Origin of the sequence: Bradyrhizobium sp. NP1, assembly GCF_030378205.1 — a bacterium.
Taxonomy (GTDB): domain Bacteria; phylum Pseudomonadota; class Alphaproteobacteria; order Rhizobiales; family Xanthobacteraceae; genus Bradyrhizobium.
Genome location: NZ_CP127385.1, coordinates 6350204 through 6403947 on the forward strand (window position 1 = coordinate 6350204; position 53744 = coordinate 6403947).

At 64.4% G+C, this 53744-nt stretch carries 58 protein-coding genes (2 of these 58 running past the window's edge); 28 read left to right on the plus strand and 30 right to left on the minus strand.

Annotated elements, in window-relative coordinates; all coding sequences use genetic code 11:
- A protein-coding gene (locus QOU61_RS30775; RefSeq protein ID WP_289654957.1) for a DUF2188 domain-containing protein crosses the window boundary here: on the plus strand, positions 1 to 235 show its 3' portion. 14 nt of this gene lie to the left of the window's left edge; 235 of the gene's 249 nt are visible here — the last part of the coding sequence; the start codon falls outside the window, past its left edge; the stop codon is at positions 233 to 235.
- 10 nt (positions 236 to 245) lie between these two features.
- On the opposite strand, the gene QOU61_RS30780 is transcribed toward QOU61_RS30775, so the two are convergent.
- On the minus strand, positions 246 to 935 hold the full coding sequence (locus QOU61_RS30780) for an ArsR/SmtB family transcription factor (RefSeq protein ID WP_289654958.1): 690 nt from the start codon (positions 933 to 935) through the stop codon (positions 246 to 248).
- Positions 936 to 1067: 132 nt separating this feature from the next.
- Between QOU61_RS30780 and QOU61_RS30785 the strand changes: the two genes are divergently transcribed.
- The 3 genes from QOU61_RS30785 to QOU61_RS30795 all read left to right on the plus strand — a co-directional run bounded on the left by QOU61_RS30785 (position 1068) and on the right by QOU61_RS30795 (position 3361).
- Entirely contained in the window at positions 1068 to 1466 is a 399-nt protein-coding gene (locus QOU61_RS30785; protein WP_289654959.1) for a nuclear transport factor 2 family protein, read from the plus strand.
- A gap of 107 nt (positions 1467 to 1573) precedes the next feature.
- Positions 1574 to 2632 carry an alpha/beta fold hydrolase gene (locus QOU61_RS30790; protein WP_289654960.1) on the plus strand — a complete coding sequence of 353 codons (1059 nt, stop codon included), beginning with the start codon at positions 1574 to 1576 and terminating at the stop codon, positions 2630 to 2632.
- A gap of 123 nt (positions 2633 to 2755) precedes the next feature.
- Positions 2756 to 3361, plus strand: a complete 606-nt coding sequence (locus QOU61_RS30795; protein WP_289654961.1) for a pyridoxamine 5'-phosphate oxidase family protein — start codon at positions 2756 to 2758, stop codon at positions 3359 to 3361.
- Positions 3362 to 3577: 216 nt separating this feature from the next.
- Here QOU61_RS30795 and bfr read toward each other — a convergent pair whose 3' ends face one another.
- The 3 genes from bfr to QOU61_RS30810 all read right to left on the minus strand — a co-directional run bounded on the left by bfr (position 3578) and on the right by QOU61_RS30810 (position 4799).
- Positions 3578 to 4078, minus strand: coding sequence for a bacterioferritin (gene bfr, locus QOU61_RS30800; RefSeq protein ID WP_289654962.1), 501 nt, complete (start codon positions 4076 to 4078; stop codon positions 3578 to 3580).
- A 138-nt stretch (positions 4079 to 4216) separates the two neighbouring features.
- A complete protein-coding gene (locus QOU61_RS30805; protein ID WP_289654963.1) occupies positions 4217 to 4474 on the minus strand; it encodes a (2Fe-2S)-binding protein in 258 nt (85 codons plus the stop codon).
- Between the two features lie 109 nt (positions 4475 to 4583).
- Positions 4584 to 4799, minus strand: a complete 216-nt coding sequence (locus QOU61_RS30810) for a hypothetical protein (protein WP_289654964.1) — start codon at positions 4797 to 4799, stop codon at positions 4584 to 4586.
- 358 nt (positions 4800 to 5157) lie between these two features.
- Here QOU61_RS30810 and QOU61_RS30815 point away from each other — a divergent pair, with 358 nt between their 5' ends.
- Positions 5158 to 5481 carry a hypothetical protein gene (locus tag QOU61_RS30815; RefSeq protein WP_289654965.1) on the plus strand — a complete coding sequence of 108 codons (324 nt, stop codon included), beginning with the start codon at positions 5158 to 5160 and terminating at the stop codon, positions 5479 to 5481.
- A gap of 230 nt (positions 5482 to 5711) precedes the next feature.
- Complete coding sequence (locus QOU61_RS30820; protein WP_289654966.1) at positions 5712 to 5996, plus strand: hypothetical protein; 285 nt, start codon at positions 5712 to 5714, stop codon at positions 5994 to 5996.
- A gap of 198 nt (positions 5997 to 6194) precedes the next feature.
- On the opposite strand, the gene QOU61_RS30825 is transcribed toward QOU61_RS30820, so the two are convergent.
- The 3 genes from QOU61_RS30825 to ettA form a co-directional block, all read right to left on the minus strand.
- A complete protein-coding gene (locus QOU61_RS30825; RefSeq protein WP_502876987.1) occupies positions 6195 to 7424 on the minus strand; it encodes a lytic murein transglycosylase in 1230 nt (409 codons plus the stop codon).
- 147 nt (positions 7425 to 7571) lie between these two features.
- On the minus strand, positions 7572 to 8156 hold the full coding sequence (locus tag QOU61_RS30830) for a TIGR00645 family protein (RefSeq protein ID WP_289654967.1): 585 nt from the start codon (positions 8154 to 8156) through the stop codon (positions 7572 to 7574).
- Between the two features lie 163 nt (positions 8157 to 8319).
- Entirely contained in the window at positions 8320 to 9969 is a 1650-nt protein-coding gene (gene ettA / locus QOU61_RS30835; RefSeq protein WP_289654968.1) for an energy-dependent translational throttle protein EttA, read from the minus strand.
- Between the two features lie 266 nt (positions 9970 to 10235).
- Here ettA and QOU61_RS30840 point away from each other — a divergent pair, with 266 nt between their 5' ends.
- Positions 10236 to 10412 (plus strand): hypothetical protein, encoded by a 177-nt coding sequence (locus QOU61_RS30840; protein WP_289654969.1) that lies wholly within the window; start codon positions 10236 to 10238, stop codon positions 10410 to 10412.
- A 170-nt stretch (positions 10413 to 10582) separates the two neighbouring features.
- On the plus strand, positions 10583 to 11545 hold the full coding sequence (locus QOU61_RS30845) for a D-2-hydroxyacid dehydrogenase family protein (protein ID WP_289654970.1): 963 nt from the start codon (positions 10583 to 10585) through the stop codon (positions 11543 to 11545).
- 179 nt (positions 11546 to 11724) lie between these two features.
- Here QOU61_RS30845 and QOU61_RS30850 read toward each other — a convergent pair whose 3' ends face one another.
- From QOU61_RS30850 to QOU61_RS30855, 3 genes are read right to left on the minus strand one after another with little or no spacing between them, the layout of a single operon-like run.
- Positions 11725 to 12213, minus strand: coding sequence for a DUF4336 domain-containing protein (locus QOU61_RS30850; protein ID WP_354142485.1), 489 nt, complete (start codon positions 12211 to 12213; stop codon positions 11725 to 11727).
- A complete protein-coding gene (locus tag QOU61_RS37300) occupies positions 12146 to 12580 on the minus strand; it encodes a hypothetical protein (RefSeq protein ID WP_354142486.1) in 435 nt (144 codons plus the stop codon). Before QOU61_RS37300 ends, QOU61_RS30850 begins: the two co-directional genes overlap by 68 nt.
- Positions 12581 to 12606: 26 nt before the next feature.
- Positions 12607 to 13878: a L,D-transpeptidase family protein gene (locus tag QOU61_RS30855; protein WP_289654971.1), complete on the minus strand. Its 1272-nt coding sequence runs from the start codon at positions 13876 to 13878 to the stop codon at positions 12607 to 12609.
- Positions 13879 to 13922: 44 nt separating this feature from the next.
- Between QOU61_RS30855 and QOU61_RS30860 the strand changes: the two genes are divergently transcribed.
- A complete protein-coding gene (locus QOU61_RS30860; RefSeq protein WP_289654972.1) occupies positions 13923 to 14120 on the plus strand; it encodes a hypothetical protein in 198 nt (65 codons plus the stop codon).
- Between the two features lie 28 nt (positions 14121 to 14148).
- Complete coding sequence (locus tag QOU61_RS30865) at positions 14149 to 15090, plus strand: hypothetical protein (protein ID WP_289654973.1); 942 nt, start codon at positions 14149 to 14151, stop codon at positions 15088 to 15090.
- Positions 15091 to 15103: 13 nt separating this feature from the next.
- Here the strand turns inward: QOU61_RS30865 and sseA are convergent, their stop codons facing one another.
- From sseA to QOU61_RS30880, 3 genes are all read right to left on the minus strand, one after another.
- Positions 15104 to 15964 (minus strand): 3-mercaptopyruvate sulfurtransferase, encoded by an 861-nt coding sequence (gene sseA / locus QOU61_RS30870; protein ID WP_289654974.1) that lies wholly within the window; start codon positions 15962 to 15964, stop codon positions 15104 to 15106.
- A gap of 133 nt (positions 15965 to 16097) precedes the next feature.
- Positions 16098 to 16511 carry a rhodanese-like domain-containing protein gene (locus QOU61_RS30875; RefSeq protein WP_289654975.1) on the minus strand — a complete coding sequence of 138 codons (414 nt, stop codon included), beginning with the start codon at positions 16509 to 16511 and terminating at the stop codon, positions 16098 to 16100.
- 148 nt (positions 16512 to 16659) lie between these two features.
- The gene (locus tag QOU61_RS30880) at positions 16660 to 17835 is read right to left on the minus strand and encodes a vWA domain-containing protein (RefSeq protein WP_289661883.1); all 1176 of its coding nucleotides are present in this window, start codon (positions 17833 to 17835) and stop codon (positions 16660 to 16662) included.
- A gap of 153 nt (positions 17836 to 17988) precedes the next feature.
- On the opposite strand from QOU61_RS30880, the gene QOU61_RS30885 reads away from it, so the two are divergent.
- Together QOU61_RS30885 and QOU61_RS30890 are read left to right on the plus strand one after the other, a co-directional pair.
- Positions 17989 to 18237: a GlsB/YeaQ/YmgE family stress response membrane protein gene (locus QOU61_RS30885; protein ID WP_289654976.1), complete on the plus strand. Its 249-nt coding sequence runs from the start codon at positions 17989 to 17991 to the stop codon at positions 18235 to 18237.
- Positions 18238 to 18338: 101 nt separating this feature from the next.
- On the plus strand, positions 18339 to 19181 hold the full coding sequence (locus tag QOU61_RS30890) for an AAA family ATPase (protein ID WP_289654977.1): 843 nt from the start codon (positions 18339 to 18341) through the stop codon (positions 19179 to 19181).
- 31 nt (positions 19182 to 19212) lie between these two features.
- On the opposite strand, the gene QOU61_RS30895 is transcribed toward QOU61_RS30890, so the two are convergent.
- The 4 genes from QOU61_RS30895 to QOU61_RS30910 all read right to left on the minus strand — a co-directional run bounded on the left by QOU61_RS30895 (position 19213) and on the right by QOU61_RS30910 (position 23442).
- A complete protein-coding gene (locus QOU61_RS30895) occupies positions 19213 to 20868 on the minus strand; it encodes a GMC family oxidoreductase (protein ID WP_289654978.1) in 1656 nt (551 codons plus the stop codon).
- A gap of 58 nt (positions 20869 to 20926) precedes the next feature.
- Positions 20927 to 21523 (minus strand): GNAT family N-acetyltransferase, encoded by a 597-nt coding sequence (locus tag QOU61_RS30900; RefSeq protein WP_289654979.1) that lies wholly within the window; start codon positions 21521 to 21523, stop codon positions 20927 to 20929.
- A 12-nt stretch (positions 21524 to 21535) separates the two neighbouring features.
- The gene (locus QOU61_RS30905) at positions 21536 to 22462 is read right to left on the minus strand and encodes an SMP-30/gluconolactonase/LRE family protein (protein WP_289654980.1); all 927 of its coding nucleotides are present in this window, start codon (positions 22460 to 22462) and stop codon (positions 21536 to 21538) included.
- Between the two features lie 146 nt (positions 22463 to 22608).
- Positions 22609 to 23442 (minus strand): AraC family transcriptional regulator, encoded by an 834-nt coding sequence (locus QOU61_RS30910; RefSeq protein WP_289654981.1) that lies wholly within the window; start codon positions 23440 to 23442, stop codon positions 22609 to 22611.
- A gap of 245 nt (positions 23443 to 23687) precedes the next feature.
- Here QOU61_RS30910 and QOU61_RS30915 point away from each other — a divergent pair, with 245 nt between their 5' ends.
- Positions 23688 to 24923 (plus strand): ABC transporter substrate-binding protein, encoded by a 1236-nt coding sequence (locus QOU61_RS30915; RefSeq protein WP_289654982.1) that lies wholly within the window; start codon positions 23688 to 23690, stop codon positions 24921 to 24923.
- Between the two features lie 30 nt (positions 24924 to 24953).
- On the opposite strand, the gene QOU61_RS30920 is transcribed toward QOU61_RS30915, so the two are convergent.
- Positions 24954 to 25379: a hypothetical protein gene (locus QOU61_RS30920; RefSeq protein WP_502876840.1), complete on the minus strand. Its 426-nt coding sequence runs from the start codon at positions 25377 to 25379 to the stop codon at positions 24954 to 24956.
- Between the two features lie 170 nt (positions 25380 to 25549).
- Here QOU61_RS30920 and QOU61_RS30925 point away from each other — a divergent pair, with 170 nt between their 5' ends.
- Positions 25550 to 25774: a hypothetical protein gene (locus tag QOU61_RS30925; protein ID WP_289654983.1), complete on the plus strand. Its 225-nt coding sequence runs from the start codon at positions 25550 to 25552 to the stop codon at positions 25772 to 25774.
- An 82-nt stretch (positions 25775 to 25856) separates the two neighbouring features.
- Here QOU61_RS30925 and QOU61_RS30930 read toward each other — a convergent pair whose 3' ends face one another.
- A complete protein-coding gene (locus tag QOU61_RS30930) occupies positions 25857 to 25994 on the minus strand; it encodes a hypothetical protein (RefSeq protein ID WP_289654984.1) in 138 nt (45 codons plus the stop codon).
- A gap of 8 nt (positions 25995 to 26002) precedes the next feature.
- Complete coding sequence (locus tag QOU61_RS30935; protein ID WP_289654985.1) at positions 26003 to 26437, minus strand: cupin domain-containing protein; 435 nt, start codon at positions 26435 to 26437, stop codon at positions 26003 to 26005.
- Between QOU61_RS30935 and QOU61_RS30940 the strand changes: the two genes are divergently transcribed.
- Positions 26426 to 26599: a hypothetical protein gene (locus QOU61_RS30940; RefSeq protein ID WP_289654986.1), complete on the plus strand. Its 174-nt coding sequence runs from the start codon at positions 26426 to 26428 to the stop codon at positions 26597 to 26599. The two genes, QOU61_RS30935 and QOU61_RS30940, sit on opposite strands and share 12 nt — an antisense overlap.
- Before the next feature lie 140 nt (positions 26600 to 26739).
- Here the strand turns inward: QOU61_RS30940 and QOU61_RS30945 are convergent, their stop codons facing one another.
- Positions 26740 to 27393, minus strand: coding sequence for a glutathione S-transferase family protein (locus tag QOU61_RS30945; RefSeq protein ID WP_289654987.1), 654 nt, complete (start codon positions 27391 to 27393; stop codon positions 26740 to 26742).
- Positions 27394 to 27547: 154 nt separating this feature from the next.
- Here QOU61_RS30945 and QOU61_RS30950 point away from each other — a divergent pair, with 154 nt between their 5' ends.
- A complete protein-coding gene (locus QOU61_RS30950) occupies positions 27548 to 28771 on the plus strand; it encodes a polyhydroxyalkanoate depolymerase (RefSeq protein WP_289654988.1) in 1224 nt (407 codons plus the stop codon).
- Positions 28772 to 28904: 133 nt separating this feature from the next.
- Here QOU61_RS30950 and QOU61_RS30955 read toward each other — a convergent pair whose 3' ends face one another.
- Entirely contained in the window at positions 28905 to 30209 is a 1305-nt protein-coding gene (locus QOU61_RS30955; RefSeq protein ID WP_289661888.1) for a metal-dependent hydrolase family protein, read from the minus strand.
- A 412-nt stretch (positions 30210 to 30621) separates the two neighbouring features.
- On the opposite strand from QOU61_RS30955, the gene QOU61_RS30960 reads away from it, so the two are divergent.
- The 5 genes from QOU61_RS30960 to QOU61_RS30980 all read left to right on the plus strand — a co-directional run bounded on the left by QOU61_RS30960 (position 30622) and on the right by QOU61_RS30980 (position 35252).
- Complete coding sequence (locus QOU61_RS30960) at positions 30622 to 30855, plus strand: LapA family protein (RefSeq protein ID WP_289654989.1); 234 nt, start codon at positions 30622 to 30624, stop codon at positions 30853 to 30855.
- Positions 30856 to 30870: 15 nt separating this feature from the next.
- Positions 30871 to 31914, plus strand: coding sequence for a patatin-like phospholipase family protein (locus QOU61_RS30965; protein ID WP_289654990.1), 1044 nt, complete (start codon positions 30871 to 30873; stop codon positions 31912 to 31914).
- Positions 31915 to 31926: 12 nt separating this feature from the next.
- Positions 31927 to 33381 (plus strand): GntP family permease, encoded by a 1455-nt coding sequence (locus tag QOU61_RS30970; RefSeq protein ID WP_289661890.1) that lies wholly within the window; start codon positions 31927 to 31929, stop codon positions 33379 to 33381.
- Positions 33382 to 33485: 104 nt separating this feature from the next.
- Positions 33486 to 34280: a substrate-binding domain-containing protein gene (locus QOU61_RS30975; RefSeq protein WP_289654991.1), complete on the plus strand. Its 795-nt coding sequence runs from the start codon at positions 33486 to 33488 to the stop codon at positions 34278 to 34280.
- A 126-nt stretch (positions 34281 to 34406) separates the two neighbouring features.
- Entirely contained in the window at positions 34407 to 35252 is an 846-nt protein-coding gene (locus QOU61_RS30980) for a hypothetical protein (protein WP_289654992.1), read from the plus strand.
- A 12-nt stretch (positions 35253 to 35264) separates the two neighbouring features.
- Here the strand turns inward: QOU61_RS30980 and QOU61_RS30985 are convergent, their stop codons facing one another.
- The 4 genes from QOU61_RS30985 to QOU61_RS31000 form a co-directional block, all read right to left on the minus strand.
- The gene (locus QOU61_RS30985) at positions 35265 to 36065 is read right to left on the minus strand and encodes an ABC transporter substrate-binding protein (RefSeq protein ID WP_502876841.1); all 801 of its coding nucleotides are present in this window, start codon (positions 36063 to 36065) and stop codon (positions 35265 to 35267) included.
- 136 nt (positions 36066 to 36201) lie between these two features.
- A complete protein-coding gene (locus QOU61_RS30990; protein ID WP_289654993.1) occupies positions 36202 to 37059 on the minus strand; it encodes a VOC family protein in 858 nt (285 codons plus the stop codon).
- Between the two features lie 16 nt (positions 37060 to 37075).
- Positions 37076 to 37930, minus strand: coding sequence for a VOC family protein (locus tag QOU61_RS30995; protein ID WP_289654994.1), 855 nt, complete (start codon positions 37928 to 37930; stop codon positions 37076 to 37078).
- 76 nt (positions 37931 to 38006) lie between these two features.
- Positions 38007 to 39188, minus strand: a complete 1182-nt coding sequence (locus tag QOU61_RS31000) for an ABC transporter substrate-binding protein (RefSeq protein WP_289654995.1) — start codon at positions 39186 to 39188, stop codon at positions 38007 to 38009.
- Between the two features lie 109 nt (positions 39189 to 39297).
- On the opposite strand from QOU61_RS31000, the gene QOU61_RS31005 reads away from it, so the two are divergent.
- The 3 genes from QOU61_RS31005 to QOU61_RS31015 all read left to right on the plus strand — a co-directional run bounded on the left by QOU61_RS31005 (position 39298) and on the right by QOU61_RS31015 (position 44705).
- Entirely contained in the window at positions 39298 to 40197 is a 900-nt protein-coding gene (locus tag QOU61_RS31005; RefSeq protein ID WP_289654996.1) for a LysR family transcriptional regulator, read from the plus strand.
- A gap of 227 nt (positions 40198 to 40424) precedes the next feature.
- Complete coding sequence (locus QOU61_RS31010) at positions 40425 to 41540, plus strand: efflux RND transporter periplasmic adaptor subunit (protein ID WP_289654997.1); 1116 nt, start codon at positions 40425 to 40427, stop codon at positions 41538 to 41540.
- 9 nt (positions 41541 to 41549) lie between these two features.
- On the plus strand, positions 41550 to 44705 hold the full coding sequence (locus tag QOU61_RS31015; RefSeq protein ID WP_289654998.1) for an efflux RND transporter permease subunit: 3156 nt from the start codon (positions 41550 to 41552) through the stop codon (positions 44703 to 44705).
- Between the two features lie 4 nt (positions 44706 to 44709).
- On the opposite strand, the gene QOU61_RS31020 is transcribed toward QOU61_RS31015, so the two are convergent.
- Complete coding sequence (locus QOU61_RS31020) at positions 44710 to 45888, minus strand: MFS transporter (protein WP_289654999.1); 1179 nt, start codon at positions 45886 to 45888, stop codon at positions 44710 to 44712.
- Positions 45889 to 46112: 224 nt separating this feature from the next.
- Here QOU61_RS31020 and QOU61_RS31025 point away from each other — a divergent pair, with 224 nt between their 5' ends.
- The 3 genes from QOU61_RS31025 to QOU61_RS31035 all read left to right on the plus strand — a co-directional run bounded on the left by QOU61_RS31025 (position 46113) and on the right by QOU61_RS31035 (position 49836).
- Positions 46113 to 46913, plus strand: coding sequence for an AraC family transcriptional regulator (locus QOU61_RS31025; protein WP_289655000.1), 801 nt, complete (start codon positions 46113 to 46115; stop codon positions 46911 to 46913).
- A 102-nt stretch (positions 46914 to 47015) separates the two neighbouring features.
- Positions 47016 to 48365, plus strand: coding sequence for a malonyl-CoA decarboxylase (locus tag QOU61_RS31030; RefSeq protein ID WP_289655001.1), 1350 nt, complete (start codon positions 47016 to 47018; stop codon positions 48363 to 48365).
- A gap of 1069 nt (positions 48366 to 49434) precedes the next feature.
- Positions 49435 to 49836 carry a hypothetical protein gene (locus QOU61_RS31035; RefSeq protein WP_289655002.1) on the plus strand — a complete coding sequence of 134 codons (402 nt, stop codon included), beginning with the start codon at positions 49435 to 49437 and terminating at the stop codon, positions 49834 to 49836.
- Between the two features lie 112 nt (positions 49837 to 49948).
- Here the strand turns inward: QOU61_RS31035 and QOU61_RS31040 are convergent, their stop codons facing one another.
- The gene (locus QOU61_RS31040) at positions 49949 to 51541 is read right to left on the minus strand and encodes an ATP-binding protein (RefSeq protein ID WP_289655003.1); all 1593 of its coding nucleotides are present in this window, start codon (positions 51539 to 51541) and stop codon (positions 49949 to 49951) included.
- Between the two features lie 329 nt (positions 51542 to 51870).
- On the opposite strand from QOU61_RS31040, the gene QOU61_RS31045 reads away from it, so the two are divergent.
- Complete coding sequence (locus QOU61_RS31045; RefSeq protein WP_289655004.1) at positions 51871 to 52386, plus strand: hypothetical protein; 516 nt, start codon at positions 51871 to 51873, stop codon at positions 52384 to 52386.
- Positions 52387 to 52441: 55 nt separating this feature from the next.
- On the opposite strand, the gene QOU61_RS31050 is transcribed toward QOU61_RS31045, so the two are convergent.
- Both QOU61_RS31050 and QOU61_RS31055 read right to left on the minus strand, forming a co-directional pair.
- Complete coding sequence (locus tag QOU61_RS31050) at positions 52442 to 53098, minus strand: cation efflux transmembrane domain-containing protein (protein ID WP_289655005.1); 657 nt, start codon at positions 53096 to 53098, stop codon at positions 52442 to 52444.
- Positions 53099 to 53186: 88 nt separating this feature from the next.
- A protein-coding gene (locus QOU61_RS31055; RefSeq protein ID WP_289655006.1) for a mandelate racemase/muconate lactonizing enzyme family protein crosses the window boundary here: on the minus strand, positions 53187 to 53744 show its end. Its footprint extends 612 nt past the window's final position; the window shows 558 of its 1170 coding nt (coding positions 613-1170); its start codon lies off the right edge, out of view; the stop codon is at positions 53187 to 53189.

Sequence of the window (53744 nt, forward strand, 5' to 3'; positions counted from 1 at the left end):
CTACAAGATCGTCCAGCACGATGGCGGATGGGCCTACACGGTCAATGGCGTTTTCTCGGAGACCTTCGCGACCCACGCTGCGGCGCTTGCGGCTGCGCGCCGCGCCGCCACCGAGCAGCGCGTGCCCGGGCGGACCGAGGCGATCCAGTACGAGACCTCTGATGGCAAGTGGCACACCGAGACGGCCTCGGGCAGCGACCGGCCTGAAACCGATGTCGAGGACGCCGGCGCGTAAGCAAAACGTGTCAGAACGGCACGTCGGCGCCGAGCCGGCTGAAGAAGCCGCGGCCCTTCGGCGTCAGGCGTAGCGCCCGCGGAATGTCCGACGGCGCGACGCAGCGCGTTGCAAGCAGCCGGTCCAGGATCGCACTCGGAAACGCGCCGGCGAGATGCGGCACGCGCTCGGTCCAGTCGTTGCAAAGCCGCAGATGCGGCTCGCGCACCGGCTCGAAGGCAATCCCTTCGTCGCGGCACCACGCAAGGCCCTTGTCCGTGATGCGGCCGCTCCGGCCGTAGAGCGCGACCAGTTGACGGCGAACCAGGGCGTTGCAGAGCACCACGCCAAGCTGGCCCGCAAGATGGCGATAGCAGTTGCGCGACTGGCGGAACGGCCCGGGCAGCCGGGCCAGCCTGCGCTCGACTTTCCCGGCCTTCGCCGCGAGATCGACCAGGCTCTCGATCAGGGAGGCGACGTCGTCGTCGCTGATCCGGTAGTAGCGGAAGCGGCCCTGCGGCCACACCGACAGCACCCCGGCATCGACAAGCTTCTGCAGATGCGCGCTCGCGCTTTGCGGCGAGATGCCGGCGGCATCAGCCAGTTCACCCGCGGGCATCGCCCGACCATGGGACAGCGCGGTGACGATCGCCTCGCGCGCCGGATCGCTCAAGGCTTCCGTGATCTGGGAAAAGCCCGACTGCACCGCGCGCTGCCTCACCTCGAACCTCCGCCGAACGTCATCCAGCCTGGCCCGCCTTGCTGCTTCTTCATTTCAGAATTCGATGAAACATTGTCCAGTCCTTTCCGGCCAGTCTGCGCGGTGTTTTCGACATGCAGAAAGGAACCGGACATGGCGGCTGAGACACGCGACGCCGAACGAATCTACCAGCTGTGGGACCAGGCGCTCGGCAACAAGGACCTTGAAGCGTCGCTCTCGCTCTATGCGGACGACGCCTCGATCGAGAGTCCGCTGGTCTGCCATCTCATGAAGACCGCGCAAGGTGTCGTGCAGGGCAAGGACGCGCTGCGCAAGTTTATCGCGCGGGTGTTTGCGACCAATCCGCCGCAGCGCAAGCGCTTCCGCAAGGGCTTCTTCACCGACGGCCGCCTGATCAAATATCCACGCACGACTCCGGAAGGCGACCAGATGGAACTGGTCGAGGTCATGGAGATCGAGGACGGGCTGATCCGGCGCCACCGCGTCTATTGGGGCTGGTATGCGTTGAATGTACTAAGAAGGAGCGCATGACGGAATTTTCGCCCCTGTGGCGGGTTTTGCTGGTGGCCTGTGCTGCCGGCATGGCAGCCTCGCCAACCAAGCGGCCGGATCGCGGTCGCACGCAGGGGAGAATCGTGATGAAACATCGTTGCGCGGCGCTGTCGGCCGCCCTGATGATGATGTCGGTGACGGCGATGGCGGCGGACTATCCTGCGCCGAAGCAGGGCGAATGGATCGCGAAGGATTTCAAGTTCCACACCGGCGAGACCATCGCGGCGCTGCGGCTGCACTACACCACGATCGGCGAACCCTCGGGCCAGCCGGTCCTGGTGCTGCATGGCTCCGGCGGCTCGGCCGCCTCCATGCTGACTCCGACCTTCGCCGGCGAATTGTTCGGGCCCGGCCAGGCGCTCGACGCAGCGAAATATTACATCGTCATCCCTGATGGCATCGGCCACGGCCAGTCCTCAAAGCCCTCCGACGGGACGAAGACCGCGTTTCCGAAGTACGACTACAACGACATGGTCGACGCGCAATACCGGCTGGTCACCGAGGGCCTCGGCATCAGGCATTTGCGGCTGGTGCTCGGCAATTCGATGGGCGGCATGCATGCCTGGATCTGGGGCACGCGCTACCCGGGAATGATGGATGCGCTGGTGCCGATGGCCTCGCAACCGACCGAGATGGCGGCGCGCAACTGGATGCTGCGGCGGATGATGATCGAGACCATCCGCAACGATCCCGACTATGCCGGCGGCAACTACACCGCCCCGCCGCGGATGATGAAATATGCGATCGCGGCCTACCGGATCGCGAGCGCCGGCGGCACGCTCGGCTACCAGACGCTGGCGCCGACGGCGGCCAAGGCCGACGCGATGGTCGACGAGCTGCTCGCGGCACCCGTCGCTGACGCCAACGACTTCATCTATCAATGGGAAGCCTCGCACGACTACAATCCGTCCGCCGCGCTGGAGAAGATCGAGGCGAAGACGCTTGCGATCAACGCGGCCGACGACGAGCGAAATCCGCCAGAGACCGGCGTGACGGCCGCCGCAGTCAAGCGCATCCGGGACGGCAAGCTTTACCTCATCCCCGCCAGCACCGAGACACGCGGCCACCTCACCACGGGCAACGCGAAATTCTACATCGCGCCGCTGCGCGAGCTGCTGCAGACCGCGCCGCAGCGCACGATGTAAGCCCGCCGGCGAACGTGTGCGACTTTGCAAAATTGCAGCGGATTCATGCGACAAACCGGCTTACGCGCGCCTGATTGGAGGATAAGCTTGCGAGAGCCCGGAACCGCTTCAGGAGGTTGAACCGTGACCGATCTTGCCGCCGCCGACCTTGCCGCGATCTATCCGAAACCGACGCCCCGCGTCATCGCCAAGGCACGCCCGGAGCTCGACCGGCACGCGAAGAACTTCATCGCGATGTCGCCGTTCTGCGTGCTTGCGACATCAGCCACCGACGGCAGCGTCGACGCCTCGCCGCGCGGCGGCAATCCCGGCTTCGTCCATGTCGCTGGCCCCCACGAGCTCCTGATGCCGGACCGCGCCGGCAACAACCGCATCGACAGCTTCAGGAACATCGTCGAGGGCTCGGGCTTCGTGCAGTTGATCTTCTTCGTGCCCGGGATCGACGAGACGCTGCGCGTCGGCGGCAAGGGAGTGGTCACGGCCGATCCGGAGGTGCTGGCCTCGATGGTGGAGTTCGGCAAACCGCCGCGCGCGGTGCTGCGCGTCGCGGTGACCGAAGCCTATTTCCATTGCGGCAAGGCGCTGATGCGCTCGAAGCTGTGGTCGCCCGAGACGCGCCTGGAGCGCAAGGCATTCCCGAGCATCAGCGAAGTGATCCACGATCAGACAACGCTGGGCGAGCCGGAAAGCCAGGCGGCAGTCGAAGCGCGCTACAAGACGCAGCTTTAGCGCACCATGGATCGAACGCGCCGTTGCGAGGGGACCGAGTAACTCTCGTTCGTCGTCCCGGCCAAGCGACAGCGCGAGCCGGGACCCATAACCACAGGCGTCAGTTTTTGGAAACGTCGGGACGATAGCTTGATGTAACCGCAGGCCCTGGCTGTGGGTCCCCGCTCCAGTGCGCAATTGCGCACAAGGCGGGGACGACACAGGAGACGATCCGCCTCAGCCGCCTTCCTTGGAAAAGTCGCTCTCGAGCCCGCCGATATGCTTCTGGGTGTAGAGCTCGAGCCCGATGCGCTGGATCAGGTCGAGCTGGGTCTCGAGGAAGTCGATGTGATGCTCCTCGTCGCTCATCAGCTTCTCGAACAGGTCGCGCGACACGTAGTCCTTGACGCTGTGGCAGTAGGTTGCAGCCTCCTGGTAGAGCGCGCGGGCGCTGTGCTCAGCGGCAAGGTCGCATTCGATGATTTCCTTGACGTTCTGGCCGATCCGCAAGGGATCGAGCACCTGCATGTTGGGGAATCCGTCGAGGAACAGGATGCGGTCGGTGAACTTGTCGGCGTGCTCCATCTCCTCGATGGATTCCTTGCGCCAGACCTTCGCCATGTCGATCAGGCCCCAATTATTCAGCAGGCGAAAATGGAGCCAGTATTGGTTGATCGCGGTGAGTTCGTGACGCAGGCCCTTGTTGAGATACTCGATGACTTTCGGGTCGCCCTGCATTGTGTACTCCGCGGGTGCTTGAGGCCGAAAACGGCCGGAAACGTCGTTTAGAACGCTTCTAAATCACTGTGAGGGTGAGAGCAAGCCCGCGGGCAGCGCGGCGCGGCTTGAGGTCGCAAGATTGCAAGATCGAAGGTATCAGCAGGCCGCCAGTGCGAATTCGCCGGGCTCGTCCGCTTCCGCGTGGTTGTGCGGGCAGCCAGCCATGCAGGTCTTGGCGCAGGGCCCGAGTGCCTCATCGATGATGGTCTTGATGGTGCGCGCGCAGCGGCCGCATTCGGCACTGCAACCAAGGCATCCGTAGAGCTGCTTGGGGTTGCGGGGAAGGGCATCGGCCGAGTTCACGGCACTGCGCACATCGTGGTCGCTGAGGACGTTGCAGGAACAGACGATCATGAAAAACGCGGGGCCCTTCGGTGATGCGAGAAAATCGATATTGAAGACTCTCAGCCGATGCAAAAGGAAAAACTGCTGTTTCAAGTAATTCCAAATTGGCGCCAAAAAACTAGAACCGCTCTAAAAAACCGACATTGCGCAGGATCAAAATCGCTGCCGTTTGACGCCCGCCGCGAGCCTCAATCGCCGCCGCCTCCGCCATCACCACCGCCGCCGTCACCGCCGCCATCGCCGCCGGAACCGCCCCCTCCCCCGGCGCCATCGGTTCCGCCACCGCCATGATCGGACGAGCCGTGGCCGCCACCGAACCAGCCGAATAGCCCATCGCCGCCTCCGGCGTAGCCGCCGCCGCTGTCACTGCCATTGTCGGAGGATGATCCGCGCCGCCGGCGCCTCGCCTCGCGCCGTGGCGCCAGCAGGAGATAGGCAATCGCAGCCCCGCTGACCGCAAGCCCGACAGCCGTCGCGACGCTCATGATGGTACCTCCAAAAAGCGGCCGGAACGGCCGTTTCCCTGCCCGGCCGCCGCCCCGGCCGCCCAATTTGGTCGCCAATGTGGCGGGTGCGTTCATTGATCGTTCAAGCGAAATATGGAACTTTGCCCGGGACAGAAATCTATTCCGCTGTCCTTGCATCATCGGAATTTGCGGCCTTGTGTGGCCCTGCTTAGGAAAGGGACTGCCATGAAGAAAACCCTGATGGCGCTGGCTGCCGCGGCGACGCTGGCCGTTTCCGCGGTCGCCGCTCCCGCGCCCGCCCATGCGCAGCGCGGCGTCGGCGCGGGCATCGCCGCCGGCCTGATCGGCGGCGCCATCATCGGCGGCGCCATCGCATCGCAGAACCCCTATTACTATGGACCCGGCTACGGTTACGGCCCGGGCTACTACCGGCCCTACGGCTACAGCCCGGCCTATGTCGCGGACGAGCCGTATGGCTGCTACTGGCAGCGCCAGCGCTTCTGGGATGGCTACGGCTGGCGGGTGCGCAACATCCGCGTCTGCGGCTAACGCGTTCATCATCATTAAATCTGTGATGCGCTCCGAAAACCTGTGTTTTTCGGGGCGCATTGCGTTTGCGGCCAGAAAAACACCGCTTTTCCCGATCACGACGCACGGCGCGTTTACCTTGGATTGACTGTTCTGGGCTTTTCTTGAGCGATCGGCCAATTCAAGATTCCCGCATGCGTCCAGCCTCACCCGGCGCTGCACGAAGCGCCATGTCCAGGAGAGCCCGAAATATGAAGAACACCCTTGCCGCCATCCTCGCTGCTGCGACGATCGCCGGCTCGCTCGCCGTGGCACCCGCGCCGGCGCATGCGCAGCGCGGCGTCGCCGCCGGCCTTGCGGCCGGCCTGATCGGCGGCGCCATCGTCGGTGGCGCGATCGCCTCGAGCCGACCCGCCTATGGCGGCCCGGTCTATGTGGAAGGGCCCCCGCCGCCGCCGCCCGACTGCTACTGGACCCGTCAGCGTTACTGGGACGGCTATTACTGGGTCTCGCGCCCCGTTCAGGTCTGCAACTGATCCAGGCGCGTCCGCGCACGAATTCAAAGCCCGGCCTGTTTGGCCGGGCTTTTTCATTGCCGCCGGATTTTCCAGAGCATGATCCGGAAAGTGTGTAGCGGTTTTTCCGCGCGACAAACGCGGAACGCGTTTGCGCGGAGATCATGCTCAATCAAGAACCTGAAGCGCGATGACGATTCAACCCGATCTCATCGCGCTTTAGCGCGCGGCGTTGATCGAGCGCAGCACCGCTTCGCTCGGCCAGCAATCGACCTTAAGGCGCGCGGATTTCTGATAGGCGCCGAGTGCTGCGCGGGTCAGCATGCCGGCCTTGCCGTCGATCTTGTCCTTGTAGAGGCCGATCCGTGTCAGCCCGCGCTGCATCGCCTCCACATCGACGGTGCGCAGTTGCGTGGACGCCGACCAGGGCGTCGCGAACGGCTGCGGGGTCAGCATGCGGTCGGCGAGATGGCCGACGAACAGCACATAGAGGTCGGAGAAATTGTATTCCTTGATCACGAAGTAGTTCTTCGTGGTCAGGAATGACGGGCCGTAGATCCCTTCCGGCTGCAACAGCGATGCGGCCTGCGCCTGCTCGGCCGCGCCGAGCTTTTGCCCGCGCACCGGCACAAAACCCTCGCCCAGCCACTCGCGAAGCGGCTTCGTCACCTCGGGCACACCGAGCGTGCAGTCGACATCGGCGGGCGCGCGTACCTCGTAGGCCCATTGCACACCGCCCTGCCAGCCCTTGTTGACGAGCTGTTGCGCGGCGGAAGCAAGCGCATCCGGCACCGAATGCCAGATGTCGACGCGCCCATCGCCGTCGAGATCGACACCGTGCTTGTAGTATTCGGATGGCAGAAACTGCGTCAGCCCGGTGGCGCCGGCCCAGGAGGCGCGCATGTCCTTGCGGCTGACTGCGCCCTCGCCAAGGATCTTCAGGCCCAGGATGAACTCGTTGCGGTACTGATCCTTGCGGCGACCGACATAGGCTTGCGTTGCAAGCACGCGCACCGCGTCATAGGGCAGCGCGTAGCGGCCGTAGTCGGTCTCGCGGCCCCAGATCGCGAGCACGATGGTCGCAGGCACGCCGAAGCGCGCCTCGATCCCCTTCAATGGCGTCTGGTATTTCTGCATCAGGCGCTGGCCCTCGGATGCGAGCCGCGCGATGGAGGCTTCCCTGATGTAGTCGGCCGGCACCTGCACGAATTCGGCCTGCGACGGCGCGCCGGTCGCGGGCCGGCCGGGCAGGATCAGGTCGGGCAGCTTGTAGTCGGGCTCGAGGCCCGCGGTCTCGCGATCGAAGGTCGCGCGCGAGACGCCGGCGGCCTGCGCCTCCGGCCACAGCGAAGCGATGAATTGCGTGAACGCGGCATCGGCTGCGCGGGCGGGAACGCACGGCACGAACGCAAGAAACAGCAGGGCTGATGCGAGCGCGCGACAGCTCAATTGGATGGCATTGGTCACGCTTCGGCTAGATCGACGCACCGCTCGATCCGCCCGCCGCGGAGATGGCGCAAAGGTGCGAGAGAGATGTGACCTGCCTCATCCATGCCCATGAGATTAGCATGGCCACGTTTCCTTGTGAACCGGGGGCTAATGTGCGGCCTGCTGCTTCGCACCTTCGATCGAGTCATTCGACAGCTTGTCGACGATGGCGATGCCGATGGCTGACAGGATGAAGACGCAGTGGATGATCGTCTGCCACATCACGCCGGTTTCAGTGTAGTTCCCCTTCCCTGACGACAGTGCGCCCGCCTCGATGAAGGTCCGCAACAGGTGGATGGAGGAGATGCCGATGATGGCCATCGCCAGCTTGATCTTCAGGACGCTGGCGTTGACGTGGCTGAGCCATTCCGGCTCATCTGGATGTCCCCGCAGATTGAGGCGGGAAACGAAGGTCTCGTAGCCGCCGACGATCACCATCACCAGGAGGTTCGAGATCATCACGACATCGATCAGGCCGAGGACGGCCAACATGATCTGCTGCTCGCTGAAATCAAACGAATGGGCGAACAGGTGCCACAGCTCCTTGATGAACAGCACAACATAGACGCCCTGGGCGATGATGAGGCCGACATAGAGCGGCAATTGCAGCCAGCGCGATCCGAAGATCAGCATGGGGACGGGACGCAGTGACGGGCCCTTCGGCGGCGCGGGCGCGTCGGAAATAGCAGACATGGTGGATAGCTCGCGGGATTCGAATGCGGGACGCTCTATCTACGCAATCCCGCTCGATTGAAAAGCGACAACTGGCCGCAGCAGCGAGCCGGTGACGATCCTGCAATCGAGGAGAAGGCCGATCGCGCGACACGTTGTCCCGCGATCGACCAGGTCAGCCTGCCTACCGCGTCAGCTTCTTGTACTTCACCCGGTGCGGGATGATGGAGTCCTGACCCAGGCGGCGCATCTTGTCCTTCTCGTAGTCCTGGAAGTTGCCCTCGAACCATTCGACATGGCTGTCGTCCTCAAAGGCCAGGATGTGGGTCGCGATGCGGTCGAGGAACCAGCGGTCGTGGCTGATGATCACCGCGCAGCCGGCAAAGTCCTCCAGCGCCTCTTCAAGCGCGCGCAGCGTGTCGACGTCGAGGTCGTTGGTCGGTTCGTCGAGCAGCAGCACGTTGGCGCCGGAGCGCAGCATCTTGGCCAGATGCACGCGGTTGCGCTCGCCGCCCGACAACGCTCCGACCTTCTTCTGCTGGTCGGCGCCCTTGAAGTTGAACGAGGAGCAGTAGCCGCGCGAATTGACCTCGCGCTTTCCGAGCAGGATCAATTCGTTGCCGCCGGAAATCTCCTCCCACACGGTCTTGTTGCCGTCGAGACTGTCGCGCGACTGGTCGACATAGCCGAGATGCACCGACTCGCCGGTCGTGATCGTACCCTTGTCCGGCTTGTCCTGGCCCGTGATCATGCGGAACAGCGTGGTCTTGCCGGCGCCGTTCGGCCCGATCACGCCGACGATGCCGCCCGGCGGCAGCTTGAAGGTGAGATCGTCGATCAGGAGGCGATCGCCAAAACCCTTGGTCAGGCCCTCGAAATCGACGACGTTCTGGCCGAGCCGCTCGGCGACTGGGATCGTAATCTGCGCGGTCTGGACCTGCTTCTCGCTCGCCTTCTTCAGAAGGTCCTCGTAGCGCTGATAGCGCGCCTTGGACTTGGCCTGCCGTGCCTTGGGCGAGGCCGCGATCCACTCCTGCTCGCGCGCCAGCGTGCGCTGGTGCGCGGCCTCCTCGCGGCCCTCCTGCTCGAGCCGCTTCTGCTTCTGCACCAGCCAGGAGGAGTAATTGCCCTCGTAGGGAATGCCGCGGCCGCGGTCGAGCTCGAGGATCCACCCGGTGACGTTGTCGAGGAAGTAGCGGTCGTGGGTGACGATCAGGATCGCGCCGGGATAGTTGCGCAGGTGCCCTTCCAGCCATGACACCGACTCGGCGTCGAGATGGTTGGTCGGCTCGTCCAGCAGCAAGAGGTCGGGCTGGTCGAGCAGCAGGCGGCACAGCGCGACGCGGCGGCGCTCGCCGCCGGAGAGCTTTGCGACGTCGGCATCGTCGGGCGGGCAGCGCAGCGCGTCCATCGCCTGGTCGACTTTGCTGTCGAGATCCCACAGGCCCTGCGCCTCGATCTCGTCCTGCAGCTTGGTCATCTCGTCCGCGGTCTCGTCGGAATAGTTGACCGCAAGCTCGTTGTAGCGGTCGAGGATCGCCTTCTGCTTGGCGACGCCCAGCATGACGTTGTCGCGGACCGATAGCTTGGGATCGAGGTGCGGCTCCTGCTCGAGGTAACCGACGCGGGCGCCCTCGGCGACCCACGCCTCGCCGCTATACTCCTTGTCGAGCCCGGCCATGATCTTGAGCAAGGTCGACTTGCCCGATCCGTTGACGCCGAGCACGCCGATCTTGGCGTCCGGGTAGAACGACAGATGGATGTTGTCGAGCACCTTGCGGGTCGGATAGGCCTTGGTCAGACCCTGCATGAAGTAGATGAACTGGCGGGCCATCGCGTCCCCTGAAAAGCCGTGGATTTACCGAAAATTTGCTGCGGCTGATGTAGCCGCGCGACCCGCAAAGGGCAACCCGGCGGCGGGCGCGAGCGCAGGGCAGCCGTTTCCTTCCCGTTCACCACGGATGAATACGGGATCGACACCATGTGTGCGGCGAATCACGGCATTTGAAACTATCTTTTAACAAATTGGGCCAAAACTCGTTCTCAGCGCCGCAAAAAGCGCCCGCGGCAGGTGCCGCGAACAAGAACAGAGGCCGCGTCATGGCAACGAGCAGCACTCTTTCGGCCCCGGCGATCCGCCGCGACCACCGCGTTCCCTTCGCCGAGTTCAAGGCATTCTGGCTGCAGTTCTTCGCCAGGGCCTTCCACCCCTATCGCCCGGAACTGCACTATATGCGCGGCCCGGGCCCCGCCTGGCGCGCCAAGCACGGCGGGTGAGCCAGCGGCGAAAAGGCGCTTTTGCGAAAATGTGAGCGCGGCCTGGGGCTTCACGCCCGGTTTTGATCGTGCAGGCGCTTGCGCGTCGTGCGGCGGCAGGTGACGATGGCGGCTCCCCGGGACGGCGCTCGCCGTCTTCTTCGCCATCAACGGACCCCAGGACCCTGCTCATGACGCGGCTGCGCTGTGCGATCCTCGACGACTATTTTGACCTCGCGCTCAAGGTCGCGGATTGGTCTGGGATCAGCGACCGCGTCGACGTCAAGGTTTTCAACCAGCCTTTCGCGTCGGAAGCCGCGGCGGCGAGCGCGCTTCATGATTTCGAGATCGTCTGCGCGATGCGCGAGCGAACGCCGTTGCCGCGCAGCCTGCTTTCGGCGCTGCCGAAGCTGAAGCTGCTGCTCACCTCGGGCATGCGCAATGCCGCAATCGACATGGAAGCGGCGAAGCAACAGCAGATCGTGGTGTGCGGCACGCAATATGGCCGCGACCCCACGGCAGGCCTGGCCATGGGCCTGATCCTGGAACTGACCCGCGGCATCGGCCGCGAGAATGCGCGCATGCATGCGGGCGAGCCATGGCAGACTTTTGCGGGCGTCGAGATCGAGGGCAAGACGCTCGGCGTGATCGGGCTCGGCAAGCTCGGCAGCAAGGTTGCCAGGATCGCGCAGGCCTTCGGCATGAACGTGATCGCCTGGAGCCCGAACCTGACGCCGGAGCGCTGCAAGGAGGCAGGCGTCGGTTATGCGAGCAAGGAGGAATTGCTCGCAACCGCCGACATCGTCACCATCCACGTCGTGCTGAGCGAACGCTCGCGCGGGCTGGTGGGCAAAGCCGATCTCGCGCGCATGAAGCCGACCGCATTCCTGGTCAACACCTCGCGCGGACCGATCGTGGACGAGCAGGCATTGCTTGAAGCGCTTCGCGAGAGGAAAATCGCGGGCGCCGCGGTCGACGTGTTCTCGGTCGAGCCGCTGCCATCAGACCACCCCTTCCGCAAGCTCGACAACATGGTGCTGACGCCGCATCTCGGCTACGCCACCGTCGAGGGGTTGCGGACGCACTACTCCCAGATGGTCGAGGCGATCGACGCCTGGCTCAAGGGCGGCGAGCCGCCGCGACGGATCGCGTAACACAACCGAATACGTCCCCGGGGAAGTTTCCAGGCTGGCCGACGGCGCTGGTGCGCTGGTCCGCGTCCTTTCATTGCCGGCGCGGCACCGGCTGGTTCTGGCGGCTGTTCATGCAGCGCGTTCTTGCGACGTTGGCGAGGCGGCTTGCCACGGCGGCCGAGCGGTCACCGGCCTGAGGATCAAAGATCCCGGTCCAGAACCCAGCGAAACGCGCGCTTCAGTTCGGCCGCACCATCGCGCTCATACCAGCGCCCGTGCGCCAGGATGATCCGCTGCGGATTCCAATCGATCATGCGCTCGATCGCCTGCCGCAGCGCCTCGCTCCTGCGGAAGAACGTCATCCGCATATCGAGCGGCATCGATCCGTGCGGATGCTGAACGCCGCCGATCAAGGTAAGCAAGCGCATCGCCAGGCTCAGCTTCGGTGGCTCGAAATTCTCGATCAGGTCGGTCAGCACGAGCGTGCGCGAAGCATAATGGAAAAACACGACCTCGGTCATGTAGCGGCTTTCGACCGGCAGCGTCGCAATCGCGCCATCCCAGGGATAGCCTGATGAACGATCGAGCAGGCGGCAATCGAAGTCGAGGCGGTCGCGGCGGTCACCCTCGGCGACCTTCGGCGCGACAAAAACTTCCGCGCGCGGGTAGGCGCGTTGCCAGTCCGCCACCCACCAGTAATGCAACCGGTTTGGCGCGACGATCCAGCGCACGACACCGATGTCGGCGACCCTCTGCGCCGAGCTGCCTGGTGACCGGCGTGGGCGAATGCACGAACAGGTCGACGCCGATGCGGATGATGGTGGCGCGCGTCGAGAACGGGATGGCGAGCGCGCCGAACCGGATCACCGGCCCGTCGATGATCCAGACGCCCTCGGCGACCTGCTTGAGCGCGTTCAGCGGCGGATAGGTCAGGCGCGCCTGAGAAAACATTGTCGGCACCTCGCCATTCGGCAACGCCGATGCCTGTCGTCCGTTGCGACGCGTTGGCTCCAACAGCGCAAACAAAAAGGCACGCGGTTCCCGCGTGCCTTTCATGTGGTTCGATGTCTGCGACCGGCGGCTTAGCGGACCGTGACCGGCGCGGGCAACGGCGGCACCACGGTCGGCTGGGTGCCCGGCAGCGGACCGCTCGACATCTGCGCCGGCGGAGGTGCTGCGGCTGCAACCGGCGGCGGGGCTCCCGCGCCGGGCGCCGGCTGGGCGGAGGCGGTCGCGGTGCCCGGGGGCGAACCGCCCGGCCGCACCACCACGCGGGTGCCGACCTTCACGCGGTCGAAGAGGTCGCTGACATCCTCGTTCAGCATGCCGATGCAGCCGGAGGAGACGAACTTGCCGATCGTGGACGGCTGGTTGGTGCCGTGGATGCGGTAAACCGTCGAACCGAGATACATCGCGCGCGCGCCGAGCGGATTGCCCGGGCCGCCCGCCATGAAGCGCGGCAGATAGGGCTGGCGCTCGATCATCTCCGGCGGCGGGTGCCAGTCGGGCCATTCCGCCTTGCGGGTGATCTTCTGCACGCCGGTCCAGGTGAAGCCGTCGCGGCCGACGCGGACGCCATAGCGGATCGCCCGCCCATTGCCGAGCACGTAATAGAGGTAGGTGTTCGGGGTATCGACAATGATGGTTCCCGCCGGCTCCTTGGTGGCGAAGCCGACTTCCTGCCGGCGCAGGTTCGGCGGCAACTGCGCGGGCGCGACGTCCGGCTGCTCCTCGGGCGGCAGCGAGGCGATCGTCAGCGGCTTGCCGTCTGCGCCGACGAGGGGCTGTACCGCACCGGTGGCGCCAGCGCCTGCTCCGCCGACGACGCCTTCCGGCGGACGCGGAGCCCCGTCGCCACCCTGCGGCGGCCCGCCGGGGCGGTCGGCATAGATCACCGATGGCGGACCCGCGGGGCGGCCATAGCGGGGATCATCGGGCGACAGGATCGGACCAGTCGGTGCGCCACGATCGGAATAGACCGGCGGCGCGCCGGCGGGACGGCCATAGCGGGGGTCATCGGGTGACAGGATCGGCCCGGTCGGTGCGCCGCGATCGGAATAGACCGGTGGTGCGCCAGCGGGGCGGCCATAGCGGGGATCGTCGGGCGACAGGATCGGACCGGGTGGCGGCAACGCCGCCGAACTCCGGGGCTCGTCGTCGTCATCGAGCGCATCGAAATCGGGCGCGGCGGGCCGGCGATAGTCGTTCGGATAGCCGCCCCCCTGATAGGGACCCGGGGCGGGCGAATAGGCTCCGGGCGGCACCGGATAGCCTTGCTGGGCGTGGGCAAGCGAGGTTCCCGCCGCGGCCGCCGCCACAGCCGCGCAAATCGTCAGGACGTTCTTGATCATCATCGCTCTTGTATAGACCCCAGGCCCAATCGGACCGTTAAACGGGAATGGCCGAAGATCGCGGCGCATTCAAGACAAATCCGGCTGAGCTGAGCCTGATTTTGCCATTTGTGATCGTAGGTTACGCCGTTGCCGCCAAGCCTCAGGCGCGAAGAAAAAGCACATCCCGACAACGCAGCGATGTCGCAGCGCCGATTTTTCACGCCGGCGAGCTGCAACCTTGCGATATTCTCAAACAAGCCTGATTCGCGGCGCGAGGATGACCTTCACCTCATGCACAGCGAACGCGGCCTCTTGTTCCACCGCGTTCCCGCTCGATCTAGGCCTTTGCAGCCCGGCTGCGAAGGTGGAAATGCCCCTGCCATGCTGCCCGGCTTTCGTTTCCTGTTCGCCGCGATCGTGCTGTCGCTGTCGATCCTGGTATTCGGGTTGGGCGCCGCCGCGCTGCTGCGCGCCGCCCATGAGCAATTTGCCTCAAACCCGACCTGGCGTGCGCCGCCGGAAACGGTGTTTGCCCAGCAGAATGAGCCGACCAAAGCGGTGCTCGCCACCCTGGTCGTCGAGCCCGTGTCCGACCGGAAGGCGCCCGAGCCGAAGTCGCCCGAACAAGCGGCCACCGGGCCGAAGCAGCCGGACGTCGCGTCCGTACCGGACGTCCGGGCAACACCTGGCGCGCCGGCTCGCGAAGCTGAACCGAACGTCCCGCCAAAGCCTGAGCTAGTTGCAGCCGAGCCGGCCGCCGCGGAGCCGGTCACGGACGCTGCGGCCAATCCTGAACCCCGCAATCCGGAAGCCAAGGCCGAGGCGGCCGCGCCAGAGCCGCAGCAAGCGACGGCCGAGACGTCGGTCCCGCCCGCGGCGGCGCCAGCGTCGGAGATCAAGGTCGCGGCAAGTGAGCCGCCGCGCTCCGATCAATCGCCGGCGAGCGCGCCTGATGCCGCGGCGTCATCGAAGATCGCAACGCTCGGCGGCGAGCCGGTCACGATTGATCCTTCGGCGGCAAGGCCCGCCGATCAGGAAACCGAGCAGGACGCGGCCCGGAAGCGCCAGCGCGCCGAGGCGGCGCGGGAAAGGCGTCGTGAGGCGGCGCGGCGTCGCGCGCGCGCAGTCCGGCTCGCGCGCCTGCAGGCGGCCGCGCTGGCGCAACAGCAGGCGCTCAATCCCTTCGGGCAGCCACCGATCGCGGCGACGGCGGCAACCACGCGTACGCGCTAGATGCTCTGACCGGTCAGGCCGGCCCGGTCGCGACCGGCGGGCCGCCCGCCTGCCCCCATTCCGACCATGAGCCGTCATAGAGCGCGGGATTTTCAACCCCCAAGCGGTAGAGCGCGAGCGTGAGCACGGCCGCCGACACGCCCGAGCCGCAGCTCGTGACGATGGGCGCATCGAGCTTTGCGCCTGCGGCCGCAAACGCTGCGCGCAACTCGGCAAGCGGCTTCATCGTGCCGGTCGCCCCATCGAACAGCGTGTTGTAGGGAAGGCTGCGGCTGCCCGGGATGTGCCCGGAGCGAAGGCCCGGCCGCGGTTCGGCGACGCGGCCTTCGAAGCGGTCGGCGGCGCGCGCATCGATCACCTGCTCGGCATGGCTTGCGAGGTTTGCCGCCATCTGCTGCATCGAGCGCACGCGCCTTGCGTCGAACGTGGCCTTGAAGGTGGCGGGCTTCGGCGTGACTGCGCCGCTCTCGACCGGCCGGCCCTCGGCCTGCCACTTCTTCAATCCGCCGTCGAGCACGCGCACCTTGTCGTGGCCGTAGGCCAGCAACATCCACCAGGCGCGGGGACCTGCGACCCAGCCGCCGGCGTCATAGACCACGACCGTGTCGTCGTTGCCGATGCCGAGCGCCCCGACATCGCGGCCGAACTGCTCCGCGCCCGGAAACATGTGCGGCAGCGGATTTGAGTGGTCGGACACGGCGTCGACATCGAAGAACACGGCGCCGGGAATATGCGCCTTCAGGTAATCATCCTTCGGCAACGGCAGCACGCCCGGCATCTTGAACGAGGCGTCGACGATCCTGACGTTCGGGTCGTTGAGATGCGCGGCGAGCCATTCGGTGGAGACGAGCGGGTCGGTGGTGCTAGGGGGCATCGGTGTCTCCGTCCTTTCCACGGTCGTCATGGCCGGGCTCGTCCCGGCCATCCACGCCTTCCTTGTATGTCTGCAAAAACGTGCATGCCCGGGTCAAGCCCGGGCATGACGAGGGTGGTCGTTTCGACCACCGCTAGCCCTTCTTCTTCGGCTCCCACTTCTCGACCGGCCCGCCCGCGTCGCGCCAGGCCGCAAAGCCGCCGCCGATATGGGCGACCGGCCTCAAGCCCATGTCCTGCGCGGTCTTGGCCGCGAGCGCCGAGCGCAGGCCGCCTGCGCAATGGAAGATGAACTTCTTGTCCTCCTGGAAGATCGGCTTGGCATAGGGACTTTGCGGATCGATCCAGAACTCCAGCATGCCGCGGGTGCAGGAGAACGCACCGGGGATCTTGCCGTCGCGCTCGATCTCCCGGGGGTCGCGAATGTCGACGATGACGACGTCGCCGTTATGCACGATCTTGATGGCGTCGTCCGCGCTGATGGTCTCGATCTCGGCGTTGGCCTCGTCGACCATGGCCTTGATGCCGCGGTGGATGGTCTGGGGCATTTTGTCCTCCTTGACTCCGTCATTCCGGGGCGTCGCGCAGCGACGAACCCGGAATCTCGATCGTATTCCATGACCTCGAGGTTCTCAGGTGCGCAACTGCGCACCATAGTTCGATGCTTGCGCATCGCCCCGGAACGACAGTTCGCGCCTACCGCACCAGCTCCTTCATCGCGTTCTCCAGCCCCTCGATCGTGATCGGATACATGCGGCTTGCGAAGATGCGGCGGATGATGGTGGTCGATTCCGAATAGTCCCAGTGCTTCTGCTGCACCGGATTGAGCCAGACCGCGTGCGGATAGGTGCGCACGATGCGCTCGAGCCAGACCGAGCCGGCCTCCTCGTTGACGTGCTCGACCGAGCCGCCCGGCACCATGATCTCGTAAGGCGACATCGAGGCGTCGCCGACGAACACCACCTTGTAGTCGTGCGGATATTTGTGCAGCACGTCCCAGGTCGGCGTGCGGTCGGTGAAGCGTCGCTTGTTCTGCTTCCAGACGCCTTCATAGAGGCAGTTGTGGAAGTAGAAATATTCCATGTGCTTGAATTCGCTCTTCGCCGCCGAGAACAGCTCCTCGACCTGCTCGATGTGGGAATCCATCGAGCCGCCGATGTCGAAGAACACCAGCACCTTGACCGCGTTGCGCCGCTCGGGACGCATCACCACGTCGAGATAGCCGTGGTTGGCGGTCTCCTTGATCGTGGTATCGAGATCGAGCTCGTCGGGCGCGCCGGTGCGGGCGAATTTGCGCAGGCGGCGCAGCGCGATCTTGATGTTGCGGATGCCGAGCTCGACATTGCCGTCGAGATCCCTGAACTCGCGGCGGTCCCATACCTTCACGGCGCGGAAATTGCGGTTCTTCTCCTGGCCGATGCGCACGCCTTCGGGATTGTAACCGTGGGCGCCGAACGGCGAAGTGCCGGCGGTGCCAATCCACTTGCTGCCGCCCTGGTGGCGCCCCTTCTGCTCCTCGAGTCGCTTGCGCAGCGTCTCCATGAGCTTGTCCCAGCCCATGGCCTCGATCTGCTTCTTCTCTTCCTCGGTGAGATATTTTTCGGCGAGCTTCTTCAGCCATTCGGCCGGGATATCCGCCTTCTCCATCGCATCGAGCAGGTTCTCGAGCCCCTTGAAGACGGTACCGAAGACGCGATCGAACTTGTCGAGATTGCGCTCGTCCTTCACCAGCGCCGCGCGCGACAGGTAATAGAAATTCTCCACCGTCTGCTCGGCGAGGTCGGCGTCGAGCGCTTCCATCAGCGTCAGGTATTCGCGCAGGGTCACGGGGATCTGCGCGTCGCGGAGCGAGGTGAAGAACTGCAGGAACATGGGTGACAGATTGCGCGTCGGAGGTGGAAGGTCAAGGGCGGGATGGATGACAAGGATCATCTTTACCGCCGGGACGGCCGCAGACCCGCCTAGACCGGGCGGGTTTTTCCTCTAGAATTGCTCCCGTCAGGGCAGTTTTCGGGGGTTTTCTCCATGGGTATTCTTGCGGCACTGGTGATCGGAGCGATTGCAGGCTGGCTCGCCGGGCTGATCGTGCACGGCGCGGGCTTCGGCCTGATCGGAAACATCGTGGTCGGCATCATTGGCGCGCTGGTCGCGAGCTGGATCCTGCCGCAACTCGGCGTCAGCCTGGGGTCAGGCACCACGGTTCGCGACATCATCAACGCCACGATCGGCGCCGTCATCGTGCTGGTGATCCTGTCCCTGGTCAGGCGCGCCTAGCGCATTCCCCCATTCCGGCGACGAGGCTGTTTTGGCCGAGATTTCCTGTTAAGGCAGGAACAATCGCGAACGCGCTTTTTAAGGGAACAGGCGGATACTGGATGAAATTCACCGGCACCAAGGACTATGTCGCTACTGACGATCTCAAGGTCGCGGTCAACGCCTCGATCGTGCTCGAGCGCCCGCTGCTCGTGAAGGGCGAGCCCGGCACCGGCAAGACCGTGCTCGCCGAGGAGGTTGCGAAAGCGCTCGGCGCGCCGCTCCTCACCTGGCACATCAAGTCGACCACCAAGGCGCAGCAGGGCCTCTACGAATATGACGCGGTGTCGCGCCTGCGCGACAGCCAGCTCGGCGACGCCAGGGTGTCCGACATCTCGAACTACATCAAGCGCGGCAAATTGTGGGACGCGTTCACCTCCGAGAAGCGGCCGGTGCTCCTGATCGACGAGATCGACAAGGCCGATATCGAGTTTCCCAACGACCTGCTGCTCGAGCTCGATCGCATGGAGTTCTTCGTCTACGAGACCGGCGAGAACATCAAGGCGAAGCTGCGCCCGATCGTGATGATCACCTCCAACAACGAGAAGGAGCTGCCGGACGCCTTCCTGCGCCGCTGCTTCTTCCACTACATCAAGTTCCCCGATGCCGACACCATGGTGCGGATCGTCGACGTGCATTTCCCCGGGATCAAGAAGCGCCTGGTCGAGGAAGCGCTGCGCATCTTCTTCGAGGTGCGCGAGGTGCCCGGCCTGAAGAAGAAGCCGTCGACCTCGGAGCTGCTCGACTGGCTGAAGCTTCTGCTCAACGAGGACATCACGCCGGAGATGCTCAGGGAACGCGATCCGCGCAAGCTGATCCCACCGCTGCACGGCGCGCTGCTCAAGAACGAGCAAGACGTGCACCTATTCGAGCGGCTGGCGTTCTTGAGCCGGCGCGAGGTATAGCCCGACGCACGACCGGCTCAGCCGCGCTTCATCACACGCCGGCGACGACGCTGTCCGGAATGCGCGCGGCCTCCGGCGGCGCCTTGCCGCGGATCAGGTCACTGGCGCGGTCGGCGATCATCATCGTGGACGCGTTGAGATTGGCCGAGATCATGCGCGGCATGATCGAGGCATCGATCACGCGCAGGCCTTCGAGGCCATGCACGCGGAGCTGGTCGTCAACCACGGCCCAGTTCGTGCCGGCCGGTCCCATCCGGCAGGTGCAGCCGGGATGGAAGGTGGTGGTGCCGCGCTGGGTCGCCGCCGCCAGGAACTCGTCGTCCGACTGCACGTTCGGCCCGGGAAAATCCTCATAGGCGTAGTAGGGCGCGAGCGGCACCGACTGCAGCAGCCGCCGCGCCAGCTTCATGCCGGCGACGACGACGCGGCGGTCAAGCTCGTGGCCGAGATAGTTGGTCTGGATCACAGGCGCCTCGAACGGATCGGCGGAGCGGATACGAACATAGCCGCGCGCCTCCGGGCGCTGCTGCCAGGAAGCGACCGTCATGCCCGGCTCGTCCTCGAGCTGGCCCTGCACGCCCTCTTTGTAGCTGGCCGGCGTGAAGGTCAGCTGCAGGTCCGAGCTCTCGGTGGTCTCGCCGGAATGCCAGAAGCAATAGACCATGGTCGGCGACAGCGACAAAAGTCCGCGCCGCGTGGTCGCCCATTTCAGGGCCTCGACCCAGAGATGCCAGCCCTGGCGAAGCTGATTGATGGTCTTGATGTTCTTCACCCGCGCCACCGAGCGTGGCGCGTAGTGGTCCTGCAATCCCTCGCCGACGCCTGCGAGCGCATGACGTACCTCGATGCCGTGCGCGCGCAGCAATTCCGGTGAGCCGACGCCCGAGAGCTGCAGCAGCTGCGGCGAGTTGTAGGTGCCGCCGGAGAGGATCACCTCTTTCCTCGCGCGCACCTCGACCGGCGTGCCGCCCTTGCCACCCTGCATGTAGCGCACGCCGACCGCGCGCTTGCCCTCGAAGACGATCTCGGTCGCATGCGCATGCGTGCGGACGCTGACGTTGCCCCGCCTGCGCGCCGGATGCAGGAACGCGGTGGCGGCACTGACGCGCAGGCCCTTTTGAATGGTGCGCTGGGCGTAGGAAACGCCCTCCTGGATCGCGCCGTTATAGTCGGGGTTGCGCGGGATGCCGAGGCTCATCGCGCCCGCCATGAAGGCCTCGCACAGCGGGTCCTTCCAGTCCATGGTGGTGACGACCAGATTGCCGTCACGCCCGCGATAGGTGTCCTCGCCCTCGCCGACGCGCCGCTCCAGCCGCTTGAAATAGGGCAGCACGTCGGCATAGCCCCAACCGCGATTGCCGAGCTGCGCCCAGGTGTCGAAATCCTGGCGCTGGCCGCGGTTGTAGATATGACCGTTGATGGAGGACGAGCCGCCCAGCGTCTTGCCGCGCGGCGCATAGATGCTGCGGCCGCCGGTATAGGGACCTACCTCCTGCTGGTAGGCCCAGTTGATGCTTCGCATGTGGAAGGTCTTGATGAAGCCGGCCGGCAGATGAATGTAGGGATGCCAATCCTTCGGCCCGGCCTCGAGCACGCAGACCGTGGTGGCCGGATCTTCGCTCAGCCGATAGGCGAGCACGCTGCCGGCGGAACCCGAACCCACGATCACATAGTCGAAAATATCCATCGTTGCAGCCGTTCCCGTCGTGACGCGACTTGTCGCAAACCCGGCGCCGCTGCGGCGATCATTCGCGCAGCTTCTCGCTGAGCTGGTAGGTCAGATGCGCCTTCACCGTCGGCCATTCGGCCGCGATGATGGAATAGACCACGGTGTCGCGCAGCGTGCCGTTCGGCGCGATCTGGTGGCTGCGCAGGATGCCGTCCTGCTTGGCGCCCAGCCGCTCGATGCCGCGCCGGCTCTGATGGTTGAAGAAATGGGTACGGAACTCGACCGCGATGCAGTCGAGCTTTTCGAACGCGTGCGTGAGCAGCAGGAGCTTGCATTGGGTGTTGAGCGCGGTGCGCTGCACCCGCTTCGTGTACCAGGTCGAGCCGATCTCGACACGGCGGTTGGCCGCATCCACGTTCATGTAGGTGGTCATGCCGGCGATCCTGCCGTCGGCGTCGAACGCCGTGAACGGCAGCATCGATCCCGCCGCCTGCAGGCCGAGCCGGCGCTCGATCTCCTTGCCCATGGTCTCGGGCCGCGGGACAGACGTGTACCAGAGCTTCCACAGCTCGCCGTCCCGCACTGCCTCCACCAGCCCGTCGCGATGCTCATGCGACAGCGGCTCGAGCCTTGCATGCGGGCCGCGCAGGGTGACGGGTTGAAGCCAGCTCATCGATCGATCCACTCACTTGTTCAGGAAATTCAGCGGCAGGCCGGGCCGCGGCCAGTCCATCGCGATCAGCTCGCCCTTGCCCGACAGCGTGATATAGGCCGTTTTCAATTCGGGACCACCGAAGGCGATGTTGGTGGTGACGCGGTCGCCGGTCGGCACCTGCTCGACAACGGAACCATCGGGCGCGATCACCGTGATGCAGCCGGAGACCAGGGTCGCGACGCAGACATTGCCTGACGCCTCGACCGCGAGCGAGTCGAACATCTGGTAGCCGCCGAGGCCCGCGATCGGCTTGCCCCGCTCGCCGCGATAGATGACGTCGCGCGGGCGAACCACGCCAGGCGCCGAAAGGTCGTAGGCCCACAGCCGCGCGGTCGGCGTCTCCGCGATGTACACCGTGTTCTCGTCCGGCGACAGCCCGATGCCGTTCGCCGGCAGCACGCCATGCACGGCCTCGACGATCTCCTTCATCCCCGGCTTGATGTAATAGAAGGCGCCGACATCCATCTCGCGGGCGCGGCGCTTGCCGAGATCGGAGAACCACAGCCCGCCATGGCGGTCGAACACCAGATCGTTAGGGCCGCGCAGCGCATGCTCGCCGCATTTGTCGACGACGGTCTCGACCTTGCCGCTCGCAAGATCGACGCGCTGGATCGAGCCGCCGCGATAGTCCTCGGGCTGCGGTCCCGGCATGATCATGTTGCGGGTCGGGATCCAGGAAAAGCCGCCATTGTTGCAGACGTACATCTTGCCGTCGGGGCCTAGCGCTGCACCATTGGGACCGCCGGGAATCTTGGCCACCACTTCCTTGCGGCCGTCGGGCCACACGCGGGTCAGCCGCTGGCCGCGAATTTCCACCAGCACGACAGAGCCGTCCGGCATCGCCACCGGCCCTTCCGGAAATTCCAGATCGCTGGCAAGTACCCGGACGCTGGACATGGTCCCTCCCGCTTCTCGGCTGCCGGCGGATGTCAGTCCTCAGGTCCCGCGCACGCAACGCTTGTTTGGCAAGTTATGACAAAGTCGCCCGCCCTTGCCAAGCAACGCGCGGACGACTTTGCGCAGGGCTGCGTTGCAGCGTGGGTTCAGTCTTCGACCGGCACCCAGATCTCGAACCCGCCATTGCCGGTGAGCGGATCGAACTTCTCGTCGTAGCGCTCGAAAGTGGGCGCGTCCGCCGCCTTCAGTCCGGAATTCGGCAGCCAGTGATTCCAGATGGTGTTGACGGTGCGCCGCACCGTGGAGACGTGCTCGCGATGGGTGAAGACAGCGTAGCGCCGCGCCGGAATGCGCACCCGCGCAAAGCCGCGCGGCAGGTCGGAATAGTCCGACACCTCGACGCCGGCGATATAGTCGAAGTTGCCGGAATCATCGCTGTTGCAGCAGACGCCATAGGCGACCTGCCCGATCCGATCGGGGATCGCGCCGATCTCCCGATGAAACCGCTGCCACTGGCCCGGGATGGCGGCGCTGCTCTCGCAGGAGTAGCGCTCGCCGAGGCCTGCGATCAACAACGCCTTGCCGGTCTCGAAGCGCGGCGGGTGAAGGTCGTCTCTGAGGGTAGAGTCCATGAGGATCGGCTCCTGAAGCTCGAGATGGTCGAGGCACGTTGCAGCGCGCACCGCTTCGGGTGTCACCCCGAAATGGTCGCGGAACGCGCGGGTGAACGCTTCGTGGGAGCCGTAATCGGCATCCAGCGCCAAAGTGAGGATATCCGGCGCACCGGCGGCGAGCGCGCGCGCCGCCTCGGAGAGGCGGCGGGCGCGCACGTAACGCATCACCGAGAAGCCGGTCGCGACAGCGAACGCCCGCACCAGGTGGAAGCGTGAGATGCCGGCGACATCGGCGATATCATCGAGGCTGAGCGGGTCGGCGAGATGGCTCTCGACGAACCAGAGGGCCTTCTGGGCTGGATTCATGGCGATCACGGCCTCCTTCGAAGCCCGGTCATCATGGGCGACCGGCCCATTCGCCGCTTGACAGTTCTTGCCGCGGTCATGGCTTCGACACCGCCGATTTTGGTGGCGCGGCTTCCGTCGTGCGGAAAACAATAACGAAGCCGTTGCTGGCAACGCGATCCTGTTCGTGCATACTGGATACGCATCCGGCGGCTCCAGGCTGTCCCCCGAGAGATGGCGCGAGCCCAACGTCAGGGAGGACGATGATGCAATACCGTGTCTTGAGCCAAGTCACCATTCGAGTCAGCATTGTTGCGCTGGCGGGTCTTCTGGCCGCCGTCGGCACCGCCAGCGCGCAGAAGAAATACGACCCGGGCGCCACCGACACCGAGATCAAGATCGGCAACATCATGCCCTATTCGGGGCCGGCCTCCGCCTACGCCACGATCGGCAAGACCGAAGCCGCCTACTTCAACAAGATCAATGCCGAGGGCGGCATCCACGGGCGCAAGATCAACTTCATCTCCTATGACGATGGCTATTCGCCGCCCAAGACCGTCGAACAGGCGCGCAAGCTGGTGGAAAGCGACGAGGTGCTTCTGATCTTCAACCCACTGGGCACGCCGGGCAACACCGCGATCCAGAAGTACATGAACACGAAGAAGGTGCCACAGATCTTCGTCTCCACGGGCGCTGCGAAATGGAACGACCCGAAGAACTTTCCATGGACCATGGGCTGGCAGCCGAGCTACCAGGTCGAGGCGCGCATCTATGCCGCCTACATCCTGAAGAACCTGCCGGGCAAGACCATCGGCGTGCTCTACCAGAACGACGATTTCGGCAAGGACTACCTGATCGGGCTGCATGAAGGCCTCGGCGATCAGGCGGGCAAGCTGATCGTGGTCGAATCCTCCTACGAGACTTCGGCGCCGACGGTCGATTCCCAGGTGGTGCAGATCAGGGGCGCCAACCCCGACATCTTCGTCAACGTCACCACGCCGAAATTCGCAGCCCAAGCGATCAAGAAGATCGCCGAACTCGGCTGGCATCCGGCGCACTTCCTCACCAACGTCTCGGTCTCGATCGGCGGCGTGATGAAGCCCGCCGGCTACGAGAACGATCAGGGCATCCTGTCGACCAACTACCTGAAGGATCCGAAGGACCCGAAATGGAAAGACGATCCGGCCATGACGGAATGGCGGGCCTTCATGACCAAATGGTATCCCGAAGGCGACCAGGACGACGCCTCCACCGTGTTCGGCTACGGCGTGGCCAAGGGGCTAGAGCAGGTGCTGCGGCAATGCGGCGACGATCTCACGAGGGAGAACGTCATGAAGCAGGCCGCCAATCTCAATTTCGAGATCGGCATCTATCTGCCGGGCACGCGGATCAAGACCGGCCCGACCGACTACGCGCCGCTCGAGCAATTGCAGATGATGCGCTTCAAGGGCGAGAGCTGGGAATTGTTCGGACCCGTGATGTCGGGCGAGAAGGGTTCGTAGCTCCAACGGAGGCGACGACAATCCGACGCCCTACTTCGCGCCGTCCTTCGCCGCGGCCGGCGCGGCGTCCTTGACCGGCGTATCCTTGGCGGGCGGCGCATCTTTTGCGACAGGTGCGGCGGCCGCCTTCTTGCCGGAATCGTCGCCGGCTTTCTTCTGCGCCGCCTGCAGGTCGTCGGTGATTTTCTGCAGCGAGACGAGCGAGGCTTTCAGGACTTCGATCTGCCGGTTCGCCGCATCCAGCTTCTGCTGATGATCCGCGGCGAGCTTCGTGATCGTCTTCTGCAAGAACTCGACATTGCTTTGCAGGCAGCTGGTGCGCCGCTCCATGGTTTTTTCCACCGTGCAGATCTCGATCCCGGGAACATCCTGGGCGCGCGCTGCAGAAAAGCACGGTATGGTTGCAACGACGAACGGAACCGCGAGCGCGATTCGGCGCATGCTGGAGTTCTTCATGCACGAGTACTCTTTCCCATCACACGTTCACGGCAAATTGCACGGCACTATCCGCCGATTTGCAGCATACCACACTGAAACCTCAATCGCGCGTTGAGGATTGAGGTGATGCCCGACCGGATGCAGGGGTGCTCGAAGGTCGGGGGTCTACTTTGAGGGGAGATTTATTGATGGCGACGCGTGAACGACGTCTGGCTGAATTTGATGGCCAAGGGGAACCACCGTCGGGATTACCGGTGCAGGTATTGTGTGAGGATCAGAGCGGAACTTACCAATTGCCTTTTGCCTGCCGCTTTGTCGATGGCCGCTGGCGCAACGACGAGTCCGGCCAGATGGTGGAAGCCACCGTCGTCGGCTGGCGCCTGCCGCGCCTGAAGCAGGCGAGCAATGCCTGAACGACGACGATTGTCCCAGAATGCGACTTTCCCGCCGCGCAGCTTAACGAAGTGAACGCGGCGGGAACGAAGCAGGTCCGAATCAGTGGTTCGATGCCGTACTCGCTTGTTCACGGCTAGATGTCGGCGGCGGGCGGAACGGAAGCACAATATTCAGCAGCATGGTGATCGGCCGCAGCCAGCGGCCGATGACAAAGGTTAATTCTTCAGCCGACGACATGGCCTCTCCTATTTCCAGGGCGTGACGGGCGGGACCTTGTCTGTGGCCGGCGGCATGTCGACGGTCTTGAAGTCCGCCGGGCCCACGATCTCCAGATATTCCATGTCGGGCGAGTAATCGAACAGGTAGTGCACGATGCCCGGGCGCTGATGCACGACGTCACCAGCCGACACCAGCGTCGGCTTGTCCTCGTACATGAAGCGCGCCCAGCCCTTCATCATGATCACGATCTGAAAATCGCAATCGTGACGATGCCAGCCGGTGCCGTCCTCGGGCGGCATGTCCGCATTGGCCTTGACCAGATGCGCGATCACCTGGCCGCCGGTCGCGTCCGCAATACCGAGATCGCGGTAGAGAAAGAAGTCGCGCAAGCCCCCTCCCTTGAATTCGGTATCGCCGGGCTTGACGTGAGAAAACCTGCTGACGACGGCATGCTGGTTCATGACGGCCTCCACCGCATTGTTGATGCGTGCGCGACCATCGTCAGCGTCCAAATTTTCGGCAGCGCCGCGTCGTCGCGTTCACAGCTCCATGGCGCCATGCGAAATTCGCGCCAGCTGCGCCGCGTCATCCCGATCGCAGCCGCGCTTTGCGGAAGCGCTTGATGCGCGGCGCGAATCTGCCGCGACCGGCTTTCGTGCGGCATCGGCACGCGCGATCCCGGAGGTCGCGGCGTGGACGCGGCGTGAGCAGGACGTGCTCGATGCGCGCGCCACGCAAACGGGCAGCATGATCGCGGCGCTGCCTAATATTCGACCTCGAGCTCCTCGATCGCGGCAGGCTCGTCCCTGGCGGCCGCGATCCATTCCTGCATCTCGGGCATCGCCATGATCGTCGCCGCATAGCGCGCAAGCAGCGGCTCGAGCTTCACGTCGTAGGTCGCAAAGCGCGTGACGACGGGCGCATACATCGCGTCCGCCACGGTGCGGCTGCCGAACAGAAACGGGCCGCCGGACATGGCGAGGCATTCGCGCCAGATGGCGCAGACGCGGTCGATGTCGGCCTGCGCGCGCGACCAGATCTTGAAGTTCGGAAAATGTGCCTTGAGGTTGACCGGCAGCGAGGCGCGCAGCGTGGTGAAGCCGGAATGGATTTCCCCCGAGATCGAGCGGCAATGCGCGCGCTGCACGCGGTCGGCAGGCAAAAGCCCGGCGTCCGGCATGATCTCGCCGAGATATTCCGCGATCGACAGCGTGTCCCAGATGGTCGCGCCGTCATGGCGCAGGCACGGCACCAGGATCGAGGACGACAGCAGCAGGATCTCGGCGCGCGCGGCCGGATCGTCGGGCGCGACAGCGATCTCGTCGAACTCCAGCCCGGAAAACTTCGTCAATAGCCAGCCGCGCAGCGACCAGGACGAATAGTTCTTGCTGCTGATCGTCAGGGTCGCCTTCGCCATGGAACCGCTCCTCGCATCTGGACGCGGGGCGCGCGCACGCCGTCGCCCGGCAGCACCTGTCCCCGTAATCCTCCGCCGCAGCAAGTGACGTGCCATTCCCGAAGAGCCCCTTGGCGTCGATATTGCATGACTTGGGATGGCGGGGGCATGGCCGATGAAGTCGATGTTGTATCAGGCGTTTCAGAACCATATGGACCTGACGGAGCCGTGGCGTCGCAGCGCCGTATCGGCATTGAACGTCCTCAGCCTGGCGCCCCAGGGCGCCTCCGACCGGCTGTTCAGCCGCCTTTCCGCGGCGCTGGAACTGATCGCCCGCTCCTCGCTGACCTACAGCCGCCCGCCCTACGGCATCGACCGCGTGATGGTCGGCAACCGCGAAGTCACGGTCACCGAAGAGGTCGTCCATGCGACGCCGTTCGGTTCGCTGCTGCGCTTTGCCAAGGAAGATGCCCGGGATCATCCGAAGCTGTTGCTGGTCGCGCCGATGTCGGGCCATTTCGCCACGCTGCTGCGCGGCACGGTGCAGACGCTGCTGCAGGACCACGACGTCTACATCACCGACTGGCACAACCCGCGCGACATACCCATAGGACATGGCCCCTTTGGGCTCGACGACTACACCGAGCATCTCATCACCTTCCTCGGCCATCTCGGACCGCGCCCGCACATGGTCGCGATCTGCCAGCCGTCGGTCTCGGCGCTCGCGGCGGCGGCGATCATGTGCGAGGACGAGCACCCTTCGCGCCCGGCAAGCCTGACGCTGATGGCCGGACCGATCGATACGCGCGTTCAGCCGACGAAGGTGAACGTCTTCGCCAAGAGCAAGCGGCTGCAATGGTTCGCGGACAATTTGATCAACTACGTGCCGCTGCAGTGCAAGGGAGCGTTCCGGCAGGTCTATCCGGGCTTCGTGCAGCTTGCCGCCTTCATGTCGATGAACATCGAGCGCCACATCAAGCAGCATCTCGATCTCGCCGACCACCTCGTGAGAGGCGAAAAGGACAAGGCCCAGACCATCAAGACCTTCTACGACGAATATTTCGCGGTGATGGACCTGCCGGCGGAATTCTATCTCGAGACCGTGCGCGACGTGTTTCAGGAGCATCTGTTGCCGCAGGGCAAGCTCACCTATCGCGGCAGGACGGTGAACCCCGCCGCGATCCGGCGTATGGGCCTGATGACGGTCGAGGGCGAGAAGGATGATATCTGCTCGATCGGCCAGACGCTCGCCGCACAGGATCTCTGCACCGGCGTGCGCGCCTATCGCAAGGTGCACCACATGCAGGCCGGCGTCGGCCACTACGGAGTGTTCAGCGGCAAGCGCTGGAATAACGAGATCTATCCGCTGCTGCGGGATTTCGTGCACCTCAACGCGTGACGTCAGCGCTCACGCGGCACTCGCGCTGCTTGCTGTGTCCCGAACGCGAGGTCCGCATCATTTTGCGCGCCGCGCTCTTGCGAACGTCAGAGCGCGGTACATGGAACCGATGCATTCCGCGACAGGTCGGTCGCTATCCCTTTTTTCCATCGGCAAGAAGGTTCTTGTAGACCTTTCCACCCTTCATGATGACCAGGAAGTTCTTTGCGGGATCTTCGATGAGTCTGATGTTGTCGACCGGATTGCCGTCAACCAGCAGGAGGTCGGCGAGAGCGCCCTCCTCCACCACGCCCAGCTTTCCCGGATATGGATTTCGGAGCCCGGACAGGCTGAGCAATTCGGCATTGGTCGATGTTGCCATGGTCAGCGCTTCGGCCGGCGTATACCACCGGGTGAGGTTGGCCAGCATCGCGCCCTGCCCGTCCGCCAGCGCCTTCGAGAACAGGATGTCGGTGCCAAAGGCCGTCTTGATCCCGTACTTTTTTGCGAGCGCATAGACCCGATCCGTGCCGGCGACCACCTGCCGCATCTTTTCCTGCTCCGCAGGACCAAGCGCATTTGCACCGGACGGATCGATAAAAGGCTGGGTGCTCAACCAGATCCCTTTTTCCGCCATCAGGCGAGCCGTGGCCTCATCCATCAGATGCCCGTGCTCTATGCACTTCACTCCCGCCGCAATCGACCGCTGGATCGCTGCCGACGTATAGGCGTGCACGGCAACGTAGGTGCCCCAGTTCTCGGCAGCCTCCACGGCCGCATGGAGCTCCGGCTCGGTAAATGTGGATACGTCGAGCGGGCTGAATGGCGAGGCGACACCGCCACCCGCGGTGAGTTTTATCTGTGTTGCGCCCTGCATGAGTTGCTCGCGCGCCCGGACACGAACCTCGTCCGGACTGTCCGCGACCATGCTGCCCCCGATTCTTTCCATGCGACTGAGCATGCCGCCGATGGTCCTTGGCAGATCGGAGAGCTGCCGGAAGTCGCCATGGCCGCCGGTGATCGTGATCACGGCTCCGGACGGATAGATGCGCGGGCCGACGACGAGGTTCTCGTCAATGGCGCGCTTCAGTCCGAACGTCGGCCCACCCATGTCGCGAATGGTGGTAAATCCGCGCATCAGCGTGTCGGTCGCTTCCGCGGCCGCGAGAAGATTATTGTACCCGACGTCGTTCGCGAGTGAGGACGCGGGAGTTGGTCGCACCAGCATCGCGTGCCAATGCGCGTCGATCAGGCCCGGCATCAAGACCCGTCCGCCGCCATTAATCCTCTGCGCATCATCGGCCGCAATGTCCGCGGTCGAGACTTTTTCTATCTTGCCGCTTCTGATCAGGACATTCGCCGGTCCCGAAACACCAGCGTTTTTCCCGTCAAAGATACGAACGTTGAGAAAGAGGACCGGGGAATCCCGTTGAGCTTGCGCCGACGAAGGACCCGGCATGCCGGCGCCTGCCAACACGAAAAACACTAAAATTCGAGCGATTGCGCCTGATTTCAAACCGGCCATTTTGGCCTCCACCACCGATACGTACGCTTGGCGGTCTGGTCGTCATCTGCCACGGGCTAGGCAAGCGAAACAATCAATAACGGCAAGAATCGCTATTGTGGCAGCTATCGCACCTCCGCTATCTTAACGTGCGTCCTTACAGACCAGCGTCGGATAGGTTTTCGCATCGGAGGACCGTCATGACAAGTTCTTCAGATAGAATGCAAGATCTTCGCACCGGCACGGGCCCGCATCGCGGTCCGGTTTCGCCACGGCCGCATCTCCACACCTGATCGCATTGCGACTGTGCCGTCGCGTCGAAAATTGGCTAGTCGATATTCCGCCCTTCGGGGAGGAAGGAGGACCCATGCGCTGGATCTATTTGGCCCTGATCATCCTGTTCGCCGTCGCAACGTTGATCTTCGCCCTGCAGAACCTGGAAGTCATCACCATGTCGTTCCTCGGCTTCAATATTCGCGCGCCGCTCGCACTGCTGACGATTGTCGTCTACGTGCTGGGCGCAGCGACAGGCAGCAGCTTGCTGGCGTTGCTCCGCCGGTCCTACGAGGGATCGAGGCGCAGCGTCATGGGTCCGGCCTGAGAATCTGGAGGGCCGGTGGAGCAACAACAGCTAGATGAGGCGGCGCGGACGCCTGTCTTGATAGACCTGGCGCTGCAGGGCGGCGGTTCGCACGGCGCGTTCACATGGGGCGTGCTCGATCGCCTCCTTGAAGAGTCGTGGCTGCAAATCGAGGGCATCTCCGGCACCTCCGCCGGCGCGATGAACGCCGCCGTGCTGGCGAGCGGATGGACAAATGGCGGCGCCACAGGCGCAAGGGCGGCTCTCGATGCCTATTGGGAGCGCGTCTCGCGCGCAGCCGCGTTCAGCCCATTGCAACGCTCGCCGCTCGATCACCTGCTCGGCCGCTGGACCCTCGACACTTCACCGGCCTACGTCGCGTTCGATCTGATGTCGCGGATGCTCTCTCCCTACGATCTAAATCCGCTCGGCCTGAACCCGCTGCGCGCCATCCTCGCCGAAAGCATCGACTTCGATCGTCTCAAGCAAGCCTCCATAAAGCTGTTCGTTACCGCAACGAGCGTGCGGACCGGTCGCGGCCGCATCTTCCGCAATGCGGAGATCACACCGGACGCCTTGCTCGCTTCCGCCTGTCTGCCGACGATGTTCCAGGCGGTCGAGATCGATGGCGAGCTGTACTGGGATGGCGGCTTTGCCGGCAATCCGACCATAACGCCGCTGGTCCGGGAGACCGACGGACAGGACACCATCCTGGTGCAGATCAATCCGCGTGAACGCACCGACCAACCGCGTTCGGCGGCCGAGATCTTGAACCGTCTTAACGAAATTTCCTTCAATTCGCCGCTCATGAAGGAGCTGCGGATGATCGCGCTGCTGCAGCAGGTCGCCGATCCCGGCAGCGGCGAAGGTGCACGTTGGGCAAGAATGCGCACGCACCGCATCAAGAGCGATCAGCTCGCGGAGTTTGGCGCGTCGTCGAAGCTGAACGCCGAATGGAAGTTCATCTCGTTGCTCAAGGAGGAAGGCCGCCGCAGCGCAGACGAATTCCTCAAGGCCCATGGCGACGATCTGGGGCGGCGTTCCACCGCCGAGCTGGACGTGCTGCTGGCGGAGTGCTGAGCCATGACGGCGATCGGACTTGCCGGCATGATTGTCGGGCTTGGCGTTTTGATCGCGTTCGCGTTTCGCGGCTGGAGCGTCCTGCTGCTTTCGCCGCTTGCGGCACTTGTTGCAGCCTTGTTCTCCCGCGAACCCCTCCTGGCGCACTGGACGCAAACCTTCATGGGCAGCGCCGCCGGGTTTCTCGAGCGATTCTTCCCGTTGTTCCTGCTCGGCGCCCTGTTCGGCAAGCTCATGGAGGACAGCGGTTCGGTGACCGCCATCGCGAACTTCATGATCGAGCGGCTGGGTCCACAGCGTGCGATGCTGGCCGTCGTGCTCGCCGGCGCGCTCGTTACCTATGGCGGAGTGAGCCTGTTCGTCGCGTTTTTCGTGCTGGCGCCAATGGCGCAGCAGCTGTTTCGCGCGGCAAACATTCCGCGCCGACTGATGCCTGCGGCAATCGTGCTCGGCACCTCGACTTTCACCATGTCGGCGCTGCCCGGCACGCCGTCGATCCAGAACGCGATTCCGATGCCGTTCTTTGGCACCACGCCGTTCGCAGCACCAGGGCTCGGCATTCTGGCATCGTTGATCATGCTGGGCTTCGGCCTGTGGTGGCTTGGTCGCGAGGAAGCAATCGCAAGGAGGAAAGGCGAAAGCTTCGGCGACGGGGCTCCAACGCCGGGCGAACGTCTGGCGATGGATGAAACGCTGAGGGAGCGAGCCACCGTCGCTCGCGAATTCGATCCGGCGGAAATCGTGCACGGCGAGAGAACCGACATGCCTCCGACGATCGGCCTCGCTGCGCTGCCTCTCGTCGTGGTGATCGCCGTCAATCTTGCGATGGCGCTGTTTGTCCTGCCGGCGCTCGACACCGGCTATCTGGCTGATCCCCGTTTCGGTAACGTCTCCTTGGGCGACGTCGGCGGCGTCTGGGCGGTGATCACCGCGCTTGCTTGCGCCACCATCACGGTGCTTGTGGTCCATCGCAGGCGGCTACCCTCCCTGCGCGCCACCATGGACGCCGGCGCCAATGCAGCGGTGCTGCCGGCGGTCAGCGTAGCGAGCCTGGTCGGATTCGGCGCGGTCGTGGCCGCGATGCCGGCGTTCGCGGTCGTGCGCGATGCCGTCCTTGGTATCGGCGGCGGCCCGCTGGTGTCGCTGGCGCTCGCGACCAATGTGCTTGCCGCTCTGACCGGCTCGGCATCGGGCGGGCTGACGATCGCGCTGGACGCGCTTGGAGCGACCTACATGATGCGCGCGGCGGAAATCGGGCTCGATCCGGCCCTGCTGCATCGCGTCGCGGTGATCGGATCCGGCACGCTCGATAGCTTGCCGCATAACGGCGCGGTCGTGACGCTGCTTTCCGTCTGCGGCTCGACGCATCGGCAAAGCTACCGCGACATCGTCATGGTCGGTATCGTGGGCGCTGTCATCGCGCTCGTGGCCGTGATCGCGATCGGCTCAGTGGCGGGCTCGTTCTGAATTGACTTGACCACCGCACTAGGCCAAAGCCCTTTCGCGCGATACGATCCGACCGCTCATCAAGGGCGGCCGATCAACGAGCCTTCAGCGGGAGGACCTTCAACATGAAACAAGCAGCCCGTTTCCGCACTGCGCTGCTCGCGTTTGCCACCACACTGCTCCTGAGCGGCGCGGCCGGCGCCGCAGAGGTCCGGGTGATGATCTCCGGCGGGCTCACGGCCGCCTTCAACGCGCTGGCGCCGGAATTCGAGCGCGCAACCGGCAACAAGGTGCTCATCGCCTACGGCCCCTCGATGGGCACGACCGCGAACGCCATACCCGTCCGGCTCGAGCGCGGTGAGCCGGCCGACGTGCTGATCATGGTCGGTTATGCGCTCGCCGACCTCGCCAAGAACGGCAAGGTGGTCCCCGACAGCCGGGTCGACCTCGTGAAATCTCCGATCGGCATTGCGGTCAAGTCCGGCGCAGCCAGACCCGACATCTCGACACCGGACGCGCTCAAGCGCGCGCTGCTTGCGACAAAATCGGTCGCCTATTCGGACAGCGCCAGCGGCGTCTATGTCTCGACCGAGATGTTCCAGAAGCTCGGCATCGCCGAGGAGATGAAGGGCAAGGCGCGGATGATCCCTGCCACGCCCGTGGGCGAGATCGTCGCCAAGGGCGAGGCCGAGATCGGTTTCCAGCAGATCAGCGAGCTCAAGCCGGTCGCCGGCATCGATATCGTCGGTCCGCTGCCCGCCGAGTTGCAGAAGATCACGGTATTCTCCGCAGGCATCGCGACGGTGTCGAGGGAGCCGGAGGCCGGACGGGCACTGATCAAGTTCCTGGCGTCGCCGGCGGCGCGCGATCAGACCGTCAAGAGCGGCATGGAGCCGATCGCCGCAGGCGCGACCAACTAGTGGAGTGGTTCGCTACACATCCCAACCACGGGCCGGCAAAACGAATGTCAAATCCAGAACTCCACTAGTGCCGGGGTTCAGAAGTCCGCATCATTCTACACCGACCACTAGCAACGAGAGAGCAGGATGAGCATCATTGTCGAGGCAGCCGACGCACCGGTTGCGAAACTGCCGCTCTGGCCGACGGTCCGCCTTGCCTACGCGACCTACTTCGCGCATTTCGGCGAGGGGCTGAAGATCGCCGCGCTGTGGCTGCCGCTGGTCGCCGGAGTTGCGGCCATTGGCGGCTGGCTGCAGGCCGCCCTGATCGCGCAGTTGCTCGCAAACCCGCAAACCGCGATCGACGTCGCGCAACCGGCCCATCTGCTGATGTTGGGCTATGCCAGAAATCTCCTGCTCGCCTTTGCAGCCGTCAGCAGTGCCGTGGCCTGGCACCGGCTTCTGCTGTTGAACGAAGCGCCGCGCTTCGGCGGCAATATCGGCACGCGCAGCCTTTGGCGCTATGTCGGCGCGGGGCTCCTGATCTGCCTGATCGCCGCACTTCCGCCTGCGATCGTGCTGGTGCCGATGGCGCTGTTGGGGCTGTTGCCCTCGGTCGGCAAGGCGCCGCCTGCCGAATTCGCGATCATCGCACTGGCCTATCTTGCCGGCGTCGTGCTGATGATGCGCCTCAGCGTGCTGCTTCCAGCGCGCGCCACCGGCAACGCGACGCTCTCGCTGAAGGATGCATGGCAGCGCAGCCGTGGCAATACCTGGCGCCTGCTTGGCGGCATCGTTCTCTGCACCGTACCGCCCTTCCTGCTGATTGACCTCATTTTCGTCGGGCTGACCGCCGTTCCCTTCGGCGCTGGCGCTTACCTCGCGCAATGGGCGGCAGCGAGCGCAATCGCGCTGTGCTGCTGGCTGCTCACATGGCCGATCTGGGTCGGCTTCCTGTCTCACGCATACCGGCATCTGAGCGGGCCCGCGTGAGACGAAGTCGTCCTACTCGGTGCGGATGGGCGAGTCCTTCAACCCGTTATTGTCGTAGGCCTTGCGCAACACGCCGTTCGTCCGCGCATCCGTCATGAATTTCGTGACGAAGGCGAGCGATTGCGGATGGTTGAGCGGCACGGCAACGGCCGTGACCGTCTTCTTGAAGGTCTCGTCCAGCACCCTGGTGCCCGGAATTTTCTTCGCCATCGCATTGAGCTGGTCGCGCGACAGCGCGAACGCGTCGATCTCGCCGTTCTTCAGGAGGCTGAAGATCTCGTCATAGGTCTGGTAGCCCGTGACAACAGCGTTTTTCAGATGCGCCTGCGCGCCGCGCATGGTCGTGGTGTTGTTGACCGCGGCAACCTTGACGCCCGCCTGATCGAGCGCTGCGAAATTCGTGATCGGCGAGCCTGCCTTGATGATGTAGGTGGCGTCCGCCACCTCATAGATCGGCCCGAACGACATCTTGGTCTCGCGCTCTGGATCCTTCGGCAGGAAAGTGACATCCCAGCTTCCCTTGCCGGCGGCATCGGTGATCTGTCCGGAATTCTGGTGTACCACATACTCCACGGGCACGCCGAGCTGGGCCGCCATCTCCTTGCCGAGCTCGACGGGCACCCCGGCATAGCCGCCGCTGTCCGTTTTGGTGGACCAGAATGCGCCGCCGGCCGGGCTGATCGCAATCGCGACGCGCAGCTTGCCGGTCGGCGCGATCTCCTCCTTCAGGCTGTCGGCAGACGCAGGCACAGCCGTCATGATCGCGGCCGCCAGGACAAGGCCGGCGAGCCGCGGCACGGAGACATCGAACATCTGGAATTCCTCTTGATTTCCTTCCCCATCGGGTTCGCTTCGCGCTCCCATTGCGAACTCTCATCCGCATATTGCGCGATCGAGCGTGGCGTGGAAACCAAAATCGGACGGCGCGGCGACTATTTTGCCGCTCCGGTCATTGCTGAAACTGCCGGATTCGCGGCTTGGCGCCCCAATGACAAAAACCCTTCGGTTCGAAGGGAAACTGCCGTTCGCGATACAGCAATTCATCGGCGATCGATTTCACGCCGGACGAGTATTCGAAGACCATCCCGTCGGGGCCTTCGAAATAGAGAAAGCGGGCGGATGAGGACGGATGTCGACCCGGTCCGAAAACCATTGGCACGCCCCGCTCCGCCAGGAAGCGGTACGAGCGCATCACGTCGTCGCCCGTTTCGACCTGGTGGTTGACGTGCTGAATGCCCGGCCTGTCCGACGGGAACAGGGCGATGGCATGGTGCACCTCGTCGATTCGCAACAGCGGCGCGTCGCCGATACGATCGGAAACGCGCGCATTGCAAACCGTGGTCCAGAACCTTTCGTCACGGACGACATCGGAGGAGCAAAGACCGACGTGACTGAAGCCGGTTATTCCGGCGTCGCGGCTGCCGTGATAGCGCCTGCCCGAATGCGCCGGCCGCCACACCAGTTCGATGGCGTTTCCGCTCGGGTCTTTGAATGCGATGAAGCGCCTGACATGGCGCGCATCGGCCTCACCCGCCGTTCCCAGCCGCACCGCATGCCCGAGCCGGTCGAGCTCGGCGGCCGCGGCATCGAGATCGCCGGCGTCGCCGATCTCGAAACCGACGGACTGATCGGCGGGATCGCCGTCGACATAGCACAGCGTGTGCTCGCGCGCGTCGGACTTGAAGTGCGCAAAACCCCGGCCATGGGTAGATATCTCGAGACCGAGAAAATCGGTTGCAAACGTCGTCGCAGCGTCGAGGTCGCGCGTGCCGAGCCTGACATAACTTACATCCAAAAGGCGGATCATGCTGCGGCTTCCCTCTTCAGCGGAATTCAGGAACTTCGCTTTCGCTGCCCCACGCGCAGAACGACGACTGCCGGCGCGGAAACTGGCGGGGCCGGTGGGCTTTCTCGTCGGCAATCTCGTCGCCTTCGGTCACGAAGGAAAACAGTGTCTCCTCGGGCCCCGCGAAGGTGACGAAGATTTGGTTCGAGGTCGGCCGGCGGCCCGGACCATGAACGATCCGCACCTGCGACGATTGCAAAAAATAGCTGTTCTGCATCAACAGGTCGACATTCTCGACGGCGAATTCGACGGCGAGGATGCCCCGCGCATTCGAAGGGTAATAGGCGAGCCGGTGATGGGCGTTGTCGAACCGCAGGAAGGCCGCGTCCCCTACCCAGTCGCTGACGCGCCCGTTGAACAGGGTGGTCCAGAACGTCTCGCATGAAGGGACGTCGCTCGCGCCGAGCGCCACGCCCGACAACCCGACGATGCCGGCATCGCGCGCCGGAAAATAGCGCCAACCCGAATGCAGCGGTCGGAGGACGAGCTCGATGGCATTTCCGCCGGGATCGCGGAAACCGGCGAAAGCGCGCACCTTGCGCGCGGCGCATTCTTCGCTCGCTCCGATCGTAACGTCGATCTCGCGCCGCGCCAGCTCGGCAAGCGCGGATTCCCATTGCGCCTCGCCGTGAATTTCCAGCCCGACGCAGCGTTCAGAGGGGTCACCAGGAAAAAACGCCAGCGTGTGATCGCGAAAATCCGACCTGAAATAGACGGCTTGGTCGGACCGATCGACCTGTTGCAGGCCGAGTATCCGCGCCGCGAAATCGATCGATGCCTCCATGTCTCGCGTTCCAAGGCGCACATAGCGAAGCTGATCGATCGGGATCATAACCATGCATCCGAATTCGCGGCATTCTCTGCGCGGAGCCTCACCATCCCGAGCCTCCACGCAGAGAAATCACCGGTCAGTTGTTGGCAAGCTTGGTCGGGTCGCTGACCGCCTCGAAGGTCGCAAACTCGACGCTGTAAAGGGCTCCGTCGACCTTCTCGACGCGGCGTATGTAGATGTCGTGCACGACGTCACGGGTCCTCGCATCGATCGACATCGGCCCTCGCGGGCTCTCCCATGCCATGCCCTTCATCGCCTCCACCAGCGCGGTGCCGTCCGTTCTGCCCTGCGTCTTTCCGAGCGCGTTGTAGATCAGATGCATGCCGTCATAGGCGCTGACGCTGATGAAATTGGGCCGGACGCCTGAATTCGCCTTCTTGAATGCGGCAACATAGTCGCGGTTCATCTGCGATGGATGATAGGCGGAGTAGAAGCCGGCCGTCACCGTGCCCGCCATCGCATCGCTCATGCCGGGCAGATCCTCGTCGTCAGCGATATCGCCGGGGCCGATCAGCCTGATGCCGGATTTGTCCAGCCCCCGCTCCACGAACTGCTTCGCCAGGATCGCCGCCTGGCTCGCAGGAACGAAGACAAAGAGCGTATCAGGGTTGCCGTCGCGCGCGCGTTGCAGGAACGGCGCGAAATCAGGATTGGCCAGCGGCACCTTGAGCGTCTCGACAATGGTGCCGCCGGCTTTCGTGAATGTATTGGCGAACACGCCTGACGCTTCGTGCCCCGGCGCCCAGTCGGAAGAAATGATCGTCACCCGCTTCGCGCCGTTTTGCGCCGCCCAGTTGGCCAGCACGCTCGCCTGTTGCGCGTGGGTCCAACTGGTGCGCACGAAATACGGCGATCGCTCGGTGACGATCGACGTGCCCGATACCATGACCACCGTTGCGGTCTTGCTTTCGGTCACCAGCGGCGCCATCGCCAGCACGCTTGGGGTGAGGCCTGCCCCGAGAACCGCGACCTTGTCGGTGACGATCATCTCCTGCGCGATGCGCTTGGCGTTGTCCGGGACGCTGGCGTCGTCTCTGACGATAAGCTCGACCTTCCGCCCCGCGACGGTATCGCCATGCTGGGCCATATAGAGCCTGGCCCCGGCAACGGCCTGTTTGCCAACTGGCCCCAGCACGCCGGTGAGCGGCATGACCAGACCAATCCTGATGCTTTCTTGCGCCGCAGCTTGCCCGCAATAGAACGCACCCAATCCGGCGATGGCAAAAATCGCAAATAAATTGAAGGATTTCCGGGGCATGACGTTCTGCCTCCAACAGTATCGACTATTAAAACACCGAGCTTAGCCCTATTTTCGCGTTCGCGGCAGCCGCAAGATTGCGTCGCGCAAAGTCAAGAGTGAATAGCTCATGTTTGACTGGAACGATCTTCGGCATTTTCTCGCGGTCGCCCGCCACGGCAGCACCCTCGCAGCTGCGAAGTCTCTCCACGTCAGCCAGTCGACCGTGCATCGCAGGCTGGTGGAGCTGGAACGGCGCATCGGACGCCCCGTGATGATCCGGCATGCGACCGGCTATCGCCTCACCGAATTTGGCGTTGAATTGCGACCCTTGGCCGAGCAGGTCGAACAGGCCGTTGCATCGTTCGAACGCCATCTGATCGCCGCCAATGATACCCCCGCCGGTTCGATCCGGGTGACCTGCCCGGAATCGATCGGCTATCGGCTGATCCGGTCAACACTGATCGAGCAATTTCATAGTCGCTACCCGGGCCTGCGCGTCGAACTTGTGATGAGCGACCATTTTCTCGACCTCGCCAAAGGCGAGGCCGACATCGCGATACGCGCGGGCGTCACGAACGAAGTAGCGCTCGTGGGCCGCAAGATCGCCGACGTGCCCTGGGCGCTGTACGGCAGCCGCGCCTATCTCGAACGCCACGGCCGCATTGAGCGTGTGGAGGACGTCGCGCATCATGCGCTGATCGAGTTCGACGGCGACATCAAGGATCATCACGCGGCCAAATGGCTGCGATCGATCGCTCCTTCCGCCAGGGTCGTGGCCCGCAGCAACACCGTGCCGGGTCTGCTGATGAGCGTAAAATCCGGCGCAGGGCTTGCGCCATTGCCGATGCCTTTGGCGGCCAAAGAGGAGGATCTTGAGTGCATGCTCGGACCCCTGCCCGGACTCTATTCGCCGATCTACCTGCTTACCCATCCGGAGCTCCGTCAGATGCCGCGCATCCGGAGCTTTTTTGACTTCATTGGTGCCGAAATCGATCAAGTCCGTGCCGTGCTCATCAACGGCAAATAGCAAATAAAAGGCAAGGCGCGCGTTCGAGCCGTTCCGAACGCCATCATCGCCACACGCCGCGGACGAGCTGCCAGTTTTCCGTTCCAGCTCGGGCCGATTATGCTATTCAACCGGAGAGCAGCCAGCGCTCGCAAAGAGGGGGCACAGCGATGAAGCCTGCGCGTCTACCCTGTCGCACGCAGCACGCCGCCAGGCGTGCCTGGCCGATCGGCCGGACGAGCATCGTCATGCTCGCGACCACCCTGCTTGGAGCGTGCGAGCAAAACAGCTTCGTGCCGCCGCCGCCGCCGAAGGTCGACGTCGCAACACCGCTCCAGCGTGCAGTAACGCGCTACCTCGACGCCACCGGCAACACCGCGCCGATCAGGAGCGTCGATCTGGTGGCGCGGGTACAGGGCTTCCTGCAGTCGATCGATTACCAGGACGGCTCCTTCGTCAAGGAAGGCACGACCCTGTTCACGATCGAGCCCGAGACCTACAAGCTGAAGCTCGATCAGGCCCAGGCTGCGGAAGCCGGCGCCCAGGCATCGCTGAAGCAGGCCGAGTTCGACTTCAAGCGGCAATCCGATCTGGTGGCGCGCCAGGCGGTGTCGCAGGCGACGCTCGATACGTCGACCTCGAACCGCGACAACGCGCAGGCCAATCTGCAGCAGGCCCAGGCCAATACCCGGATCGCCGAGGTCAACTACGGCTATACCAAGGTCGCGGCCCCCTTCGACGGCATCGTCAGCGCGCATCTCGTTTCGATCGGCGAGCTGGTCGGCGTCGCCTCGCCGACGCAGCTTGCGACCATCGTGACGCTCGACCCGATCTATGTGAACTTCACCGTCAATGAGCGCGATGTGCTGCGGGTGCGCGAGGAGGCGCGGCGCCGCGGCCTCACCACTGCCGAGCTCAAGACGCTGCCGCTCGAAGTCGGCTTGCAGACCGAGACCGGCTATCCGCACCAGGGCAAGCTCGATTATGCCGCGCCGACCGTCAACCAGTCGACCGGAACGCTCGCGGTGCGCGGCATCCTCCCCAATCCCGATCGCGTGCTGCTGCCCGGCTATTTCGTGCGCGTCCGTGTTCCTTTCGAGAAGCAGCAGAATGCGCTGCTCGTGCCCGATACCGCGCTCGGGGCCGACCAGAGCGGCCGCTACGTGCTGGTGGTGAACGGCGACAATGTCGTTACACAGCGCAAGGTCGAAACTGGCCAGCTCGAAGGCGAGCTGCGCGTGATCGAGAGCGGACTGAAGGCAGACGATCGCGTGGTGATTGCCGGCCTGTTGCGCGCCATTCCCGGACAGAAAGTCGATCCGCAGCTCAAGACCATCGAACAGCCGCCGCAACCCGCCAAATAGGGACCGGGCATGATATCGAAATTCTTCATCGAGCGGCCGGTCCTTTCCAACGTCATCGCGCTCCTGATGATCCTGATCGGCGCGGTGGCGCTGTTCAACCTCGCGGTCGCGCAATATCCGGACGTGGTGCCCCCGACCGTGCAGGTCACCACCCGCTATCCCGGCGCCAGCGCCAAGACCGTGATCGACACCGTGGCGCTGCCGATCGAGCAGCAGGTCAACGGCGTCGAGGACATGCTGTACATGCAGTCCTACAGCGGCGCCGACGGCACCTATTCGCTCACCGTGACATTCAAGATCGGCACCGACCTCAACTTCGCGCAGGTGCTGGTGCAGAACCGCGTTTCCAGCGCGCTGGCGCAGCTGCCGCAGGCGGTGCAGAACCAGGGCGTGACGGTGCAGAAGAAGTCGACGTCGATCCTGCTGTTCGTGACGCTGACCTCGCCGGACGCGACCTATGACAGCCTCTATCTGAGCAACTACGCGACCATCAATCTGCGCGACGAGCTGTCGCGGCTGCCCGGCGTCGGCAACGTCACCGTGTTCGGCGCCGGCCAGTATTCGATGCGGATCTGGCTCGATCCGGACAAGCTGCAGGTGCTCGCGCTGATGCCGCAGGACGTGATCCAGGCGATCCAGCAGCAGAGCCAGCAGGTCACCGCCGGCCAGGTCGGCAGCCCGCCGACGCCGCCGGGCCAGGCCTTCCAGTACACGCTCAATGTCGCCGGCCGGCTCGACGAGCCCGCGCAGTTCGAGAACATCATCGTCAAGACCGGCAGCAATGGCGACGTCACGCGGGTGCGCGATGTCGGCCGCGTCGAGCTGGGCGCGCAGACCTACAGCCAGATCTTCTCGCTCAACAAGCAGCCCGCCACCGGCATCGGCGTATTCCAGTCGCCGGGCGCCAACGCGCTTCAGGTCGAGCAGGCGGTCGAGAAGAAGATGGCCGAGCTTGCGAAGGCATTCCCGCCCGGCATCAAATACGACACGCCGTTCGACACCACCAAATTCGTCAACGCCTCGATCCACGAGGTCTACAAGACGCTGATCGAGGCCGGCGTGCTCGTGCTGGTGGTGATCCTGGTCTTCCTGCAGGACTGGCGCGCCATGCTGGTGCCGGCGACCACCGTGCCGGTGACCATCATCGGCGCCTTTGCGGCGATGGCCGCGCTCGGCTTCACCATCAACCTCTCGACGCTGTTTGCGATCGTGCTCGCGATCGGCATCGTGGTCGACGACGCCATCGTCGTGGTCGAGGGCGCCGCGCACAACATCGAGCAGGGCATGTCCGGCCACGACGCCGCGATCAAGGCGATGGACCAGCTGTTCGCGCCGATCGTCGGCATCACGCTGGTGCTGGTGTCGGTGTTCCTGCCGGCGGCGTTCCTGCCGGGCCTCACGGGGCGCATCTACGCGCAGTTCGCACTGGTGATCGCGGCGACTGCGCTCTTGTCCGCCATCAACGCAGCGACGCTGAAGCCGACGCAATGCGCGCTGTGGCTGCGCCGCCCGGTGCCGCCCGAACAGCGCAACTGGTTCTACCGCGGCTTCAACAGCGTCTATGACCGGGTGGAGCGCGGCTATACGCGGCTGATCGGCCACATCGCCGGGCACAGCACGGTTTCCGTGATCGTGGCGCTGATCCTGATCGGGATCGGCGGCTACGGGCTGTCGCGGGTGCCGACCGGATTCCTGCCGATCGAGGACCAGGGCTACCTGATCGCGGCGGTGCAACTGCCCGACGGCGCCGCGCTCGACCGCACCCAGAACGTGCTCGACCAGGTCAGCGAGATCGTCGGCAAGGCGCCCGGCGTCGCGCAGGTCGTCACCATTGCCGGCATCTCGGCGCTCGACAACAGCGCCAGCCTCGCCAACGCCGGCGTCGCCTACGTCGTGCTGAAGGACTGGGAGGCGCGCGGGCCGGGCGAGGATCTGCGCTCGCTGGTGATCGGGCTGAACCAGAAGGTTGCTTCGATCCTCGAGGCGCGCACGCTGATCCTGCCGCCGCCGCCGATCCAGGGCATCGGCAACGCCGCCGGCTTTGCCATGCAGCTCGAGCTGCGCGACGGCAACAGCGACTTCGGCAAGCTGCAGGCGATCACCAATGCGGTCGTCGAAAGCGCCCAGAGCCAGAGCGCGCTGCAGCGCGTCTCCTCGCCGTTCCGCGCCATGGTGCCGCAATTCGACATCGAGATCGACCGCGTCAAGACCCAGACGCTGTACGTCACCACCGACCAGGTGTTCTCCACCCTCGCTTCCTATCTCGGCTCCTCCTACGTCAACCAGTTCAACAAGTTCGGCCGCGTGTTCCAGGTCTATGCGCAGGCCGATTCGAAGTTCCGCCTGACCACCCGGGACATCGCCAACCTGATGGTGCGCAACCAGCAGGGCAACATGGTCCCGCTCGGCACGGTGGCGAAGATCACGCCCTCCGTGGGCCCCGCGCTGATCAGCCTCTACAACCTCTATCCCTCCTCGACCATCGTCGGGCTGCCGGCGCAGGGCTACAGCTCCGGCCAGTCGCTGCAGCTGATGGAAGAGATCGCCGCCAAGACGCTGCCGCCCGGCACCGGCTACGACTGGACCGCGATGTCCTACCAGGAGAAGGCGGTATCCAATCAGATCTACTACGTCTTCGGCCTTGCCATGCTGCTGGTCTATCTCGTGCTCGCCGGCCAGTACGAGAGCTGGTACGCGCCGATCTCGGTGATCCTCGCGGTGCCGCTGTCGCTGCTCGGGCCGATGCTGGTGCTGGAGGCACTCAAGATCGACAACAACCTCTACGTCCAGATCGGCCTGATCCTGCTGATCGCGCTGTCGGCCAAGAACGCCATCCTGATCGTCGAGGTCGCGCTCGAACACCACGTCCACGACGGCAGGCCGGTCCTGGAATCCGCGATCGAGGCCGCGCGCGCGCGGTTCCGCCCCATTCTGATGACCTCCTTCGCCTTCATCCTCGGCGTCGTGCCGCTGGTGCTGGCGACCGGGGCCGGCGCCAGCGCCCGCAAGTCGATCGGCATCACGGTGTTCTCGGGCATGCTCGCCTCGACCTGCCTGGCGGTGCTGTTCGTGCCCGCCTTCTTCGTCGTGGTGCAGCGCTTCGAGAACTGGCGCGCGGCGCGCAAGAACCGCGCTCCCACCGTGCACCCGGTCTCGCGGGCCTGAGCTCTCAGTTCGCCTGCGCCACCGGTGCCCTGATCTCGCGCGGCAGGATGATCGCGGCCGCAATCACCAGCAGGCACAGCGCGCCGAAGGCGTGCAGCATGGTGACGAAGCCACCCCGCTCATAGAGCCAGGCGACGAGGCCGACGGAGGCGCCGGCCGCGGTGAAGCCGACGAAGTAGCGCACCGCATAGGCGCGCGAGCGCCACTCCTCGGTGGTGTACTTGCCGACCATGGCGTCGTTGACCGTGACCTGGCCGAACGCGCCCATCACGATCCCGATCGAGACCACGATCAGCGGCAGGTTCGACAGCGTGGCGGCGAGATAGAGCAACGGCGCCAGCACCACCGACAGCGGCAGCGCCACCGTCTTCAGCGAGTGCCGGTCCAGCAGCTGGCCGACCGTATATTGCGTCATCGCGCCGAACACGTAGACGCCGGCCGCGATCACGCCGAGCATCGCCGGACTTTTGGTGAGATCGGCGAGCCGCTCGGCGAACAGCTTCGGCAGCGCGACCGTCACCGCGTTGAAGGTGGTGGAGATCGCGATCACCACGATGAGCAGCGCCAGAATCACGCGCCACATGTCCTCCTTCGCCACGCGCGCCTGCGCCGCCGCCTGCCGCGTGCCCTTGCGGTCCTCATGCACCACCATGAGCGAAAAGGCGATGCCGAGCAGGACGGTGACGATTCCAGGCACGATGAAGGCGAAGCGCCAGCCGAGATACTGGCCGATCACGCCGGTGACCAGCGCCGAGGACGCCACCCCGAGATTGCCCCAGACGCCGTTGAGCCCCATCTCGCGGCCGAGCCTGTCCGCATAGGACACCAGCATCGCGGTGCCGACGGGGTGATAGATCGAGGCGAAGATGCCGATCGACAACAGCGCCGCGCCGAGCTGCAGCGGGGTCGAAACGAAGCCGACCGCGATCATCGAGGCGCCGATGCCGAGATAAAAGATCACCATCATGTGGCGGCGGCTCCAGCGGTCGCCCAGCCAGCCGGTGATCAGCGATCCGGCGCCGAAGGCGATGAAGCCCGGCGTCGCGTAGGGCAAGAGCTCCGAATAGGCCATGCCGAGCGCCGGTCCCATGACGATGACGGCAGCGGCGAAGATCAGCATCGAATAGTGGTCGATGAAATGCGCCAAATTGACGAAGGCGATCACCCGGCTGGGGCTGTTCATGGAGCGATTCCCGTATTTCCTGGTGGTCTCGATTCCAACATTCGCTTCCCATTTGGGCGGCACTTTTGCGAATATTGGAATCGAAGGACGACCACCAAATCTAAGATTCCAGTGGAGTTTTGGATTTGACATTCGCTTTGCGAGCTCGCGGCTGGTGCGAAGCGAATGTCAAATCCACTCCACTGGGTTAGGTTATATGGGCTTGCCGTGACGGGATGCAGCCAATGAATATCGCCGAAAAGCCACTCGCCGCCGTCAGGGGCCGCCACCGGGCGACCGGCGACGGCGTCACGATGGTGGCCCAGCACTACCGCAGGGGTATCCGTCTCGAGCCGCACATGCACCGCGAGGCGCAACTGGTCTATGCCGCGAGAGGCACCATGCAGGTCACCACGCCGAAGGGCCGCTGGCTGGTGCCGCCGGACCGTGCAGTCTGGGTCCCTGCCCGGCTCGAGCACGCCATCGACGTGCTCGCCGATATCGAGATGCGCTCGCTCTATTTCGACCTCGGCTGGCTGAAGCGCGAGACGCGCAGCGAGAGCCTGAAGGCGGAGTTCGTGGTGCGGGTGTCGCCGCTGCTGCATCAGGCGATCCTGGCGCTGTTCGACGACCGCAACGAGCGCGACCGCACCGCGCTGCTGATCCGCCTCGCGCTGCTCGAGCTGCACCATGCCGAGGATTCCACCACCTTCATCCCGCTGCCGAGCGAGCCGCGCTGCCGCCGTGCCGCCGACATCGTGCTCGACGATCCGACCGCGGCGCACGAGATCGAGCGGCTCGCAGAAAAGGTCGGAACCTCGGCACGCACGCTGTCGCGGCTGTTTTCGTCGGAAACGCAATTGAGCTTCAAGAGCTGGTGCCAGCGGGCGCGGATCGCCGCCGCAATCGCCCGGCTGTCGACTGCCCAGGACATCTCGGTCAAGCAGCTTGCGGCCGATCTCGGCTATGCCAGCGTGCCGGCGTTCTCGCATGCGTTCCGGCAGGTGACGGGCAAGACGCCGACCGAGTTCGCCGGCCAGCCATGAGCCCGCCTTGAAATGGCGCGACACATTGTTGTGCTTGAATATGGCTTGCCCCGCCTTAAATCCATGTAACAATCGGCCCTCTCCGGATTCGACGTAAAGCACATGGCCAACGCCTTCCTTTCCGATCTGCTTGCCACGATTTCGGAGCGCGGGCGCACGCTGCTGCGGCGCAAACCGTCGCACGACGGCGAGGACGCAGCCGGGCTGATCGAGCTGTGCGAGGCGCTGCTGTCCGGCCGGGGCGAGGCCTCCGGTACCGCCATGGCGCGCGAGGTGCTGGACCGCTACCACGACCTCGATGCGGCCGGCCGGCTCGCCTTTTTCCAGGCGCTGGTTCGGGATTTCGGCCCGGACCGGGAGAAGCTTGCGAAGGCGATCCAGACTTGGCAGGCGCAGCCCGGTGACGGGAACGGCACGCTGCTGCATTTTGCCTCGGAGCCGCGGCGGCAGGAGCTGATCCGGCGCCTCAACCGTGCGCCGCGCGGCACCAGCGAACTGGTCGCGATGCGCGCCGACCTGCTGACGCTGATGGACGGCCGGCAGGACCTCGCCGCGCTCGACCGCGACGTCGTGCATCTCTTGGGTTCTTGGTTCAACAGGGGGTTTCTCGTGTTGCGCAGGATAGACTGGTCGACGCCCGCCAACATCCTGGAGCAGATCATCCGCTACGAGGCGGTGCACGAGATCAGCGACTGGGACGATCTGCGCCGGCGCATCGACCCCGTCGACCGGCGCTGCTACGCCTTCTTCCATCCGGCGCTGGCCGACGAGCCGCTGATCTTCGTCGAGGTGGCGCTGACCGAAACCATTCCCGGCGCGATCGCGCCGCTGCTCGCGGTCGACCGCCAGCCGGTCCCGGCCGAGCGCGCCCGCACCGCGGTGTTCTACTCGATCTCCAACACCCAGCGCGGGCTCGGTGGCATCTCCTTCGGCAGCTTCCTGATCAAGCAGGTGGTCGAGGAGCTGCGCCGCGAATTGCCGAAGCTCGACACCTTCGTGACGCTGTCGCCGGTGCCGAACTTCACGCAATGGCTGAAGCAGGCCGAGGACGTGCCGGTCACCGAGGAAGATCGCGCGCTGCTGAAGCATCTCGACGAACCGAACTGGTTCGAGAACGAGGAGACCGAAGCAGGCCTGCGCGCGCTGCTGGAGCCCCTGGCCGCGCATTATTTCCTGAAGGCCCGCAACCCGAAGGGGCGGCTTCATGATTCCGTCGCGCGCTTCCATCTCGGCAACGGCGCACGGCTCGAGCGCATCAACTGGCTCGGCGACCTCTCGCCCAAGGGCCTGCGCGAATCCGCGGGCATCATGGTCAACTACCTCTACCGCCTCGACGACATCGAGAAGAACCACGAGGCCTACGCCAACGAGGGCGAGGTGGTCGCCTCCAGCGCGGTGAAGAAGCTGTTGAGGGGTGAAGGCCGCCGCCTGCTCGACATGCGGCTGTCGTAAGTCGGGCGAACAGCGCGAATTGCCGTCATGGCCGGGCCTCGTCCCGGCCATCCACGTCTTGGCCACAAGAAAGACGTGGATGCCCGGGTCAAGCCCGGGCACGACGAATCGAACCCGATCGCCGGTGTACAAGCGAGGCGCCGCTGAAGATTTCGCGATCGACCCCCAAGACATGACCTCGCCTTCCCGCGGCGCGCTTGCGCCCGAGTTTTGCGATAACGATCCCTCAAAAGGCAGAGGGCGCAGGGAAAGCCGGATGCTGGTCGCACCCGCAGCCTCGCGTGCAGCAAAAAAGCACACGAGTTAGTCACCACAGGTTCGACCGAAACAGTCCGGCCTTCCCCGCGCGATTGGTTTTAACGGTTTCCTTCGTGCTCTCCCCGGTGTCCATGACTTTTTAGTCACCGTCGCCCACGGATCATCATCCGCAAACTTAGCACCAGCCCAGGGATGCCAGGACCACACGACTTCGCCGTCCGCGTTGGTATCGTTCGTCTTGCGATACCAATCGCGTCCATCGCATCCCGCACCCAACGTTCGTGACGATCGCGAAGCGCCCCTCTTGGAGAGCGCGGGACGGGCCGATGGAAGCCACTGATTTGCCCGACGCAACAAGCGGAATATTTTTGCGCAAAGGACTGGACGACCCAAATCAGCCTGAATCTGTTCATGAATTTCGATCTTGCGCGCAGGCGATGCCGGCGCGATGACACAGTATTCGACGACAGTCGAATAACCAGTGCGCGAGGGATCGACGACCCTTCAGGCGTCAAGTCACCCCGTGTTCACGCGGCATGATTTCGTCACGACGCAATCACTCTGTTGTGCGCGAATGCCGGTACCCAGGCGATCACCCTGTAACGCGCCTTTCAAGCCGAGTTGAGTTCCCTGAAGCGGAATTTAAATAGAACGGCTCCGATCTCTCCCTACATCAAGGTCGAAGGCATCCGCATCGGATGCTGCAAGCCGATAGCTCGCATTTGGACAGCACGCTCGTCTCACGAAGCGTGACCGCCTTGTGTTGTCTGCGCGCGGGTCTGCGACCGATCGATATAGGAGAAAAACGACAATGGTTTCATTCAAAGCTCTTGCAGCGGCCGTGCTGCTGTCCGCGACCGCGGCGACGTCCGCATTCGCGCAAGCTCCTGCGGGTGCGAGCGGCAGCTCCCTGTACGCCAAAAATCTACGCGACTCCGGATATAATCCGAGGAACGACTACAATCCGAACGGGACCATGAGAGCCGCCATCCAGGAGCCGGGAGCTTTCGCGTTCTATTATCCGAACCTGGACGTTCTGAATGGTGGGGCTCCAACTCCCGCTGCCAGAATGTCTCCCGACTGGCCCGCGTTGAAGGGCGCGTGTGCGTCCGCCGGCGGCGGCATCACTTACTGCGGCGACCGCGACGACGCATATGCTTCTGCGCCCGACGCATTCCCGCATCATCATGCGCGCCGCCATCACGGGTCGTGACTCGACCGCGCAATAGAGCGCCACGCGTGGCCCCACGGCGCGTGGCGCGCCATGGCGCAAGGCAGACCTCATCAGGAAGCGCGCCCCGCCAGGACACGCCCCAGTCGGTTGCTCACGACGCCAGCGCAGTCCGCAGCATCCGAGCGAGATCGGAGCTGACATAAGGCTTCGCCAGCAGCAGCACGCCGGCGTCGAGGCGGCCATGATGCACGATCGCGTTCTCGGTATAGCCGGACGTGTAAAGCACCTTGAGTTCGGGGCGCCGCTTCAATGCTTCGGCGGCGAGCTGGCGGCCGTTCATGCCCCCGGGGATAATCACGTCAGTGAACAGCAGATCGATGCGCTCGCGACTGTCGATGATTGCCAGCGCTTCAGCGGCATTGCCGGCGGCCAGCGTGCGGTATCCAAAGCGGCCGACATGCGTCACGACGTATTCGCGCACCAGGGCGTCGTCCTCGACGATCAGGATCGACTCGTCGCCGTGCTGGTCCCCGAGGATGCTGGTCTCGGCAGTCAATGCTTCCGGCGCACCCGTGCACGCGGGCAGGTACAGCTTCACGGTGGTGCCGTGACCCTCCTCGCTGTAGATCTTGATATGCCCGTTCGACTGTTTGACGAAGCCGTAAACCATGCTGAGACCGAGCCCCGATCCCTTGCCGACGTCCTTGGTGGTGAAGAAGGGTTCAAACACCTTGTCGAGCAGGCTCGCGGGGATTCCTTCGCCCGTGTCGCTGACCGCGATCATGACGTAGCTGCCGGGCTTAACCTCGCTGTTCATCCTGGCGTAGTCCTCGTCGAGCACGGCATTCCTGGTTTCAAGCGTCAGCTTGCCGCCGTTCGGCATGGCGTCACGCGCATTCAGCGCCAGGTTCAGGATCGCGGTCGAGAGCTGGCTCGGATCGATCAGGGCCGGCGCGGGATCGTGCGCCAGCATCGATTCGATCTCGACGTGTTCGCCGAGGGTCGGTCGCAGCAACCGTGCTGCGTCAACGACGAGGGCGTTGACGTCGGTGCTGCGCGGCTGCAGCGGCTGTTGACGGGAAAAGGCGAGCAGATGCCGGGTGAGGTCAGCGCCCCTGGCCGCCGCGGCGCTGATCAGGTTGGCGATCTCGGCGAGAGACGGACGATCCTTGACCGCGTCGCCGAGGATTTCGATGGTGCCGGTGATGACAGTCAGAATGTTGTTGAAATCGTGCGCGACGCCGCCGGTGAGCTGGCCGATGGCTTCCATCTTCTGCGATTGCCGGAGCTGGGCCTCGCTGGCTTCCATCTCCTGAAAACGCTGGACCATGGCTTCGGCGTTGCGCCGCTGCCTGGTTTCCTCCTCGAGGGCGGCATAAGCCTGCTGAAGCTGGATGCGCGTCGGCAGCACCAGGATCCGCGGCAGCATCAGCAGCAGTGCGACCATCATCGCGATCGAGATCAGCGCCAGCAGGCCCTTGGCAACCGCCTCGACCTCGTAGGCGGGCACCCACAGGGTGAGGATCGCCAGCAGGCGGGTCACCCCGCAGACGGCTGCGAAGACGGCGAATGTCCAGAATACGCTGCCGAACATGACATCGCGCCGGCGCCGCCACACGAAGAATCCGAGCACGAACGCGGTGGTGAAGAAGGCGCCTGCGAGCAGCGCGTCGGAAACGGCATTCAACCAGATCAATTCCGGCTTCCACAGCAAGGAGGCGCCATGCGGGGTGAACGTCGACATATCCAAAATCTCTCCAGGAGAGATCGCAAGCGCGACCCATTGTCCATCGGAACGACCGGTAAGATCATTCAGGTTTTCGCCAGCGGCGCAAGCCAGAGCCGAGCGTCGCTCCGGCAATGTGGAGCCACGGAGCCCGCCCGCGGCAGTCGAGCACATCCACTCATAAGCACATCGTCTGCTCACGATGGAAAATGCGGGCACCAAATGGCTTTGGGGCTTCCGCTTGTGGGGCAAATCCGAAAGAGAATTGATCAGATTGGTCGGCAAATCATTGGTGGCGGGAGCGGCATTCGGTTGTGCAATCGCAAGCGCTCGTCCATAAATTCGTGGTGACCAAGCACGACAGAACGAGATTTTATGCCGCCCTCGCCGCCGCCTCGTTGCTTGGCCCCGTCGGACAGGCGCGAGCCGAGGACAAGGAACCGTTCGCCCTGGTCGAGCTCGGCGCGGCAACGGAGCGAAGCCTTCAGGAGAATAGCCACGCCTCCGGTCCCTCAATGGCGGTGGAGTTTCCCGTCATCAAGGAATGGCTGGAAATCGAAGCAGGGATTTCGCCGCTGTTTCGGCCGGGGCAAACCGAATGGCAGGCCGACCTGCTGTTCAAGAAACCGTTCACGCTGAATGAACGGGTCGAATTCATGGTCGGTGCCGGCCCGCAGGTGAGCTATGCGACGGCTGGTGGCGGCACCAAGATTGCCGGTGAGATCGCCTTGGAGTGGATGATCTGGCCCTCCGCCGAACGCAAGTTCGGCTGGTTCGTCGAGCCGACCTATAGCTACTCGTTCAGCAAGGGCCACGAGCAATCTGTCGGTGTGACCACTGGATTGATCATCGCCATCCCATGACGAGGCCTGCCGAACAAGGCGCCGGTCCGCAATCCACGCTGAAGTCTCCGGTTCGTCAGGAGCACTCGTCGCAGCACGCCTCGCCTTCCCAAGCCTCGCGTCCCTCGCGAACCAGGAACCAAACGATCCCAAGCGATGCGACCGGGTCCAGCCACCAGGCATCCACCCAAAATTGCGCCGCCAGGGCGCCCACCACGACGAAAGCAAGCCAGCCGCAGGTGACGCTCTCGATCGCGTCCGCACGAAGAGCGCGGCTGCCCAACGCCTCTGCGAGCCGAAGCTTGCGCCGAGAAAGGGCATACATGATCGGAATCGCCAAGCTACTGACGATGAGACCCACAGACGAGAATTCGGCGCCTTGCCGAGTCCACAACTTCCAACCCGCACCAGCCACGACATAGATCGCCAGGGCAAACAGCAGGACCGCCCCAATCCGCGACGCCGTTCGCTCTGCATGCTCGGCGAACACTTCACCGTGCCGAAGCTCGACGTTGAGCCGCCACAACAGAACGCCCGCAGACGCAAGTTCGATCAGGCTATCGATGCCAAACGCGGTGAGAACCAGACTGCCGGCCACAAGCCCAGACGCGATCGCCACCGCGGCTTCGATCGTCATCCAGGCAACGGTCAGATATTCGAGCTGAAAGGCCTGCGATATCAGCGCAGATCGTTCGGTCCCGCTCGAGGTAGCACCTATATTGAACATAGGCATTCCGGCTGCCAAACCCTCATGACGTCTCAGCTTAACTGGAATCGTGTGACAGCCAAGCCGGCGAGCTGAACTTGTCAGCCAATAATCACTACGCCGCGAGCGCCTTCATCTCGGCATAGAGATCGGACTTGCCCTCGAAGCCGATGCCGGGAAGATCAGGCATCACGATGTGGCCAGCCTCGACGCGCACGCCATCGGGAAAACCGCCATAGGGCTGGAACAGGTCCGGATAGCTCTCATTGCCGCCGAGCCCGAGGCCGGCTGCGATGTTGAGCGACATCTGGTGGCCGCCATGCGGGATGCAGCGGGCCGGCGACCAGCCATGGGTGTGCAGCACGGCGAGCGTGCGCTGGTATTCGCACAGGCCATAGGACAGCGCGCAATCGAACTGCAGCCAGTCGCGGTCGGGCCGCATGCCGCCATAGCGGATCAGGTTCTTGGCGTCCTGATGGCTGAACAGGTTTTCGCCGGTCGCCATCGGCCCGGGATAGAATTCGGCCAGCGCTGCCTGCAGCGCGAAGTCGAGCGGGTCGCCCGCCTCCTCGTACCAGAACAAGGGATAGTCGCGCAGCATCTTGGCGTAGAGAATCGCGGTCTCCAGATCGAAGCGGCCGTTGGCGTCGACCGCAAGCTGCGCCGCGCTGCC

What these genes read in the sequence shown, in the direction of transcription:
- QOU61_RS30785 (WP_289654959.1), top strand. Translation starts at nt 1,068, where the DNA reads ATGGCGGCTGAGACACGCGACGCCGAACGAATCTACCAGCTGTGGGAC.
- QOU61_RS30790 (WP_289654960.1), top strand. Translation starts at nt 1,574, where the DNA reads ATGAAACATCGTTGCGCGGCGCTGTCGGCCGCCCTGATGATGATGTCG.
- bfr (WP_289654962.1), bottom strand. Translation starts at nt 4,078, where the DNA reads ATGCAGGGCGACCCGAAAGTCATCGAGTATCTCAACAAGGGCCTGCGT.
- QOU61_RS30805 (WP_289654963.1), bottom strand. Translation starts at nt 4,474, where the DNA reads ATGATCGTCTGTTCCTGCAACGTCCTCAGCGACCACGATGTGCGCAGT.
- QOU61_RS30810 (WP_289654964.1), bottom strand. Translation starts at nt 4,799, where the DNA reads ATGGGCTATTCGGCTGGTTCGGTGGCGGCCACGGCTCGTCCGATCATG.
- QOU61_RS30815 (WP_289654965.1), top strand. Translation starts at nt 5,158, where the DNA reads ATGAAGAAAACCCTGATGGCGCTGGCTGCCGCGGCGACGCTGGCCGTT.
- QOU61_RS30820 (WP_289654966.1), top strand. Translation starts at nt 5,712, where the DNA reads ATGAAGAACACCCTTGCCGCCATCCTCGCTGCTGCGACGATCGCCGGC.
- QOU61_RS30830 (WP_289654967.1), bottom strand. Translation starts at nt 8,156, where the DNA reads ATGTCTGCTATTTCCGACGCGCCCGCGCCGCCGAAGGGCCCGTCACTG.
- ettA (WP_289654968.1), bottom strand. Translation starts at nt 9,969, where the DNA reads ATGGCCCGCCAGTTCATCTACTTCATGCAGGGTCTGACCAAGGCCTAT.
- QOU61_RS30840 (WP_289654969.1), top strand. Translation starts at nt 10,236, where the DNA reads ATGGCAACGAGCAGCACTCTTTCGGCCCCGGCGATCCGCCGCGACCAC.
- QOU61_RS30845 (WP_289654970.1), top strand. Translation starts at nt 10,583, where the DNA reads ATGACGCGGCTGCGCTGTGCGATCCTCGACGACTATTTTGACCTCGCG.
- QOU61_RS37300 (WP_354142486.1), bottom strand. Translation starts at nt 12,580, where the DNA reads ATGAAAGGCACGCGGGAACCGCGTGCCTTTTTGTTTGCGCTGTTGGAG.
- QOU61_RS30855 (WP_289654971.1), bottom strand. Translation starts at nt 13,878, where the DNA reads ATGATGATCAAGAACGTCCTGACGATTTGCGCGGCTGTGGCGGCGGCC.
- QOU61_RS30860 (WP_289654972.1), top strand. Translation starts at nt 13,923, where the DNA reads ATGGCCGAAGATCGCGGCGCATTCAAGACAAATCCGGCTGAGCTGAGC.
- QOU61_RS30865 (WP_289654973.1), top strand. Translation starts at nt 14,149, where the DNA reads ATGCACAGCGAACGCGGCCTCTTGTTCCACCGCGTTCCCGCTCGATCT.
- sseA (WP_289654974.1), bottom strand. Translation starts at nt 15,964, where the DNA reads ATGCCCCCTAGCACCACCGACCCGCTCGTCTCCACCGAATGGCTCGCC.
- QOU61_RS30875 (WP_289654975.1), bottom strand. Translation starts at nt 16,511, where the DNA reads ATGCCCCAGACCATCCACCGCGGCATCAAGGCCATGGTCGACGAGGCC.
- QOU61_RS30880 (WP_289661883.1), bottom strand. Translation starts at nt 17,835, where the DNA reads ATGTTCCTGCAGTTCTTCACCTCGCTCCGCGACGCGCAGATCCCCGTG.
- QOU61_RS30885 (WP_289654976.1), top strand. Translation starts at nt 17,989, where the DNA reads ATGGGTATTCTTGCGGCACTGGTGATCGGAGCGATTGCAGGCTGGCTC.
- QOU61_RS30890 (WP_289654977.1), top strand. Translation starts at nt 18,339, where the DNA reads ATGAAATTCACCGGCACCAAGGACTATGTCGCTACTGACGATCTCAAG.
- QOU61_RS30895 (WP_289654978.1), bottom strand. Translation starts at nt 20,868, where the DNA reads ATGGATATTTTCGACTATGTGATCGTGGGTTCGGGTTCCGCCGGCAGC.
- QOU61_RS30900 (WP_289654979.1), bottom strand. Translation starts at nt 21,523, where the DNA reads ATGAGCTGGCTTCAACCCGTCACCCTGCGCGGCCCGCATGCAAGGCTC.
- QOU61_RS30905 (WP_289654980.1), bottom strand. Translation starts at nt 22,462, where the DNA reads ATGTCCAGCGTCCGGGTACTTGCCAGCGATCTGGAATTTCCGGAAGGG.
- QOU61_RS30910 (WP_289654981.1), bottom strand. Translation starts at nt 23,442, where the DNA reads ATGAATCCAGCCCAGAAGGCCCTCTGGTTCGTCGAGAGCCATCTCGCC.
- QOU61_RS30915 (WP_289654982.1), top strand. Translation starts at nt 23,688, where the DNA reads ATGCAATACCGTGTCTTGAGCCAAGTCACCATTCGAGTCAGCATTGTT.
- QOU61_RS30920 (WP_502876840.1), bottom strand. Translation starts at nt 25,379, where the DNA reads ATGAAGAACTCCAGCATGCGCCGAATCGCGCTCGCGGTTCCGTTCGTC.
- QOU61_RS30925 (WP_289654983.1), top strand. Translation starts at nt 25,550, where the DNA reads ATGGCGACGCGTGAACGACGTCTGGCTGAATTTGATGGCCAAGGGGAA.
- QOU61_RS30930 (WP_289654984.1), bottom strand. Translation starts at nt 25,994, where the DNA reads ATGTCGTCGGCTGAAGAATTAACCTTTGTCATCGGCCGCTGGCTGCGG.
- QOU61_RS30940 (WP_289654986.1), top strand. Translation starts at nt 26,426, where the DNA reads ATGCTGGTTCATGACGGCCTCCACCGCATTGTTGATGCGTGCGCGACC.
- QOU61_RS30935 (WP_289654985.1), bottom strand. Translation starts at nt 26,437, where the DNA reads ATGAACCAGCATGCCGTCGTCAGCAGGTTTTCTCACGTCAAGCCCGGC.
- QOU61_RS30945 (WP_289654987.1), bottom strand. Translation starts at nt 27,393, where the DNA reads ATGGCGAAGGCGACCCTGACGATCAGCAGCAAGAACTATTCGTCCTGG.
- QOU61_RS30950 (WP_289654988.1), top strand. Translation starts at nt 27,548, where the DNA reads ATGAAGTCGATGTTGTATCAGGCGTTTCAGAACCATATGGACCTGACG.
- QOU61_RS30955 (WP_289661888.1), bottom strand. Translation starts at nt 30,209, where the DNA reads ATGCCGGGTCCTTCGTCGGCGCAAGCTCAACGGGATTCCCCGGTCCTC.
- QOU61_RS30960 (WP_289654989.1), top strand. Translation starts at nt 30,622, where the DNA reads ATGCGCTGGATCTATTTGGCCCTGATCATCCTGTTCGCCGTCGCAACG.
- QOU61_RS30975 (WP_289654991.1), top strand. Translation starts at nt 33,486, where the DNA reads ATGAAACAAGCAGCCCGTTTCCGCACTGCGCTGCTCGCGTTTGCCACC.
- QOU61_RS30980 (WP_289654992.1), top strand. Translation starts at nt 34,407, where the DNA reads ATGAGCATCATTGTCGAGGCAGCCGACGCACCGGTTGCGAAACTGCCG.
- QOU61_RS30985 (WP_502876841.1), bottom strand. Translation starts at nt 36,065, where the DNA reads ATGTTCGATGTCTCCGTGCCGCGGCTCGCCGGCCTTGTCCTGGCGGCC.
- QOU61_RS30990 (WP_289654993.1), bottom strand. Translation starts at nt 37,059, where the DNA reads ATGATCCGCCTTTTGGATGTAAGTTATGTCAGGCTCGGCACGCGCGAC.
- QOU61_RS30995 (WP_289654994.1), bottom strand. Translation starts at nt 37,930, where the DNA reads ATGATCCCGATCGATCAGCTTCGCTATGTGCGCCTTGGAACGCGAGAC.
- QOU61_RS31000 (WP_289654995.1), bottom strand. Translation starts at nt 39,188, where the DNA reads ATGCCCCGGAAATCCTTCAATTTATTTGCGATTTTTGCCATCGCCGGA.
- QOU61_RS31005 (WP_289654996.1), top strand. Translation starts at nt 39,298, where the DNA reads ATGTTTGACTGGAACGATCTTCGGCATTTTCTCGCGGTCGCCCGCCAC.
- QOU61_RS31010 (WP_289654997.1), top strand. Translation starts at nt 40,425, where the DNA reads ATGCTCGCGACCACCCTGCTTGGAGCGTGCGAGCAAAACAGCTTCGTG.
- QOU61_RS31015 (WP_289654998.1), top strand. Translation starts at nt 41,550, where the DNA reads ATGATATCGAAATTCTTCATCGAGCGGCCGGTCCTTTCCAACGTCATC.
- QOU61_RS31020 (WP_289654999.1), bottom strand. Translation starts at nt 45,888, where the DNA reads ATGAACAGCCCCAGCCGGGTGATCGCCTTCGTCAATTTGGCGCATTTC.
- QOU61_RS31025 (WP_289655000.1), top strand. Translation starts at nt 46,113, where the DNA reads ATGAATATCGCCGAAAAGCCACTCGCCGCCGTCAGGGGCCGCCACCGG.
- QOU61_RS31030 (WP_289655001.1), top strand. Translation starts at nt 47,016, where the DNA reads ATGGCCAACGCCTTCCTTTCCGATCTGCTTGCCACGATTTCGGAGCGC.
- QOU61_RS31035 (WP_289655002.1), top strand. Translation starts at nt 49,435, where the DNA reads ATGGTTTCATTCAAAGCTCTTGCAGCGGCCGTGCTGCTGTCCGCGACC.
- QOU61_RS31040 (WP_289655003.1), bottom strand. Translation starts at nt 51,541, where the DNA reads ATGTCGACGTTCACCCCGCATGGCGCCTCCTTGCTGTGGAAGCCGGAA.
- QOU61_RS31050 (WP_289655005.1), bottom strand. Translation starts at nt 53,098, where the DNA reads ATGCCTATGTTCAATATAGGTGCTACCTCGAGCGGGACCGAACGATCT.